At 36.2% G+C, this 57,671-nt stretch carries 44 protein-coding genes (1 of these 44 running past the window's edge); 27 read left to right on the top strand and 17 right to left on the bottom strand.

Annotated elements, in window-relative coordinates; all coding sequences use genetic code 11:
- Positions 1-715, top strand: partial view of a type IA DNA topoisomerase gene (locus tag RAH34_RS18140; protein ID WP_306597051.1) — the 3' end only. It extends 1,412 nt beyond the left edge of the window; the window shows 715 of its 2,127 coding nt (coding positions 1,413-2,127); its start codon lies off the left edge, out of view; it ends in the stop codon at positions 713-715.
- Between the two features lie 890 nt (positions 716-1,605).
- On the opposite strand, the gene RAH34_RS18135 is transcribed toward RAH34_RS18140, so the two are convergent.
- Both RAH34_RS18135 and RAH34_RS18130 read right to left on the bottom strand, forming a co-directional pair.
- The gene (locus tag RAH34_RS18135; RefSeq protein WP_306597050.1) at positions 1,606-2,028 is read right to left on the bottom strand and encodes a hypothetical protein; all 423 of its coding nucleotides are present in this window, start codon (positions 2,026-2,028) and stop codon (positions 1,606-1,608) included.
- A gap of 95 nt (positions 2,029-2,123) precedes the next feature.
- Entirely contained in the window at positions 2,124-2,993 is an 870-nt protein-coding gene (locus RAH34_RS18130) for a helix-turn-helix domain-containing protein (protein WP_306597049.1), read from the bottom strand.
- A gap of 102 nt (positions 2,994-3,095) precedes the next feature.
- Here RAH34_RS18130 and RAH34_RS18125 point away from each other — a divergent pair, with 102 nt between their 5' ends.
- The 4 genes from RAH34_RS18125 to RAH34_RS18110 all read left to right on the top strand — a co-directional run bounded on the left by RAH34_RS18125 (position 3,096) and on the right by RAH34_RS18110 (position 7,077).
- Positions 3,096-4,502 carry an aldehyde dehydrogenase family protein gene (locus RAH34_RS18125; RefSeq protein WP_306597048.1) on the top strand — a complete coding sequence of 469 codons (1,407 nt, stop codon included), beginning with the start codon at positions 3,096-3,098 and terminating at the stop codon, positions 4,500-4,502.
- Positions 4,503-4,513: 11 nt separating this feature from the next.
- The gene (locus RAH34_RS18120; protein ID WP_306597047.1) at positions 4,514-6,067 is read left to right on the top strand and encodes a GMC family oxidoreductase; all 1,554 of its coding nucleotides are present in this window, start codon (positions 4,514-4,516) and stop codon (positions 6,065-6,067) included.
- Positions 6,068-6,189: 122 nt separating this feature from the next.
- On the top strand, positions 6,190-6,612 hold the full coding sequence (locus RAH34_RS18115) for a PaaI family thioesterase (protein ID WP_089690417.1): 423 nt from the start codon (positions 6,190-6,192) through the stop codon (positions 6,610-6,612).
- A 120-nt stretch (positions 6,613-6,732) separates the two neighbouring features.
- Positions 6,733-7,077 (top strand): phage holin family protein, encoded by a 345-nt coding sequence (locus RAH34_RS18110; RefSeq protein WP_114821738.1) that lies wholly within the window; start codon positions 6,733-6,735, stop codon positions 7,075-7,077.
- A gap of 51 nt (positions 7,078-7,128) precedes the next feature.
- Here the strand turns inward: RAH34_RS18110 and RAH34_RS18105 are convergent, their stop codons facing one another.
- Positions 7,129-7,995: a chitobiase/beta-hexosaminidase C-terminal domain-containing protein gene (locus tag RAH34_RS18105; RefSeq protein ID WP_306597046.1), complete on the bottom strand. Its 867-nt coding sequence runs from the start codon at positions 7,993-7,995 to the stop codon at positions 7,129-7,131.
- A 203-nt stretch (positions 7,996-8,198) separates the two neighbouring features.
- Between RAH34_RS18105 and RAH34_RS18100 the strand changes: the two genes are divergently transcribed.
- Together RAH34_RS18100 and RAH34_RS18095 are read left to right on the top strand one after the other, a co-directional pair.
- Complete coding sequence (locus RAH34_RS18100) at positions 8,199-10,193, top strand: S9 family peptidase (protein WP_306597044.1); 1,995 nt, start codon at positions 8,199-8,201, stop codon at positions 10,191-10,193.
- A 176-nt stretch (positions 10,194-10,369) separates the two neighbouring features.
- Complete coding sequence (locus RAH34_RS18095; protein WP_306597043.1) at positions 10,370-10,864, top strand: DNA-deoxyinosine glycosylase; 495 nt, start codon at positions 10,370-10,372, stop codon at positions 10,862-10,864.
- A 161-nt stretch (positions 10,865-11,025) separates the two neighbouring features.
- Here RAH34_RS18095 and RAH34_RS18090 read toward each other — a convergent pair whose 3' ends face one another.
- The 6 genes from RAH34_RS18090 to RAH34_RS18065 all read right to left on the bottom strand — a co-directional run bounded on the left by RAH34_RS18090 (position 11,026) and on the right by RAH34_RS18065 (position 17,619).
- Positions 11,026-12,081 carry a phosphotransferase enzyme family protein gene (locus tag RAH34_RS18090; protein WP_306597042.1) on the bottom strand — a complete coding sequence of 352 codons (1,056 nt, stop codon included), beginning with the start codon at positions 12,079-12,081 and terminating at the stop codon, positions 11,026-11,028.
- Complete coding sequence (locus RAH34_RS18085; RefSeq protein WP_306597041.1) at positions 12,072-12,986, bottom strand: sugar phosphate nucleotidyltransferase; 915 nt, start codon at positions 12,984-12,986, stop codon at positions 12,072-12,074. The genes RAH34_RS18090 and RAH34_RS18085 overlap by 10 nt, the downstream gene beginning before the upstream one ends.
- Positions 12,976-14,373: a Gfo/Idh/MocA family protein gene (locus tag RAH34_RS18080; protein WP_306597040.1), complete on the bottom strand. Its 1,398-nt coding sequence runs from the start codon at positions 14,371-14,373 to the stop codon at positions 12,976-12,978. Before RAH34_RS18080 ends, RAH34_RS18085 begins: the two co-directional genes overlap by 11 nt.
- 222 nt (positions 14,374-14,595) lie before the next feature.
- Positions 14,596-16,131: a hypothetical protein gene (locus RAH34_RS18075; RefSeq protein WP_306597039.1), complete on the bottom strand. Its 1,536-nt coding sequence runs from the start codon at positions 16,129-16,131 to the stop codon at positions 14,596-14,598.
- 55 nt (positions 16,132-16,186) lie between these two features.
- A complete protein-coding gene (locus tag RAH34_RS18070) occupies positions 16,187-16,879 on the bottom strand; it encodes an AIM24 family protein (RefSeq protein ID WP_047433734.1) in 693 nt (230 codons plus the stop codon).
- Between the two features lie 26 nt (positions 16,880-16,905).
- Positions 16,906-17,619, bottom strand: a complete 714-nt coding sequence (locus tag RAH34_RS18065) for a hypothetical protein (RefSeq protein ID WP_228412022.1) — start codon at positions 17,617-17,619, stop codon at positions 16,906-16,908.
- A 154-nt stretch (positions 17,620-17,773) separates the two neighbouring features.
- Between RAH34_RS18065 and queA the strand changes: the two genes are divergently transcribed.
- The 7 genes from queA (at position 17,774) to RAH34_RS18030 (ending at position 24,636) form a co-directional block, all read left to right on the top strand.
- Positions 17,774-18,823: a tRNA preQ1(34) S-adenosylmethionine ribosyltransferase-isomerase QueA gene (queA, locus tag RAH34_RS18060; protein WP_034696367.1), complete on the top strand. Its 1,050-nt coding sequence runs from the start codon at positions 17,774-17,776 to the stop codon at positions 18,821-18,823.
- Between the two features lie 133 nt (positions 18,824-18,956).
- On the top strand, positions 18,957-19,208 hold the full coding sequence (locus tag RAH34_RS18055; RefSeq protein ID WP_306597095.1) for a four helix bundle protein: 252 nt from the start codon (positions 18,957-18,959) through the stop codon (positions 19,206-19,208).
- 32 nt (positions 19,209-19,240) lie between these two features.
- Positions 19,241-20,275 (top strand): 23S rRNA (adenine(2503)-C(2))-methyltransferase RlmN, encoded by a 1,035-nt coding sequence (rlmN, locus tag RAH34_RS18050; RefSeq protein WP_114821746.1) that lies wholly within the window; start codon positions 19,241-19,243, stop codon positions 20,273-20,275.
- 74 nt (positions 20,276-20,349) lie between these two features.
- Entirely contained in the window at positions 20,350-21,300 is a 951-nt protein-coding gene (locus RAH34_RS18045) for a sterol desaturase family protein (protein ID WP_114821747.1), read from the top strand.
- 323 nt (positions 21,301-21,623) lie between these two features.
- Positions 21,624-22,532 carry a hypothetical protein gene (locus RAH34_RS18040; protein ID WP_306597038.1) on the top strand — a complete coding sequence of 303 codons (909 nt, stop codon included), beginning with the start codon at positions 21,624-21,626 and terminating at the stop codon, positions 22,530-22,532.
- A 72-nt stretch (positions 22,533-22,604) separates the two neighbouring features.
- A complete protein-coding gene (locus tag RAH34_RS18035) occupies positions 22,605-23,582 on the top strand; it encodes a polyprenyl synthetase family protein (RefSeq protein ID WP_034696374.1) in 978 nt (325 codons plus the stop codon).
- Positions 23,583-23,841: 259 nt separating this feature from the next.
- Positions 23,842-24,636, top strand: coding sequence for a hypothetical protein (locus RAH34_RS18030; RefSeq protein WP_306597037.1), 795 nt, complete (start codon positions 23,842-23,844; stop codon positions 24,634-24,636).
- A 210-nt stretch (positions 24,637-24,846) separates the two neighbouring features.
- Here the strand turns inward: RAH34_RS18030 and RAH34_RS18025 are convergent, their stop codons facing one another.
- On the bottom strand, positions 24,847-25,140 hold the full coding sequence (locus RAH34_RS18025) for a hypothetical protein (protein WP_114821750.1): 294 nt from the start codon (positions 25,138-25,140) through the stop codon (positions 24,847-24,849).
- Between the two features lie 138 nt (positions 25,141-25,278).
- On the opposite strand from RAH34_RS18025, the gene RAH34_RS18020 reads away from it, so the two are divergent.
- Positions 25,279-27,711, top strand: a complete 2,433-nt coding sequence (locus tag RAH34_RS18020; RefSeq protein WP_306597035.1) for a thiamine pyrophosphate-dependent enzyme — start codon at positions 25,279-25,281, stop codon at positions 27,709-27,711.
- 9 nt (positions 27,712-27,720) lie between these two features.
- Here the strand turns inward: RAH34_RS18020 and RAH34_RS18015 are convergent, their stop codons facing one another.
- The 6 genes from RAH34_RS18015 to RAH34_RS17990 all read right to left on the bottom strand — a co-directional run bounded on the left by RAH34_RS18015 (position 27,721) and on the right by RAH34_RS17990 (position 38,485).
- Positions 27,721-27,858: a hypothetical protein gene (locus RAH34_RS18015; protein ID WP_306597033.1), complete on the bottom strand. Its 138-nt coding sequence runs from the start codon at positions 27,856-27,858 to the stop codon at positions 27,721-27,723.
- 75 nt (positions 27,859-27,933) lie between these two features.
- Positions 27,934-28,464: a hypothetical protein gene (locus tag RAH34_RS18010; RefSeq protein WP_120231767.1), complete on the bottom strand. Its 531-nt coding sequence runs from the start codon at positions 28,462-28,464 to the stop codon at positions 27,934-27,936.
- Between the two features lie 11 nt (positions 28,465-28,475).
- Positions 28,476-35,207: an RHS repeat-associated core domain-containing protein gene (locus RAH34_RS18005; RefSeq protein ID WP_306597032.1), complete on the bottom strand. Its 6,732-nt coding sequence runs from the start codon at positions 35,205-35,207 to the stop codon at positions 28,476-28,478.
- Positions 35,208-35,214: 7 nt separating this feature from the next.
- Positions 35,215-36,423 (bottom strand): lamin tail domain-containing protein, encoded by a 1,209-nt coding sequence (locus RAH34_RS18000; protein ID WP_306597031.1) that lies wholly within the window; start codon positions 36,421-36,423, stop codon positions 35,215-35,217.
- 63 nt (positions 36,424-36,486) lie between these two features.
- On the bottom strand, positions 36,487-37,824 hold the full coding sequence (locus RAH34_RS17995) for a M48 family metallopeptidase (RefSeq protein ID WP_306597029.1): 1,338 nt from the start codon (positions 37,822-37,824) through the stop codon (positions 36,487-36,489).
- A 319-nt stretch (positions 37,825-38,143) separates the two neighbouring features.
- Entirely contained in the window at positions 38,144-38,485 is a 342-nt protein-coding gene (locus tag RAH34_RS17990; protein ID WP_306597028.1) for a helix-turn-helix domain-containing protein, read from the bottom strand.
- A gap of 173 nt (positions 38,486-38,658) precedes the next feature.
- Here RAH34_RS17990 and RAH34_RS17985 point away from each other — a divergent pair, with 173 nt between their 5' ends.
- On the top strand, positions 38,659-39,720 hold the full coding sequence (locus RAH34_RS17985; protein WP_306597027.1) for an NADH:flavin oxidoreductase: 1,062 nt from the start codon (positions 38,659-38,661) through the stop codon (positions 39,718-39,720).
- Positions 39,721-39,957: 237 nt separating this feature from the next.
- Here RAH34_RS17985 and RAH34_RS17980 read toward each other — a convergent pair whose 3' ends face one another.
- Complete coding sequence (locus tag RAH34_RS17980; protein ID WP_114821754.1) at positions 39,958-41,160, bottom strand: aminopeptidase C; 1,203 nt, start codon at positions 41,158-41,160, stop codon at positions 39,958-39,960.
- A 207-nt stretch (positions 41,161-41,367) separates the two neighbouring features.
- On the opposite strand from RAH34_RS17980, the gene RAH34_RS17975 reads away from it, so the two are divergent.
- The 11 genes from RAH34_RS17975 (at position 41,368) to RAH34_RS17925 (ending at position 57,538) form a co-directional block, all read left to right on the top strand.
- Entirely contained in the window at positions 41,368-41,886 is a 519-nt protein-coding gene (locus tag RAH34_RS17975; protein WP_306597025.1) for an RNA polymerase sigma factor, read from the top strand.
- A gap of 12 nt (positions 41,887-41,898) precedes the next feature.
- Complete coding sequence (locus tag RAH34_RS17970) at positions 41,899-44,244, top strand: T9SS type A sorting domain-containing protein (protein ID WP_306597023.1); 2,346 nt, start codon at positions 41,899-41,901, stop codon at positions 44,242-44,244.
- Between the two features lie 90 nt (positions 44,245-44,334).
- On the top strand, positions 44,335-46,242 hold the full coding sequence (locus RAH34_RS17965) for a VWA domain-containing protein (protein WP_306597022.1): 1,908 nt from the start codon (positions 44,335-44,337) through the stop codon (positions 46,240-46,242).
- A gap of 64 nt (positions 46,243-46,306) precedes the next feature.
- The gene (locus RAH34_RS17960; RefSeq protein ID WP_306597021.1) at positions 46,307-49,075 is read left to right on the top strand and encodes a hypothetical protein; all 2,769 of its coding nucleotides are present in this window, start codon (positions 46,307-46,309) and stop codon (positions 49,073-49,075) included.
- Between the two features lie 3 nt (positions 49,076-49,078).
- Positions 49,079-53,599, top strand: a complete 4,521-nt coding sequence (locus RAH34_RS17955) for a TonB-dependent receptor plug domain-containing protein (RefSeq protein WP_306597020.1) — start codon at positions 49,079-49,081, stop codon at positions 53,597-53,599.
- A gap of 172 nt (positions 53,600-53,771) precedes the next feature.
- Entirely contained in the window at positions 53,772-54,275 is a 504-nt protein-coding gene (locus RAH34_RS17950) for a GbsR/MarR family transcriptional regulator (protein WP_034696386.1), read from the top strand.
- A gap of 11 nt (positions 54,276-54,286) precedes the next feature.
- Positions 54,287-54,982 carry a hypothetical protein gene (locus RAH34_RS17945; RefSeq protein ID WP_306597019.1) on the top strand — a complete coding sequence of 232 codons (696 nt, stop codon included), beginning with the start codon at positions 54,287-54,289 and terminating at the stop codon, positions 54,980-54,982.
- A 154-nt stretch (positions 54,983-55,136) separates the two neighbouring features.
- The gene (locus tag RAH34_RS17940; RefSeq protein WP_306597017.1) at positions 55,137-55,499 is read left to right on the top strand and encodes a hypothetical protein; all 363 of its coding nucleotides are present in this window, start codon (positions 55,137-55,139) and stop codon (positions 55,497-55,499) included.
- On the top strand, positions 55,496-56,320 hold the full coding sequence (locus RAH34_RS17935; RefSeq protein ID WP_306597016.1) for a hypothetical protein: 825 nt from the start codon (positions 55,496-55,498) through the stop codon (positions 56,318-56,320). The genes RAH34_RS17940 and RAH34_RS17935 overlap by 4 nt, the downstream gene beginning before the upstream one ends.
- 20 nt (positions 56,321-56,340) lie before the next feature.
- Entirely contained in the window at positions 56,341-56,817 is a 477-nt protein-coding gene (locus tag RAH34_RS17930; RefSeq protein ID WP_306597015.1) for an SRPBCC family protein, read from the top strand.
- A 16-nt stretch (positions 56,818-56,833) separates the two neighbouring features.
- A complete protein-coding gene (locus RAH34_RS17925) occupies positions 56,834-57,538 on the top strand; it encodes a YqjF family protein (protein WP_306597014.1) in 705 nt (234 codons plus the stop codon).
- The last annotated feature ends 133 nt before the right edge of the window (positions 57,539-57,671 follow it).

Raw genomic sequence — 57,671 nt, 5'->3', positions numbered from 1 at the left:
AAAACCTTATACCGAAGCAACACTGCTGAGAGCGATGGAAACTGCCGGAAAACAGGTAGAAGATGAAGAATTGCGTGAAATGCTGAAGAACAACGGGATCGGAAGACCATCTACCCGTGCCAACATCATCGAAACCCTTTTCAAAAGAAAATACATCGAGAAAAAAAGAAAAAATCTGATCGCTACCCAAACCGGAATCCAGCTGATCGATACCATTGAAGATGAGCTGTTAAAAAGCCCGGAATTGACCGGAGAATGGGAATCCAAACTTCGTAAAATTGAAAAAGGAGAGTATGAAGCTAATCTTTTCAAAGAAGAACTGATTCAGATGGTGACAGAACTCACTGAAAAAGTGGTGTACGGAAAAGGAAAAGTGATTACCCTTCAGGAAGAAGGAAAAGAAGAAGTTAAGGAGAAGAAAAAAAGAGAACCTGCACAGAAAAAAGAACTGCAGTCCTGGGAAGAAACGAAATGCCCAAAATGTAAAGAACATAACCTGATCAAGGGAAAAACTGCTGTAGGCTGCTCCGATTTCAAAAATTGTGGCTTTAAAATTACCTTTGAAATTTTCGGTAAAAAATTATCCGATAAACAACTTTTAGATTTGGTATTAAAAGGAAAAACTTCAAAATTAAAAGGCTTCTCCACCCACCCGGAAGCGATCAAAGAAGGTGTTTTGACTTTAAGTGATGATTTCCAGGTACAATTGAGCTAATCAATAGCATTTTTAATCCACATCGTCAATTACCATTCGAAAAAACAAGTTAACTAAAATTATCTAGTGGAGAATACGGGATTCGAACCCATGATTTTTCAATACTAGGTTAAGCGTATAGATTATTTAATATCTGGATTCCTACGGAATGACAAACTGTATGGATAAACTATGCGTTGTATTTGTCATTCCGCAGGAATCCCGCCTTACACTTTTGTAGCTATCATGTAACCATAATCCATTTTATCGGAGATAAAATCCTTGCGTTTTACAATATAAAGCTTAGGACGAAACTAGCGCCTTTGCATTTTCCAACCAATCTATACAGAGGTTTCTACGGAATGACAAAGTGTACGGATAAGTTAAGCATTGTATTCGTCATTCTGAAAGAATCCCACATTACAATTTTCTAGCTATCATTTAACCATAATCCATTTTATCGGAGATAAAATCTTAGCGTCTTAAAACATAAAGTTTTGGACAAAGTTTGCGTCTTTGCGTTTTTCAACCAAGCAATGCAGAGATTCCTATGGAATGGCAAAGTGTACGGATAAGTTAAGCATTGTATTCGTCATTCTGAAAGAATCCCACATTACAATTTTCTAGCTATCATTTAACCATAATCCATTTTATCGGAGATAAAATCCTAGCGTCTTAAAACATCAAGCTTAGGACAAAATTAGCGCCTTTGCGTTTTCCAACCTATTAGACATAGTTTCTTTCAGAATGACAAGCTGTACGGATAAACTGTGCGTTGTATTTGTCATTCAGCAGGAATCTAACCTTATACTTTTCTATGCAGTTATTATTTACAAATATTCCCACTGAATACGTAAAAATTCACTTCTTCCGGAGGGGTGGCGAAAATTCAAAGAATTTTCGGGGTGGTTTTACCGGAACAATTTCTCATACCAGGCTCCGACATCACTTTTAATCTCCTCATGATGCTTGCACAAAATCATTGCAAGGTCAAGCTCAGACCTTTCAGATTGATAAGGATTCAATGTAAGAAACCCAAAGAAATTCCCATCCTGATCCAGAATCGCCGGAGGATAAGAAGCATAAGCATTCCACGGAGAGTAAGGACCATAAGTGCTTCCGTAGTTTCCATAGGTATTCCAGATAGATTTTGAACTCAATGCATTTCCATAATCACTGAACTTATTCCATATCGAATTTTTATCAAAATTATCACAGTTTAAGCATCCCAGATACTGATCCTGATCTGCGCCGCCATACAAATGCAGAGTTTGCGCATAAAAGATACAGTATAAGAAAAGACTTAAAATAATGAACACTTTTTTACAGTACATAAAATAATTACTTTATTGAATAATGATAACTGCCGGAAATAAAAAGACAGATACTAACCTCCATCTTCCTTTCTTCCATCTTCCAGCCTTATCTATCAATCTATTTTAAACTTTTTCGGTGATTTTCCAGTGATCTGAGTGAATTTTCTGTAAAAATACTCCAATGTATTAAAGCCCGATTCAAAACAGATATTCTTAATCCCGATTTCAGGATTGCTGATCAAAAGCTGCTTGGCGTGTTCTATTCTCAACTGGATAATATATTCTACCGGAGTACAGTTGTAGGAATGCTTAAACTTTTTAAAGAGATTGGCTTCACTCATTCCTGCGATCACAGAAAGTTTTTTGATGGTAATCGGTTCTCTGTAATTTTGTTTGATAAAATGAACCACTTCCTGAAGTCCGTTCTGCACATTTTCTGTCTTGTCAGAATACAACAAAATATGCTTTGCATTGGTCTTCATCAGCTCATAAATCAGTTCTTTCAAACTTAAGCTTAAAAGAAAATCCGAAGTATTATGAAGATTTCCGTCAATTCTTCTGTTATAAAGATTGGTAAGGCTTCTCCATAAAGACTCATCCGAGCTTACGAACTTTTTTACTGCATTTTCTTTCATCATAATTCCCGTTCTGTCCCAGTCCGGATGCCAGTTTTCAATCACTTCGGAGAATACACTGTCAATATATTCCTGTTCAATATTCAATACCAGACATTTCGTGGGTTCTTTGAAAATGGGATGGATATCTATGCTCAGTTCCTTGTTACAGGGCGGAATAAATACACTTCTTTCATTAAACTCAAAAGTTTCATCCTCACTGCGAATAATCTTATTGCCACTCAACATTAGCGTGATGACAGGCTTTTCAAAATAGAAAGGAAAATCATGACAAACTACATTCGTTTCAAATACATTCAATTCACCAAAAGGAATGCTGAAAACAGTTCTTTCTTCGATCTTTTCCATGATAGGTAGAGTTTAGGTTAAAAAAAATAGAGAATAGGTAAATGATTTATATCATGTTATTGCCATTTTCGAACTACGTAAAATACAAAATAATTTAAAACAATGGAAAATACATCAGCAGTCAAAGAAACCCATACTCCAGATACCCGGTTTTTATCCCTAAATCCTTCTACCTTAGAGGTTATAGGCGAAGTAACCAATACTTCCCGTGAGGAGATTGATACCAAAATTGAGAAAGCAAAAAAAGCCCAGAAACTATGGGCAGCAAGGCCGGATGCAGAAAGAAAAGACATTTTATTAAAAGTAGCGGAAGCTTTACAGCAAAATTCACAACACCTTGCAGAATGGATCACCCGAGAGCAGGGAAAACCGTTGAATGGTCCTGGAGCTAATTTCGAAATGCAGGCTTGTGTAGGCTGGACACAAGTTCCGGCATCATTGGATTTACCCGAAGAAATTGTGTTTGAAGACGAAACCAGAAAAGATGTTTTATACAGAAACCCGATTGGAGTGGTGGCCGCCATTGCCCCTTGGAACTGGCCTTTGATGATTGCGATCTGGCAGATTATTCCTTCATTGAGAATGGGAAATGCAGTCATCATCAAACCTTCGGAATATACCACTTTCTGCAGTCTGGAAATGATAAAAGTGATCAACAGTGTCCTTCCTGAGGATATTTTGCAGGTAGTTACCGGCAGAGGAGAAGTAGGTGGTTACCTTACCTCACATTCTGAAATTGGAAAAATTATGTTCACAGGTTCCATCGCTACAGGAAAAAAAGTCATTGAGGCTTCTGCTAAAAATATGGCCCGATTAACCCTTGAATGTGGTGGAAATGATGCAGGAATTATTTTGCCCGGACTTGATGTCTCTAAGTATATTGATGGAATTTTCTGGGGAGCCTTCTTGAATATGGGGCAAACCTGTGCCTGCTTAAAAAGGCTATACGTTCATGAAAATGATTACGAAAAAGTCGTTAAAGCATTGGCAGACTATTCTTCCAATATTCCAATGGGTAACGGAGCGGATGAATCCAGCGTTTTAGGGCCTATCCAGAATAAAATACAGTACGATAAAATTCAGGATCTGATTCTTGATGCTGAAAATATGGGAGCAGACTTCATATTCAAAGGGCAAAAACCTGATCTGGAAGGCTATTTTATTCCGGTAACTCTGGTTGGAAATGTAGATAACGGAGACAGAATTGTAGACGAAGAACAGTTTGGTCCTGTGTTACCAATTATTAAGTATAAAACGTTGGAAGAAGCCATCAGTAAAGCCAATGATTCAGAAAACGGACTCGGAGCTTCCGTTTGGAGTGATGATCCTGACGAAGCTCAGAAAGTAGCTGCACAATTGGAAGCAGGAACCGTATGGATCAATCAGCATGGCGCTATTCACCCGTTTGTTCCCTTCGGAGGGGCAAAACAATCCGGTTATGGAGTAGAATTCGGAATAGAAGGATTGAAAGCAGTCACAGTTCCTAAAGTCATCAGCATTAAAAAATAAAGTTAGAACTCATGAAATACGATTTTATAATTGTCGGATCCGGTTCGGCAGGCGCTGTAATAGCTAGCAGATTAAGTGAAAATGAAAATATAAATGTCCTTTTACTGGAGGCAGGTCCCGATGATAAAGTTTCTGAAGTGGAAGAACAAGCCGGCTGGCCTGCTATATGGAATACCGAAAGAGACTGGGCTTATCATACCGTTGCGCAGGAGCATGCAGGAGGAAATGCAAGATACTGGCCCCGTGGTAAAACATTGGGTGGTTCAAGTTCCATCAATGGAATGATCTACATCAGAGGGCATCAGCAGGATTATGATAGTTGGGCCTATAAAGGATGTGTGGGCTGGGACTGGGAAAGTGTTCTGCCTTACTTTAAGAAATCAGAAACCCATGAAGAAGGTGAAGATGAGATTCATGGAGGGGAAGGACCGCTTTATGTAAGCCGTATCAAACATCCGAATGCCATTTCAATAAGTGCTATTGAAGCCTGTAAAGAATTGGGCTATCCTTTGACAGATGATTTTAACAAAGAAATCTGGGGTGCAGGTCTTAATCATCTCAGTGTAGGAAAAGACCATAAAAGATGTTCTACGGCAAAAGCATTCTTAGATCCTGTGAAATCGAGGCCTAATCTGCATATTCATACCAATGCGCTGGCTCAGAAACTGATTTTTGAAGAAAACGAATGCATCGGAGTTAAGTATTTGAAAGACGGTGAATTAGTAGAGGTAGAAGCAGAAAAAGAAGTGATTGTATCTTGCGGAACTATAGAATCTGCCAAACTTCTGATGCTTTCCGGAATTGGTGATCAACAGGAACTGGAATCTGTAGGAATCCCAGTAGTAAAAGACCTGAAAGGAGTCGGGAAAAACCTTCAGGATCATCTTTTGGCAAGTGTTATTTTTAAAGCTAAAAAAGAAATTCCTGCTCCGGAAGCCAATTTATTGGAAGCTCAATTATTCTGGAAGAGTAGAGAAGAAATGACTTTCCCGGATCTTCAGCCTTTATTTATGGGACTTCCTTACTACAGCCCGGGATTCACAGGGCCGGAAAACGCATTTACATTCTGTGCAGGATTTATAAGACCTGCCAGTAAAGGATATATCAAACTGACTTCTTCCGTTCCTTCCGCTTCACCAGAAATCAATCCGATGTATCTTTCTGAAGAATCTGATCTGGAAGCCCTTTACCAATGTGTAGAAATATGCCGTGAAATGGGAAGAACAGAAGCTATGAAAGAATGGAATGACGGTGAAATCTATCCCGGAGAAGGAAAAACAAAAGAGGAAGTGATAGATTATATCAAAAAATCATGTTCCACCTATCATCATATGACCGGAACCTGTAAAATGGGAATCGACAGCCATTCTGTAGTAGATCCGAGGCTGAAAGTATATGGAATAAAAGGATTAAGGGTAGCAGATGCATCCATTATGCCGGATGTGGTTTCCGGAAATACCAATGCACCTACCATTATGATTGGTGAAAAAGCCGCCGATATGATCAAAGAAGATCATCATCTGAAAGCGTCCGGTTCATCTGAAAAGTTATCGTTTGTTGTGTAAGAAGGGTTAAAAACCTTGAAAAGAAGCCGTTTCATATGTATGGAGCGGCTTTTTAATGAAAAATTGAAAGATCATTGAGATAAAGAAGGCTGTAGCACTTACCTTTGTTTAAAATAAAATTCATGACACCAGAAAAAAAGAAACTCATTACAGACAGCTTCGGCCGTTCGGAAACCTTACAGTTTTATAAAGCAGAACTGCTGGAAGTAGAAACAGATTTTATATCCATGAAAATCCCTAAAATGGAAATGATGACCAGAAAAGCAGGAATGTTCAACGGTGCAATGATCGCCTCTCTGGTGGATGTTTCTTCAGGATACGCTGCTGTGAGCCATTATCCGGAAGACTGTTATGTTGTGACCGTTGAATTGAAAGTGAATTATCTTCGTCCTGCCATGGGTGACGCTTTGGTTTCGAAATCTTATGTCATCAAAGGTGGTGGAAAAATTGTTGTGGTGAGAACGGAAATCTATGTTCAGACGGAAGGTTCTGATTCTGAAAGCCATGTAGCCACTTCATTAGTCACCATGATGAAAATAAAATAAGAGATTAAGAGGAAATAAAAGGCAAAATATTCCTTCAATAAAGGGTTTCAAAGCATTCTTTTTTTCCGGAATGGAATAGCTTTTGCTCAACAAACCCCATAAACATTAAAAAATATCACAATGAACTTAATTATCCGACTATTTATTACGGCAATTGTTGCTTATCTTTTAACTAAAATCTTACCTGGAGTTCAGTTTGAAGGATTTTCTTCAGCGATCATCTTTGCGATTGTACTTGGGGTTCTTAACATATTTGTAAAGCCTATTTTAAGTCTGTTCGGCCTTCCGTTGACCATTCTTACCTTAGGATTCTTTGCGCTGGTAATTAATGCCGCAATTGTCCTGATTGCAGACTATTTTATAGACAGCATGGTGGTAGATGGCTTCTGGTGGGCATTTATCTTCAGTATCTTATTATCAATCGTAACTTCACTGGCGAACTCTATGTTCTCAGATGGAGATTAATTAAATCATAAAAGATCAAAATAAAGGAATCCGCTCAACGAGCGGATTCCTTTATTTTTTAACGAACTTCAGTAACACCAGATCTCCTTTCGAATCTTTAAGCTTTAGAAAGTAATTTCCTGAAATAAGCTGACTAATTAAAATTTCTTTCACAAACTGATCTTTTAAAATCACTCTTCCGTTCATATCTATAATTTCATATTCATTGAAATTCCGGTCCGTATTTACTTTTAAAATATCTGAAACAGGGTTCGGATAAACTTTGATTAAAACGCTGTTATTTTTAGAGACTGATTCATTAGACGCTAAAAATAAGCATGAAGGCGGAGTGGTTATGACCCCATCCGTAAAATCATAATACAAAGTACTTCCCATCGGAATCAGATTGGTGCTGACAGTGGCAGGAATATTTTCAAATAGAGTACAGTTATTAAAACGGACATTGGCAGTTTCAAAATCTCTTGTAGTCTTATACCATGATTCACACCCTGCAGGTTGCATCACAACTCCGGGCCAGAAGGTATCGATTGCAAATCCGTCTATAGAATTGGGACTCACCATATCAACCATTACACAGCTTCCTGAAGCCCATGTAGAAGGAACTTTAAAATAAATAGCAGCAGTAGGAATACTTCCTGTGTAATACTTTTTACTGATTACAGGAGACGAACTTCCTTGTCCGTTAACAAGAAATGCCTTGATCTCTTTATTCTGATCAATAGAAATCTGCACATTATTTACAGCAGAGGAAGAACTAATTGTCGGAGTGCTTCCGTCAGTGGTATAATAAATGGTCCCGTTTCCATTAATAGTGACTTGATAAGGATTATAATAATGATTGGGAAAAGGACTCATCGTAAGCTGTGAAAAAAAGAATGAAGACACGCAAAGTGAAGAAAAAAGTATAAATTTTTTCATATTAAATGGGTATTAGTTTATTTCTGGTAAAACTAATAAAGTTTTGTCATACATAAATCAATTATTTTTCAACTTTAAAAACTTAATGTTAATTCTTTCGTCCGTTTTTATTTTAAATATTAACTTTGGCAATCTTTGAATTTAATAAAAGGATGTAGAAAATCAACTGATTTTGTGCCTCCGTTAAAAATGAATATCAACATATGAAACTTAAGTACAGCCTGCTGGCTTTGGCAGCTCCGCTTTTAATGAATGCACAACAAGTAATGACGCCTGAAATTCTTTGGACTTTGAAAAAAGTTGGGGTACAGGCAGTTTCACCAGATCAGGGTTCTCTTATCTACAAAGTAGGGCAGGTAGACCTGAAAACAGAGAAAACGAAAAATGAAAACTATTTTCTGAATGTTCTTAATAACCAGTCTTCCAAAATTGATTTCGGGAAAAAAGCCCTTATTCAGTGGGATAAAAACGGAATCTACGCTCAGGAAGGAGATAAAATCTATCTTTCTAAAGATGCCGGAAAAACCTGGACAGAATTTTATACCATTGGTGAAGCAGACAATATCGTAATTTCTCCGGATGGGAAGAAAATTGCTTTCAGCAAGCAGGTATTGGTAGAAAAAGTGATGGGGAAAGATAAATTCACTGATACTCCTAAAACGACAGCACAGGTATACACAGACCTGAACCACAGACACTGGGATTATTTCAATGAAGGAAAATACAACCATGTATTTGTAGTGAATGCTTCAGATAAAGTAGAAGGAGCAAAAGACCTTTTGGAAGGAAAAACCTGGGATTCTCCTCAAAGACCTTTCGGTGGTGCTGAAGACTTCATCTGGAGTCCGGATTCTGCCCAGCTTTTATATGTTACAAAACCTAAAAGCGGTAAAGAATATTCTACAAGTACCAATACAGATATCTTTGCTTACGATCTGGCATCAGGTACAACCAAAAACCTTACAGAATCCAACAAAGGATATGATGTAAACCCTAAGTTCAGCCCGGACGGAAAATCTTTAATCTGGCAGAGTATGGCCAGAGACGGATATGAAGCGGATAAAAATGATGTGAAAATCTTAGACTGGAAATCAGGGAAGACAACTAACCTTACTTCAGGTTGGGACGAAAGCGTTTCAGGAGATGTGCTTTGGGGAGCAGATTCAAAAACAATCTACTTCACAGCAGCATTCAGAGGGACGAAACAGCTTTTTGCTTTGGATTCAAAATCAGCAAAAGTACAGCAGATCACCAAAGGAGATTTTGACGTCAACGAAATCTTTACAGACAATAAAACTTCACTTTTAGTAGGAAGAACAGACGTAAACCATGCTACAGAATTATTCTCTGTAAACGTTAAAAATGGGGAAATGAAGCAGGTAACTGAAGCGAACAAAGATACATACGCTAAGTTAGCTCAGGGGAAATCTGAACTTAAAATGGTGAAAACTTCAGACGGTAAAGAAATGGGCGTATGGTTCCACTATCCACCAAACTTTGACCCGAACAAAAAATACCCTACTTTGGTGTACTGCCAGGGTGGTCCACAGTCTGCGCTTACTCAGTTTTTCAGTGTAAGATGGAACTTTGCTCTTATGACAGCTAACGATTATATCGTAGTGGCTCCAAACAGAAGAGGAATGCCGGGCTGGGGAACAAAATGGAACGAAGAGATTTCAAAAGACTGGGGCGGACAGCCAATGAGAGATTATCTGGCAGCAACAGACTTTGCGAAAACTTTACCTTATGTAGATGGTGACAGAGTAGCAGCTGTAGGAGCGAGTTACGGAGGATACAGTGTATTTATGTTAGCCGGAATCCATGAGAACAGATTTAAAACTTTCATCGCTCATGATGGTTTATTTGACATGAAATCCTGGTATCTGACTACGGAAGAGCTTTGGTTTGCAAATTGGGATCTTGGTTCTCCATGGGAAAAACCACTTCCAAAAGCCTACACAGAATTCAACCCAAGCAACTTTGTAGAAAAATGGAACAAGCCTATCATGATTGTTCAGGGAGGAATTGATTTCCGTGTTCCTTACGAGCAAGGTCAGGAAGCTTTCCAGGCTGCAAAATTAAGAGGATTAAAATCTAAACTGGTATACTTCCCGAACGAAAACCACTGGGTACTTCATCCACAAAACGGATTGGTATGGCAGAGAGAATTCTTCGACTGGTTGAAGGAAACTTTATAGACAGACAATATAAGATATCAATAGGAGCGGGCTTTAGCCCGCTTTTTTTATAATCAAAAATCCAACGGCTTTAGCCAAAACCTAAATAAACTACGTTGGGTTCAGCAAATTAAATTCAGGCTCCCGGCTTCCAGCCTAATTAAAAATTAAAATAAATTAAATCAATATATTTGAAGATGCAAAACCGTATTTCTTCATTTCCCCCTCTTATTGATATCCAATCTGAAATTCTGATTCTTGGCTCAATTCCCGGAGTGAAATCATTGGAAAAGCAGCAATACTATGCTCATCCTCAGAACAAATTCTGGAAAATTATTTTTGAATTGCTGCAAGAAGAATTTACAGAGGATTACTCTAAAAGAGTTGCAACGATAAAGAAACATCATATTGCCCTCTGGGATGTCATCGATTCCTGTGAGAGAAAAGGAAGTCTGGATTCTGAAATAAGAAATGAAGAAGACAATCAGATTGCTGAATTGTTAGAAGAACACCCAAATGTTAAAGCCATTTTTTGCAATGGTGGAAAGTCATACAAGAACTTACAGAAACTGCTCGGAAAAGATTATAAATTACCCATTTTTTTATTGCCTTCCACAAGTCCGCTTCATACCGTTTCCTTTGAAAAAAAGCTGGAAGAGTGGAAGAGGGTTCTGGAGTTTTTGGGTGATTAGGAGTTCTGGAATTCGGGATATTGAGTGGGAGAGTGGGAGAGTTTGAGAATAAGAGAGTAAAAACATATTCTTACAAAATGGCAAAGTACATAGGTAAGTAAAGCGTCCTATCTGCCCATTTCGTAGAAATTTATGCACTTACAAACTCAACCCTCAAACCCTCAAACTCTCCGACTCTCAAACCCATTAGCTCCCAAGTATTCTCTCAATCCCTTCAACAGTTCCAGCTGGTTTTTTGTTCTGTCCAGATTGTGTTCAGGATGCGTGATAGAATAGTAGGTACTTCCATTCAGATAATCGGTTAAGAAACGAAGTTCCTGAATATAAATAGCGACTTGTGCCGCATAATCAAGATTCCCGTATTCTTCAGGCGTCAGTTTTTCTTTTAAATGAAATAGAAATCCTTCTTTTACAACTTTATACATTTCAGGGTTGAAATTGTTTTGAGCTGTCCCGTCATCTTCCTGTGTTGTATTGGTGTAGGACTGAATCATGGTTCCAAAATCATACAGAATAGTAGAAATCATCATGGTGTCGAGATCAATCACAGCTAATGGATTGTGATTCTGATCAAAGAGAATATTACTGATTTTTACATCGGCATGAATAATTCTTTTAGGAATCTGATTGTTTTTCTCCATTTCAATCCATCGGTCAGGTAAGGACAAAAGCTGGTTGGTGATTTCTATTTCAGCCCTGGCGCTTTCTTTCAAATAAGGCTCTGCATTTTTTAGGGAATCTCTATAATCTGCAACCCTCTTCTCAAAATTGAGAAAATTGGGAAGAGAATCTTGAATGGCAGGTAGTTTTTCAGTATTTACCGTATTGAGAAAATAACTGAAGGTTTTAGCCGCATCAAAAGCGGTCTGTAAGGAGGGAGCAGTAAGGAATGTCGTGCTGTTTTCTACAAAACTTAACATACGCCATGGCTGGCCATTTTTATCTTTTACCAGAATTTGACCGGTAAGAGAAGCAATAGGTTCTATAATTTCAAATTGATAATGATTAGACCTGAGCACTTCATTGATCATTAAATGGTTGTTAACGACCACTTCCGGCTGTTTAAAAACATGATTGTTGATTTTCTGCAGAATAAACTTTTTCCCCTGATCTTTATTCTCCAACAGATAAGTGGTATTGATCAATCCATCCGTAATAGGAGTGAGGTCATAATTATTCGTAGTTATAAATTCAGCAATGATATCATTTAGCTCCATAAATCTTCCGGGTATCTGTTATTTTTAATCTCTGAAGTCAGAAAATCTATAATTTCCTTTTTATCATCAGCATAGGTAACTCCCATCCATCGGGATGGAGAGGCTTTCACTTTTACTTTGACTCTGTTTTCGTCCATCATTTTCTGTACTGCAGAAGGAATGTAAAATTCCTGATTGGGTAGTGGGTCAGATTCAATGAAATCATAGAAATAAGCTTCCAGATAACAAAAAATGTGAGGATGGAAAATAAAAAAGTTCATGGATACCAATGTTTCGGGATCTAATTTTATATTTTCTCCGTTTTCAACATAAATGATGGAATGATTGATTTTTTGAATAGAAGTTTGTTCCTCTACTTTAATCAGATAATTTTCAGTATCCAACGTACATATTCCTCTTGCTACAGCACCGTTGCCACTCAATGTTGTACCCACAGGATAAGCAATCATCCCTAATTGTGTATCTGAAATATAATGATGGTTAATTTCATCAGCAGCCAGTTGATAGGCTTCTTTTCCGTAGAAATCATCCGCATTGATCATCACAAAAGGTTCCTGTATTGAATATTTGGCGCAAAGTACGGCATGAGCAGTTCCCCATGGCTTCTCACGATCAGGATAATCGAAGCCTTCCAGTGAAATAGGAATGGTGTCTATCTCCTGATATACCCAAATCAATTCAAAATTTTTAGCTTTTGAAATGCCGTTAAGCCTTTCAATATAACTTTCAGGAATCAGTTTGTTGACAATAATAACTACTTTTTGGAAACCGGCTTCCAGAGCATCAAAGATAGAATACTCAAGAATCGGCGAAGCGTTATCAAGTATTCCGTCTATTTGTTTAAGTCCTTTGTACCTAGTGCCTAACCCGCCTGCTAATATGAGTAATGTCTTTTTAGAACTCATCGGTCATTCCAAATACAGGTTTACGGGTTTTCCATTTTCCATTGGTGAAATCAGGGATATCAACTACCTGACCGCCTTTGGCAATAGACTCTTCACTCAATGGGGTTATAGAATACCATAGGGCAAGATCATATACATCCATCGGGAATTCTATATTTCGTTTGATACATTCAATAAAAGTATTCATTACAAAGAAATCCATCCCGCCATGTCCGGCTCCTGCAGCAGTAGTTTCAAACTTCTTCCACATCGGATGATCATATTCTTTCATCCATTTTTCAGTATTATCCCAACGGTGGGTATGGTTCATTGTTTTTTCAAAATAGATGTGTCCCTGGTCGAAATCTCCCCATCCGAAATCCTGCCACAATCCCTCAGTTCCCTGAACTCTGAAACCAAGGTCATAAGGTCTTTGTAAGCTTGTATCATGAGTAAGAAGGATGGTTTCTCCATTGGCACAGGCAATCTGTGTAGTTACAATATCTCCCTGGTTGAATTTTACTTTCGCACTAGGATGGTTTTCTCCTCCTTTGGGATGTTCAACAATATATTTATGAAGGCCTACAGATTTTGATGAGAATGAAGAAAGCCTCGTTAAACGATTTCCTCGGTTGATATCCATCATCATCGCAACCGGACCTAATCCATGGGTAGGATAAAGCTCTCCATTACGTTTTACATAATGCTCGGTTCTCCATTTTGCTTCACTGAATCCTTTTTCTCCAAATTCAGCCCCGGAATTGTATGGAGTAACTCCGTCATTGAAAAGAACACCTCTCAGATCATGCTGATAACCACCTCTTCCGTGTACCAGTTCCCCGAACATTCCTTTACGGACCATATTCAGGATGGCCATAATATCTCTGCGGTAACATACATTTTCCATCATAAAGATAGGAACTTTCGTTTCCTCATATACCTTTACAAATTCCCAGCAGTCCTGAAGCTTTATCGCTCCGGAAACTTCCATGCCCACTATTTTTTTAGCACGCATAGCTTCCACCCCTTGAGTAAGATGCCATTCCCATGGAGTTGCAATGACAACAGCGTCTATAGTTTTTAATTTTAAAAGATTTCGATAGTCATATTCTCCGTTGGAAAACTCCTGAGCAGCCGGTTTATTATTGTCTTTTAAGATTTTTTGAGACGCGGCAAGCATTCTTTTCTCCGGATCTGCAAATGCTACAATCTCTACATCATTACGTTTTGCCAGTAATTTTACATGCTCCTGACCACGAAGACCTACGCCGATAAAACCGACACGGACTTTTTTATCTGTTTTAAAATCATTGGAATAAGCAAATAAAGAATTGGGTAAAACCAATGCTCCAAAGCTTGCTAAAGCTGCGGTCTTGAGAAAGTTTCTGCGGGAGTTACTATTGTTCATCTATTTTTTTTCTTAAATATATTAAAACTTTTGTAAATCCCGATAAAGTGATAGATATTAGGAGAATGAAGTAATAGAGGTGGTTGGTGAGAATTTGTAGCTTGTTGGATTTTAAAGTTGAACGGTTTTGTAGTTATTAAATTATTGATTATTAATTTTCACTTTTTTCTTGGTTTTGCTCATTTATATTTTTTTTACATATTTTGTTATATGCGTGAAAATTTATTGATTGATCCAGGCTTTTCTTAATGCAATTTGTTTTGAATCGGGGTTGGAAACAGGAGTTACCTTTCCGGTAGCTTCATCATAGTTGAATCCTGCTTTTTCCAGATACTCTTTTAAAGGAATAGGCTGAGTGCCTTCTACGAAATCTCTGAAAAAAGTACGTATATCAGGATAGGTCATTTTGGTAATCTCATCAAAAAGTTCATCATCATTAAAATATTGACCTGCTCCATATTTTTTCATAAGCATCTGCATCAGATCCTGAGTTCCCATTTTCCCGTTAGAAAGTTCTCTCAGTCTTATGTCCAGACACAAGCCGATTAATGCTCCTTTCATATAAAAGTTCATGTACTGGTCCTGCCTTTCCATAGATTTTTTACTCATTTCTGTTAAAGATAGAGTGTTGTCAAATGCTTTCATGCCATTGATCTTTTCTTCCAGGCTTTTTTCAAAATCTTCCAGACTGATCATTTTTTGTTTGATAGGCATATGAATGGTCGCATATTCCGTCATCCCTTCATATAACCAAAGGTGTTGAGACATGACAGGATTCAGGAAATCATAATGCTGAATTTCTCCTGAATGAATGTTGAGCGGGGTGACAACATGGAAAAATTCGTGAGAAGCAACCCTGTTTAAAGCATTTGGAAGAAACTTCATACTTCCGGAACGGTACAGGCAGACTGTGGAGTGGGAATGTTCAAGTCCGTCTCCTAAAAATCCATTCTCATTGGAAGATTCATAATAAATCAGAAAAGCATATTTGTTGACGGGTAATGTTCCACCAAGATAAGCCTGCTGATTTTTCAGAATATTTTCTATTTCGTGGGCAATCGTTTTGGAGTAATGTCTTTCCTTTTTGTTGTAGAACGATACAAGCACTTTGGTATGGCCTATTTTCAACCACGTGGTATCAGGAACGGAATATAAAACGGGAGAATCTACCAGCTCACGGTAATCCTTTGCCCAAACCATATCCGTATTTTTATTTTTCTGCTGATAATCTAAAGCAGAAGATGCGTAGAAATCCTTATTCTTTGTAACGGTAATCTGATAAGGAATATCTTTCATTTCTTCAAAATATCCCACTAAAGAATTATAGTTGATGACAAAAACGCTGTCTTTTATAAACATGCTGCCGGCAGATCTTGCCTCATTAGATTCTTTTTCAAGAGAATCCCATCCATCGGCTACCTGATAAGATATTTTCTTTACACGATTAAGATCATGTACCATCCAGCTGTTTTTATCCAGACGTTCGGTTACTACTTTTTTACCGTTTTTATCGGTGGCGGTGAAATCAGAAATATATTGTCCGAAATTCATAGCCTGATAAAACCCGGGTACCAGTTTGGGAATGATAAATTTGCCCTGCTTAAGATTGTTCTTTGGAGGCGAAAAAGATACCCGGACTTCATCATTGGTCATATGAAGAAGATCTATAGAATATTCGTAATTTTTCTTTGAAGTCTGAGCAATCATTAGGTTGGGAAGTATAATGACTGCGAAAAATAGCTTGATAAGGGTCTTCATTGGCTGCATTTTAATGATTACGAATATTTTAAATCAATTCTATAATTTGTCTGTTTTATTTTTCCATATAGTATACCTCTTCATACGGTTGAATCAGTACCCATCCGTGCCCTGAGAACTTCATCTGAAACTCTTCACCGCTTCCTCTGCCGATAAGGCTTTTGAAAGAAACATTCGTTTTCAGTTCCGGGCTTAAGTTTCCGGACCATGCCACAGTAGCATTAGGATCTGTAAAGACAGGAGTATCGGGAGTTACAAGTAAAGTTAAAGGATCACCGTGAGTAGTAATGGCGATATGTCCCGTTCCTGAAAGTTTTGCCTGAAAAAGCCCTCCGGACATCATCCCTGCAATACTTTTAAGCATGGTGATATCACTTTTTACACTTTGTTCATGGGCAAGAATATCATTTCCGTTTACACATACAGATTCATTATTCAGATAAAGAATACGGACTTTCTTACCGGAATCTGCAACATATAGTTTTCCGGTTCCTTCTGCTTTCATCAGCCTGGCACCTTCACCGCTGATCGCTTTCTTCAGAAGATTTCCAAGTCCTCCGGAAAGCATTCCCTGTCTTTCAAAATTGATATTTCCCACATAGCTTACCATACTTCCTCTTTTGGTCCATACCGCCTGATTATTAAGGTTGATTTCCAGAAGATGTTTCGTTTCCAGTTCAAAATAATCTCTTTGCTGCGGATTCTCTTTCGTTTCGTTGATAAATGCTTCAATCGAATATTTACTCATAATGATATTTTTTAATTATAGTGTTATTACTTTAGTTTGTCGAGTTTATACTCTCTTTTGTTACTTTTAGGATTCAGATCTACAAATTCATACGTTTCAAAACGGGCAAGTCTGGCTTTGAACATTTCAGTTGCTTTTTCCAGTGACCAGGTTTTGGGATAATGAAAACCTTCAAATTCAGCATTGAAAATCTGCGCTTTGAAATCATGTGAAAATTCATCATCACCCGCATAGGTCAATGCTATTTTACCCGTCCATGCAATATCATATCGGTTATTATCTGTTTTTGAAAACCGGATCTGATGTCCCGCACAGCTGTCATGTCCCAGCAGATAGATGTTGAAGGCAAGGTCATCATCATCAAAATGGTTTTCAGAAGGGAGATCATTACTGAAAAGATCATTTTTAACAACGGTATCGAAATCTAGTTTTTCATCAAGATTGTTAATTCTGATGCCTCTTTGTTCACCCCAATAGTTGGACGAAAGTGTACAGGCATGGTAGTTTCCCCATACAATTTTGGAGTCCCAGTCGGACAGATCTTCGTCTTCTTCTTCACTGTTTTGATCATCATTGGCGTAATAATTTTCAGTTTTTAAATGAAAATCAAACCAGATAAATCCATATTCATCAATTCTTCCACTCCAGCTGAAAGTTTCAATTTTGTGGCCATTAGGATACGGATTATCAATGAAGTATATTTTACTTACAGATTCCATGTTGAATTTTAATTTTTCCAAAAATACTCTTTTTATGCCTTGGAAATCCCCGTAAAATCACGGTTTTATATTTGATTGTAAATAATACTTGACAAAGGGGTGTTCAATGTCGTATATTTGCACTCCGAAAATTACACCTTGTAATTTCAATAATTTTTAAACCGTAATTTAAAAAATGAAAACATCAGATTTTAATTTTGATCTTCCTGCGGAATTATTAGCAGAACACCCATCAGAGCACAGAGACGAAGCGAGATTAATGGTACTTGATAGAAAAACACAAACTATCGAGCACAAATTATTCAAGGATGTTGTGGATTATTTTGATGAAGAAGATTTGTTCATCTTCAACAATACAAAAGTTTTCCCTGCACGTCTTTACGGAAATAAAGAAAAAACAGGTGCGAAAATTGAAGTTTTCTTATTAAGAGAGCTTGATAAAGAAACAAGAGTTTGGGACGTTTTGGTAGACCCTGCAAGAAAAATCAGAATTGGTAACAAATTATTCTTCACAGAAGATGAGTCTTTGGTAGCTGAGGTTATTGATAACACGACTTCAAGAGGAAGAACATTAAGATTCTTATTCGACGGTTCTTACGACGAATTCAGAACGAAATTGAAAGAATTGGGAGAAACTCCACTTCCAAAATATATCAAAAGAGCAGTAGAGCCGGAAGATGCAGAAAGATATCAGACGATCTATGCAAAAGTAGAAGGAGCAGTAGCTGCCCCTACAGCAGGTCTTCACTTCTCTAAGCATTTGATGAAGAGATTAGAGATCAAAGGAATCAATTTTGCTGAAGTTACGCTTCACGTAGGTTTGGGAACATTCAACCCGATTGAGGTAGAAGATCTTTCTAAGCATAAAATGGAGTCTGAAGAGATCATCATTGATGAGAAAAATGCTGCCATCATTAACAAAGCGGTAGAATCTCACAGAAGAGTATGTGCCGTAGGTACTACTACAATGAGAGCATTGGAAACTTCTGTTTCTTCAAACAAAAAAATCTCTGCTTTCAACGGATGGACAAACAAATTCATTTATCCTCCTCACGATTTCGGAGTAGCCAACTCAATGATCACGAACTTCCACACACCGAAGTCTACTTTGATCATGATGATTGCTGCATTTGCCGGAAGAGATTTCGTAATGCATGCTTATGAAGAAGCTGTAAAAGAAAAGTATAAATTCTATTCTTACGGTGACGCAATGTTAATTCTATAAAAAAAGTAAAAAGAGCCAAGTTAAAGGTAATACAAGTAGAAATGAGACAAAATGATTTACTTATCAGAACTTTTACATTTGGAGTTAATTGTCTTAAGTTTTTAAGAACACTCCCCAATGATTCTGAAAGTAAATTAATAAGATTTCAACTCGGGAAATCAGCTACTTCAATAGGTGCTATGAAGAATCCCAGGCAGGATCTTCTAAAGCAGATTTTAAAAATAAAGTAAAAATTGCTTTAAGAGAAGCTAGAGAAAGTCATTTCTGGCTTCGGGTTTTAGAAGAACTGGATGGTTATGATTCTGAGGAATTTAAAGCTTTATTGAATGAAAGTAACGAATTGAAAAACATTTTGGCTGCAATAGTTAACAATACTCAACTTTAAACCTTTTACTTTTAACCTGGCTCTTTAATATTATGAAAGATATCCGTACATTATCATTAGACCAGCTTAAAGACTACTTTGTATCTTTAGGAGAAAAGCCGTTTCGTGCGAAACAGGTCTATGACTGGCTATGGAGTAAAAACCTCCATTCGATTGACGAAATGACGAATCTTTCCAAATCACTTCGTGAGAGAATTTCGGAAGAATATACCATTAATCCTGTTTCCGTAGACCTTCTTCAGAAAAGTTCTGACGGAACCATCAAAAACGGAGTGAAACTTCATGACGGGCTGATGGTGGAGTCTGTTCTTATTCCTACAGAAACAAGAACTACAGCCTGTGTGTCTTCACAGGTAGGATGCTCATTAAACTGCGAATTCTGTGCTACAGCAAGACTGAAAAGGATGAGAAACCTTGAAGTCGCTGAGATTGTAGATCAGGTAGCCCTGATTGACAGCCAGAGCAGAATGTATTTCGACAGACCACTTTCCAATATCGTATTTATGGGGATGGGAGAGCCGATGATGAATTACAAAAACGTAGTGGAAGCCATCAAAAAAATTACCCAGCCGGAAGGTTTGGGAATGTCTCCAAGAAGAATTACCGTTTCTACATCCGGTATTCCTAAGATGATCAAAATGCTTGCTGATGACGAACTGCGTGTGAAGCTGGCTTTATCCCTTCACTCTGCTATCGAATCCAAGCGTAATGAGATCATGCCTTTCTCTGATAAATTCCCGTTGACGGATATTATGGAGGCTCTTCAGTACTGGTATCAAAAGACAGGTTCTGTGATTACTTTTGAATACTGCGTATGGAAAGGAATCAATGATGGGGACGAAGATATTAAAGCTTTAATCAGATACTGCAAACAGGTTCCTTCAAAAGTAAATCTTATCCAGTACAACCCGATCGGAGATGGAAAATACGATCAGTGCAACAAACAGGCAGAAGAAAATTACATCCGACAGCTTGAAAATGCAGGGGTAACGGTAATGGTCAGAAGAAGCCGTGGTGGTGATATTGATGCCGCTTGCGGACAGTTAGCCAACAAAACAACAGATTAAAATTTCCTTAAAAAAAGCCTAAAACTTTCTTAAAAAATAGGTTAAAACCCTACCTTTGCACAAATTATTTTGTGATGATGGATTTTCTTATGAGCGAGGATGGGCTGGAAAATGTGTATGCATGGGCTATTCCGTTGCATGCTACTGTTATTTTAGCTGAAATGATTTACAGCCACGTTTCGGAAGCTAAGTTATATAGTGGAAAAGATCTTGCCACCAATGTTTATCTTGCATTGATGAACTTTGGTCTTGACCTTATCATGAAGGCATTTGCCATGGGAGTGATGTTTTTCTTTTACCATCACAGGATTTTCTCATGGGATCTTAGCATCTGGTATTTGCTGGTTTGTTTTATAATCACAGACTTTGCTTATTACGTATTACATTATGTAGACCACCGTTCCAGAGCATTCTGGGCAGTTCATATTACCCACCACAGTTCAGAATATTTTAACCTGACAACAGGATTCAGAAGCCCTGTATTACAGCCGCTTTACAGATATTTATATTTTTCACCGCTGGCATTTTTAGGATTCAATCCATGGCATATCATGGTGGCTTATGCGATCGGGCAAGTGTATGGAACATGGGTACATACGCAAACTGTGAAGAGTATGGGGTTCTTGGAATATATTTTGGTAACCCCTTCCCACCACCGTGTGCACCACGCATGTAATGTAAAATACCTGGATAAAAACATGGGAATGTGTCTCATTATCTGGGATAAAATATTCGGAACCTTTCAAAAAGAAGATCCGAATGTACCCGTGAAATATGGAATCTATCCAAAAATGCCGGATAACAGACCAGATACTGTTCTTTTTTATGAATGGAGAAAAATCTGGAAAGATCTGAAGCAGCCTGGATTAAAGTTCACAGACAGAATCAATTATATTTTCAATTCACCTGGATGGAGACATGACGGAACCGGAAAGACGGTAAGACAATATCAGAAAGAATATTTTGCCAGGCAGGCCAGAAAGAAAGAACAACAGCAAAATCAGAAAGAGCAGAAAACTGCTTAACTTCTGATTTAAAATCAATAGAAATCTAAGTGAAAAGCAGGCTATTTTGGTCTGCTTTTCTTTTTAAGAAGAGAATAAGCAAAACAATAAATCTCTTCAAAAATCCAGAATTTTTTCCCATTGACTATATACAATATTTAGATTCTTTGGAATGACAAACAGGAAGCTTAATTTATCCATACACTACGTCATTCCATAGGGGAATCTACATGCTCCCCTCAAACCCGCATCCCGAAACCCGAATCTCATATCTTACTCAAACTCTCCAACTCTCCAACTCAATACCCACATCTCACCTCAGAATAAAACCCTACTTTTGTCTTATGAAAAAACTCTTTCTGATTATTGCTCTTTTCGTTGGTCAATCTGCATTTTCTCAGCAGACCGATTTTCTGAAAATAAAAAAATACAGAGTTAATTATCTGGATGACAAGATTGAGGAAACCTCAGGACTGAATATTTTAAACGGTAAATTATATACATTCAACGACAGTGGAAATACTGCCGAGCTTTTTGAATTGGATAAAAAGAGTGGCGAAATTATCAGAACACTGAAAACCAATTTAATCAACACAGATTGGGAAGCACTAGCCAATGATGGTGAGAATTTCTACATCGGAGATTTCGGAAATAATGCAGGAACAAGAAAGGATCTCATGATTTACAAAGTTCCTTACGAACGTCTTGATATGTCTAATGTAACTAAGATTCCTGGTTCAGAAAGGGCTTTAGATGGAACATCTATTTCTTTTTATTATCCTGAACAGACCGAATTTATTTCTAAAAATATAAAGAACGACTTCGATGCAGAAGCCATGATTTATCTGAATGGGAAGCTGCATATATTTACCAAAGAATGGGCTTCTAAGGCCACTTCCCATTATGTCGTAGACCCTGAAATGTCAGAGCTTCAAAAAGCAGAAAAAATAGAAACCTATAAAACAGGTTTTGTGGTTACAGATGCCTCTTATTTTGATAAAAAGCTTTATTTGGTGGGATATACCAGGAAAACAGAAGTCTTTTTAGATATTTTTACAGAAACAGAACCAGGCATATTTTTTAAAGAAAAACCAAAGCATTATTACCTTGGAACTGCGCTTGCATTAGCACAGATTGAAGGGATAAGTGTAGATGAAACGGGAATTTATATTTCAGGAGAAAAGTTCAGGTCTCCATTGGGAACTACAAAACCTTCATTTTATTTTATCCCGAAAGCTCAACTCAAAGATTAATTTACCTTAAAATTGAGCGAAAAAAATTATCTTTGTGAGAATTAATAATTATTCACCCAGCATTCGCAGATTGTGGCAAATACAGTAGAAGAGATTAAACGACCGATCAATGATGAAATGAAACTTTTTGAACAGAAGTTTTATGAGTCAATGCAGAGTAAAGTAGCTTTATTGGATAAAGTAACCCGTTTTATTGTGACCACCAAAGGAAAGCAGATGCGTCCTATGTTTGTGTTTCTTTGTGCCAAACTGGTGGGTGAAGTGACAGAAAAAACGTATCGTGGTGCTTCTATGATCGAGCTGATCCACACTGCTACTCTGGTACATGATGATGTGGTGGATGAAAGTTTTAAACGTCGTAATTTCTTTTCAATCAATGCTTTGTGGAAAAATAAGATTGCAGTTCTGGTAGGAGATTATCTTTTATCTAAGTCAGTTTTATTATCCACAGACCACAAAGATTATGACCTGCTTGGGGTGATTTCCAGAACGATTCGTGAAATGTCTGAAGGAGAACTTCTTCAGCTGGAGAAAGCCAGAAAACTGGATATCACGGAAGAGGTGTATTATGAAATTATCCGCCAGAAAACAGCTACTTTGATCGCTGCATGTTGTGAAATAGGCGTTCTTTCCAATAATGCAGACGAAGCTCTTGCCAAAAAGATGATGGATTTCGGTACTTTTACCGGAATGGCATTCCAGATAAAGGATGACCTTTTCGATTATTTAAGTTCGAACGTGATCGGTAAACCGGTAGGGATTGATATTAAAGAACAGAAAATGACGCTGCCTTTGATTCATACCTTAAAGATTGCCAGTGAAAAAGACAGAAAGTACTATTTCGATACCATAAAACGATATAATAACAATCCTAAGCGTGTAAAAGAGCTTATAGAATTTGTTAAAAGTTCAGGTGGATTGGAATATGCTATTACCATCATGAAGGATTTCCAGCAAAAAGCCAAAGATATTCTGAATGAATTTCCGGATTCTGAAGCAAGGAAATCGTTACATATTATGCTCGATTATGTCATTGAGCGAAAATTCTGATGTTGATGTTTTTTTAGCATTCTGATTTTTTTATTCACTTATTTTCCGTTATTCCCGTGTGGTATGTAAATTTTTCATTATTGGAGAAAAAACAGAGCTATCTTTCAATAATTCAATCAGTTGTGATTAATGGTATTTTTTTATATTAGTAAATTGCTGTAAACTAATATTTTGCAATATTCAAATAAAGTGGTTGTTAACAATTCATTGAGGTTCTATATAATTTTTGTTAATTTGTCCTAAGAAAAAACAACAAATAATGAAAAAAATTCAGACAATGATGATAGCGTGTGCTATCAGTTCAGGTTTCATCACGTATGCACAAGTGGGAATAGGTACTCAGAATCCCCAAACAACTTTTCATATTGACGGTTCTAAAGATAATCCTGCTACCGGAGTTCCTTCCGCAGCTCAACAGGATAATGATTTTAGTATAACTTCTACTGCTAAAGTAGGGATTGGTACAACTTCCCCAAGTGAAAAGTTAGACGTAGCTTCGGGAAATGCCCGTATCCGTAATATCAATTCAAATATAGGTATCGGAGGAACAGACAGAGTGGTTGTAGCGGATGCTACCGGAGTACTAAAGACTATAGACTTTACCGCTTATTCGCTTTTTCACGCACGTTTAGCGGCCAACCAGAACATTAGTTCATCAACCATTACTACTTTATTATTCGCTGCGCCTATAGCAACTTCTCCCTTCTATTCCTATAATACCGGAACTGGAGTAATGACTTTTAATCAGGCTGGAAATTATCTGGTAACATTACAGGCAAGTTTTACCAATATGCCTGCAGATACTCAGTTGCTTATTGGTATAAGACCTGTGCCGGATGCTAATTACCTGGGCAGAGGAAGCCATTATAATGCAGTGGCTGCTTCAGGGACAGTAGGTGAGCTGATGAATTATACAACCGTAGTGGTAGCTCCTACAGCGGGATACCAGATTCGTTTTACAGCAGCTCCCAATCAGAATGCTACGATTATTTCAACAGAAACAGGATCTACAGGAAGCGGAAATGTTACCAATGTAACTGTTCAGAAGATATAACTCTACCTTTTATTATAATTAAAACTAAAGTGTTTTGCATATGTTTTCAGGAAACTGAAAATGTATGCAGAACACTTTCTCTTTTATATTCAGAATCTGATATTAGTTCAGTATAAAAAATGAGAATGAACAATTTAATCAATTCTCATGTTTTTATATGATTATCCTTATATATTACCGTCGATTGTTTAATTAAGCGAAAAATTTAAATTAAATAATTTTCAGGGTTACAATAATAACGGCTAGAACTATACAAAATAAAGCGATTAAAAATAAATAATCCGCAATGTTCTCAAACGTAGATTCCCGCTTTCTATTGCTAGTTCTGATCGCCAGAAATGAAAAGAAACAGCTGCAGGCAAAAAGGATACAGGCAAATCCTGCAAATTCGTCCAAATAGGTATGCTGACTGATCTTAGAGATTTTCAGTGAGGTGATAATGAGTAAGGAAAATCCTAAAAGATTGCTGGATGCATTCAAGATGTGGGGAGACTTTTTTTCCATCTTTTACAATTTTTTTCAAAATAAAGCACAATTTTTTTTATTATCAAATTTTTAAAAAAGATTATTAAAAATTAAAATTAATTTAAAAAGTGTATATTAGCAAAATACTTGAAGATTAAAAAACTTTTTTACTTAGCTATGCAAACAACCTATATTGAAACACAGCAAATATCCTTTCAAGATTTTAAAAATCAGATACTTGGAGACTACAGGTTAGGAAGGATCTCTCGTGAAATGTCTTATCTCGGAAGGAGAGAAGTACTCACTGGAAAAGCTAAATTTGGAATTTTTGGGGATGGAAAAGAACTTCCTCAGCTTGCAATGGCGAAAGTTTTCAGAAATGGAGACTTCCGTTCAGGATATTACAGGGATCAGACTTTTGCATTGGCAATAGATGCCTTAACAGTAGAAAGTTTCTTTGCACAGATGTACGCAGATACCAGTGTGGAAAGAGAGCCTGCTTCAGCGGGAAGACAGATGAACGGGCATTTTGCAACAAGAAGTTTACATGAAGACGGAAGCTGGAAAGATTTGACAGCTCAGAAAAATATTTCTTCCGATATTTCTCCTACAGCCGGACAAATGCCAAGATTATTGGGATTAGCTCAGGCTTCAACGATCTATAAAAGTGTAAAATTTGATGGTTCAGAAAAATTCTCAAGAGAAGGTAATGAAATTGCTTTCGGAACTATTGGGGATGCTTCTACAGCAGAAGGACACTTCTGGGAAACTCTGAATGCAGCATGTGCGCTTCAGGTTCCTATGATCGTTTCGATCTGGGATGACGGATACGGAATTTCAGTTCCTACGAAAAATCAGAGAGCAAAAGCTGATATCAGTGAAATGCTAAGTGGTTTCCAGAGAAAAGAAGGAGAAAACCAGGGATGTGAGATTATCCAGGTAAGAGCCTGGGATTATCCTGCATTATTAGATGCTTATGCTAAGGCAGAACATTTTGCAAGAACAGAAAGTGTACCGGTAGTAGTGCACGTGGTAGATGTTACTCAGCCACAGGGACATTCTACATCCGGATCTCACGAAAGATATAAAAACGAAGAACGTCTCGCTTGGGAAGCAGAGTATGACGGACTGGCAAAATTCAAAGAGTGGATTCTGAACTATTCTATCGAAATTGATGGAAAAGAGGAAGTAATAGCTACTGCTGAAGAATTGGAGGCGATAGATGAAGAAGCGAAAAAAGCAGCAAAAACAGGTCAGAAAGTAGCCTGGGAAAACTATCAGAAAGCCATTTCAGAACTTATTCAGTCTATTTTACCTTTAGTAGAAAACCTTAAAGGACAAAATGCTGAAGTGGAAACTTATATTGCTCATTTCAACAAATTAGTTTCAAAAGCGAAGAAAGATATTTTCCATTTGGTAAGACAGACTTTACTGGCGACAAGAGGAACGAATTCTGCGGAAAGAAATCAATTGATGCAGAAATACAATGAAGTATCTGCTGTTGAAAAAGATAACTATTCTTCTCACTTATATTCTCAGTCTGAGTGGAAAGCTGAAAACGTACAGGAAATTAAGCCTGTATATTCTGACAGCTCTGAAGATGTAGACGGAAGAGTAGTGATCAGAAACAATTTCGACAAAATTTTTGAAAAATATCCTGAAACTTTAATCTTTGGAGAGGATACCGGAAATATCGGTGACGTCAACCAGGGATTGGAAGGAATGCAGGAAAAATACGGTGCTCTACGTATCGCTGATACAGGAATCCGTGAAGCAACGATCCTTGGACAGGGAATTGGTATGGCGATGAGAGGTTTAAGACCTATTGCTGAAATCCAGTACTTAGACTATGTTCTTTACTGTTTACAGGGAATGAGTGATGATCTGGCAACGGTACATTACAGAACAAAAGGAGGTCAGAAAGCTCCGCTGATCATCAGAACAAGAGGTCACAGATTAGAAGGAATCTGGCACTCTGGTTCTCCAATGGCTGGTATTCTGAACCTTTCAAAAGGTATTTTAGTATTGGTACCTAGAAACCTTACAAAAGCAGCAGGATTCTACAACACGATGCTTCAGGCTGACGAACCTGCGATCATCGTAGAATGTCTGAACGGATACAGATTAAAAGAAAAACAACCGGATAACTTAGGTGAATTCACAGTTCCTGTAGGGAAAATTGAAGTTACAAAAGAAGGAAAAGATGTTACTTTGGTAACGTACGGTTCCACATGGAGAATTGTAACGGAAGCCGCTAATGAATTGGAAAAATTAGGAATTTCTGCAGAAGTGATTGATATTCAGTCGTTGATTCCTTTCGATTTATCTCACGAAATTGCTGAAAGTGTTAAGAAAACCAACAGATTGGTAGTGATTGACGAAGATGTGGAAGGGGGAACTACAGGCTTTATCCTGCAACAGATCCTTGAAAAGCAGAAAGCTTTCAGATATCTGGATTCAGATCCGTTGACGATCTCTGCAAATGATCACAGACCTGCTTACGCAAGTGATGGTGATTATTTCAGCAAGCCGTCTACAGACGATATGGTAGAAAAAATCTATACTATGTTTAATGAAACAAATCCTCAGAAATATCCAGCGATATTCTAATTGGGATTTTTAGATAAATTTAAAACCGCTTCCTTTGGGAGCGGTTTTGTTATTAGTAATTTGGTCAAAATAACTAAGCTGTCTGAAACCGTCCCAGAAGTTTCCTCCTGCAATGGTAGAGGAGATACCGCCGGATAAGCTTTTCATTACAAACATAGTGACTTCATAAAGCTCATTAAAGTATAATAAGCTACTATCAGCTATATTTAAAAAAAATACAATCTAAGGAACTAAAGGTATTTTTGCAACAATACTATCTTCTAATACTTTATATCCTTTAGCTTCTAAGTCGCTTACATAATTATCACAACCTAAGATAGTAGCATTATATCTATTATGAAAAGATTTTACAAATAATATATAGCTTTTTTCTTTATTATAATCATATATGCTATTATCTTTACTATTTAAACTTAGCGCAACTTCTTTTGACTCTTTAGGACCAATAATCAGTAAATCTCTTTTACAATCGTTATTATCAAAACGACTGTAATAGCCTCTGGTAAAATAATTAATTGGAATAATTTTTCTATTATTCTCCAAAGTATAAGACGTCCCATAAAATCCATTGGGGTCTATTATATAATAATAATTCGTATTGTTTATAATTACATACTTTTTTTTACTATTATCACTTATATTATATTTTCCTTCTTTTAGAATAATATCAATATCTTTACCTTTATTTATTTTCATTTGATTAGAGCAAAAGATAAATAATAAAGAAAACGGTAAAAACAACATTTTTTTCATAATTCTATCAGTTAATGATGCAACAAATTAAAGAAAAATAAGGAAACATTCTGTGCATGTACATATCCTTGCTTTTCCATAAAACCAGTCCATTGGGCAGCAGCATTATATGCAGATAATTCATTCATTTCTTGTGCAATATAGCTATTTCCTTGCAAAAGCCCCATTTGGAAATTACAGTAATGATCCTGCTCATGAATAATTACTGATGCAGCCTTAAAATTTTCTTCTATAGTATCTAATAGTTTTGGTGCAAGTATAATTTTTCCATTAATAGGGTTAGTTATTGCCCAAGAGACTCTAGCTTGTGAATTTGGACTATTTATTAACAGCTCCAATAATTTATCATTATTAATTTTATATGGTAGATATCCTTCTGACCAATCTGCCAATGTTTTTTCATCTGCAACTTTTACCCATTGTCCATCTGTTGTAAATAATGCTATTATTTTCTTCAAACTTTCTGTTGTAGCAGGGTCATAAGGCATAATTCCATTTTTTACTAAAAACCCTGCCAGTCTGTTTTTATACTCTATGGCTGTACCTGCTAAATGCCCCAAGTGATTCAATCCACTAGTAATAATTCCCTGTCTGAAACCATCCCAGAAGTTTCCTCCTGCAATGGTAGAGGAGATTCCGCCGGATAAACCTCCCATGGCAAGCATTGTTGCCTTCATATAATCTCTTCCAAAGATATTATAAACAGTTCTGGTATCGGTACTTGCACCAAAATTTATACCTAAACTTTGTATTCCACTGGCCATGAAGGAAGAAATTGCACCGCTCAATGCTCCTGCTTCAAATTTTCCACCATCAATAGCAGACATAGTTCCACTTGTAAGGGCATGTGCCCCTGCTTCAAAGATCGCTTTTCCTACGGTAAGAACCTGACCAAACAGTGAGGTAGCTGCGGCCCCGATCCCAAAACTTATAGCTCCGGAAACAGCTCCCATTACTGCCGCTTTTCCCATACCGTACCATACTGGGATGCCGCTTATCATATTCATGATGGCTTTGGTAGTGATTGCTACGGCAATCCCAATGATAATGGCAGTCCCCAGTGTTATTGCTTCATTACCATCTATATCCACATACAACAAAGGATTATTATATACATATCCGAACCGGTTATAACTCTGGGTATTGAAAGGGTCTTGCACCAGATTATCCGGGCTTAGGAATCTCCTCAGAACAGGATCATACAGGCGGGCATTCATATTGATAAGTCCAGTTTTCCAGAGATGTTCATGCCCTGTATACCCTCTGTCCAGAAATGATGTATAATTGCTAATGGCTGTGGGATCAGTAATCATCTGCCCTGCCGCATTTACAATGCCTTTCAGATTACCCCATGCATCAAAGAAACGTTTTTCCACTACTGAACCATCCGTTTTAGAGATGGCCACAATACTTCCTACATTATCCCGGTGCAGGTAATAGTTCGCATTCTCAGCAAGTGTTCCTCCATTCAGCACTTCTTTTTTGATATAGTTGGCGGTGTAAGGATCTCCGGTAACGTAGGTGATAAGCTGAGTCTTTCCATTAGCTTCCTTGGTAATCTCTACCGCAAAATCAGATGAATAGAACTTTTGCCGCCCTGTAACAGAGGACTTCATAGAATACCTTGTTTTGAGAATGTTGTAGTCAAAACTCAGATCTTCTTTACCTGCCAGAGTAATCTGGAGCGGGCTTTTAAAGGCATTATATTTTATGGTGGCAAAACCTCTCTGTGTATTTACATTCTGCCCGTTGGTATTGAAGTCAATTCCCTGAAGCCTGTAATCTGTTTCGTTATAATTGTATTTACCAAGCTCTGTATTGGAGGTTATTCTTCCTCTCTTATCATAGGTGTACTGGTTGGTTATAACACCATTTACAGCTTCTGTCAGTAACCTGTTGAGGAGATCATAAGTAAAATCTTCCTTTTTTCCAAAAATGTTGTTTCTCCTGAAATTCAGAATCCCACGGGATGAATTCTGATTGTAATCCATATCCAGTGCCACATTTCCATTGTTGACATTCTGATGTTTGATGTTAAATAAAGAATAATCAAGATCATAGTACTGGTTCACCAAAGTATATCCATTCCCATATTCGCTCTGTTTTACCTGGCCTCTTGCACTCATGTCAGACAAATGCCATATCATAGCCCCTGTGGCATTGTCATTCTGCTGGATCAGAATTCCATTGGTATCATATACATTTTTAACAGCAGAGCTTGAAGTATAGTTGGGGTTTACTAAGGTAGTAGACATACTTACAATATCGGCTCTTCCCAATGCGTCAAAGGTAGTGGATGATGTATAGGTAAAGTCTGGAGTCTGCTCTTTCTTACCCTTTATCCTGAAGTATTGATCATAATAAGTAGTGTAGATAAATGTTTTTCCGTTGCTTAGTCCTGTAATGGTTTCAGGAAGCTTGGTCTGCCCGTTATAAGTATAGGTTTTCTCTATCGTTGTATTTTCAGCAGGAGTATTCCCATAGGTCTTTTCCGTAAGAGGTCTTCCCAGATCATCATAGCTGTACAAAGTATATCCTTTGGGGGTAGTTTCTTTGGTAAGTCTACTTAAAGTGTCATATTCATAGGTGAAAGTTCCGGCAGAGGGATCTGTCATTTTCGTTTTATTGCCCCAGCCATCAATTTCAAAGGTTGTTTTTATTCCTTCATAATTTGTTTCCTTAATTGCTCCGTTAGGATAATAATAATAGTTGATAACACCACCCTGATCCTGCTGTCTTATGGTATGTCCCATAGCATCAAGGGTTTTGGAGGTCTTCTTAGTGAGCAGATCATCTACGGTTACTTTCAACCCTTCATAGCAGGTCATTATTTCGTATCCTTTGTAATCGGTATTCTTTGCAGGGCGACTCAGCTCGTCATATTCTATCAAGTTCCACCTTACAGGCTCCCCTTCGTAGAATGGTTCTGAAAATTTGATTTTTCTGCCTAAAATATCATATTGGGTTTTTACAGCAGTCCATTTTCCATTAATAGACTGTGTTTTAGACTGGACCTCCCTGTCAAATTTATCGAAAGTAACAACAGTCTCTGTTCCCTCTTCTCTTTTCTTATGAAGATTATATACACCTCCTGTGGAAGCATCGGCTGCAGATTTGGATATTGTTGTTTTCTTCCCAAGGAAATCAGTTATTTCTTTAATATTTCCCCATGAATCGTATGCATAAGATGTGGTAAGCCCCAAGGGAGATACTTCAGAGGATGTACGTCCCAGCGCATCAATGATAGCAGTGGAGTACAGCCCATGTGGAGTAATAGTTTTATTTATATACCTGCCCGTGGTTTCATATTCATACGTAGTGGTTTGTGATGTTACCCCGGCAGCAGATAAAGTCTGGGTTTTCAGATTCCCGATGTTATCGTAAGTATATGCTGTAACAACAGGTGCTGCTCCGGATTGGTTACCATATTTTCTTACCTGCGAAACACTTCCATCAGGAAAATAGTCAGATTCATCCCTGGTGGTAAAGGACAGTCCGTCTTTCGAAACTATATTTTCTACAGAAGCTATTTTGCCATAGAAATAATGTTCTCCATTTGAAAATTCAGGTTTATAAATATAATTGGATATGGAAGATCCGGCTCCGCTGAAATCTGTGTAGGCTGTCTTAAGTTTCAGATCATCTGCTTCATCATAAACATATTTTTTTCTAATGGTAACATTTTTCAAATAGTCTATTGAAATTTCATCTGTGGCTAGGATCAGGTACTGGTGATTCCCTATATCAAATTTTTTATTTTGACTTATATTCTCAGTAAAAAACTTAGTAATTCCCCCATAAGTGGAACTCATCACAGCATTATCCATTTCCGGTAATCTGGTTGTGATATTCCAGAAAACAGCATTTACAGGATTTTTATTGATGTATTTCCCATCTTTTATTTCAGATTCGTATGCATCGCTGGAATAGGTTTTCTGGAATCCCATAAAGCCTTTCCCCTCCAGATGCTGTATACCGTTTTCATATCGGTATTCCTTCGTTAAGATTTTGTTATCAAAGAGCGTATGAATCTTTGCTACAAGGTAAAGTGCTGGATTCTCCTTGTGAACATAATAGGGGTATATTTGAGCACCCTGTGGTCTATAAAGGTAAGTGACCTCACTGTGATCCTGAGAGAAATACTTATCCTTAGGAATCATGTTTCTGTATTCCACTTTTTGTAAGACATCTGTACCATTATTTACCTCCTGAATTTGCTTTTCAAGGAAATTGCTGTTATCAATAACAATATTACTGGAAAAGCCTATCAAAGGATCATAAATATAAACTCCAGATTGGGATGTGTTGAGGTAATCAAAATTTTTAGTAGAAAGAATAAGAGAAAGTGGAGATATTTTATTGTTCTCTAAGGAAAGAGTCGATAACTGCTGAAATGTACCTCCATTCAGATTTTTATTTTCATAAAAATTAATCCGGTTAGCAATTACAGAATTAAATGACTCATATACAACAGGAGCAGTCATTCTGGTTAAATTACTACCCACATTGTCTATTGGAATACCAGCCAGTGAACCATTGGCATTGTATTTAGCCTTTCCAATTTTGTTAAAGGTGATAATGTCTGATCGACCGTCATTATTGAAGTCAGTAATAATAATATTATGCGTAGAATATCTCGTATATGCATATTCATCTGGCTTCCCATTCCAGAACTTTTGCCAGAAAGTGGTTCTTTTAATATAATTATTCTGAGAAGGCTTTAGGTAGGCAATTTTTTGTAGGGTATAATCTTCCTGTTTTTTTTCCAATGAAACCCCGTTTCCTGTGTATTTCCACCAAAGAAGTGTTTCAGTCTGCATTCGATAATAAGTATCTGCAAGCTTTAATCCAGAGTTATCATCCTCAGGAATTTCGTACACGGTTTGCGGAGTAATAAAATCAGTTAATCCATCCCCATTAAAATCTCCTAGAAAGAGAGGTGTTTTACTTCCAAAATTGGAAAGAACAGCATTTGATACTAAAGTACTCAAAGTATTGTTGCTGAAATTTATTTTATAAACTGAATACTTTGCGTTATACTTATCTACGATGAGTAATTCAGGAATACCATCTCCGTCAAATTCTATAGGATAGATGTCTTTACCATGAAGAAATAAGGTTTCATTAAGAATAACAGGAGTTGCTTGAACCGACATTCCTGAGTTTTGCTTTCCAACTTCTACCCAATAGAGACGGTTTCCCCTGGTCAAATTTTTAGGTTCTATAATTAAGAAATCTACCAGACCATCATTATTAAAATCTCCTTGTACATATTCTCTTCTGGTTTCATCACGTGTATAGGATGTTTCATAGGTTCCATCACGGTAATTATCATATGGGTCTGGTGGAATGTAGGTCTGAACTTCTACCATTCCTCCTTTTACTGGAACAATTACTTTTCTTTGTTCACCGGTAATCAGATTTTTGATTTCAAAATTAACTTCATCTTTCAGCTGCTGGTTTGAGGGGTTGTTGGGGTTAATTTCGTCTGCAGTTCCCACAGGTATCTCATTAACGACTATGAGCTGATCTTTTTCCATTATTCTATTGTTCAGATCCAATACTTTACCAGAAAATAACAAAGTACCTGAATTATTAACAGAAATACCGGAAACATGAGTAGAGTTCTCTCCTGCACCTACTTTTATACTATAGCCACTAGTAAGCCTTTCCTGGAATACAGGTTGCATTTTATCATTATCACTAGACAGAAAATTTCCAACTGTTACACTTCCCAGCCCTGTAGTATTGCTTCCTAATGTAGATTGTGGACTTCCACTGGTCATTTTTACTGTTCCCTGGGAAGATATATTATAATTAAAATTGAGCGGTTTTAGACTTTCTCCATTTTCATTTGTGACAATAACTGTTCTTAAACGCTCTACAGTGTTATCCTCAATAAAGTCATGAGTAAATATATATTTTCTGTATAGAGGGGTATATGTAGATCCTGTAATTACTTCTGATAAGACCTTTGATGTGATATAGGATATACCTTTTCTAAAGATCTTAATGTTTTTTTGTCTAGCTTTATATGTGAAGTTGATATAAAATTTATCATTGGCAGAACTTGTTCCTCCGTACGAAATTTTTGTAATGACCGGAACATTATTTTCAGTCTGGTAAGAATAATGTATTTCATTATTAAATGAATCTGTGAAAGAGGAAATATAAAACTGTCCGTTTATCAATTCTTTATATTTGGCAACTTTTCCATCGGGATACTGGATAATAAACTGATATTCTCCTAATGCAGGCTTGCTAACCTTAAGTTTGGAAAACCTTTCTGTGCTAAAAGTAGTTTCATTAATTTTGATCAGTCTTTGGCCATCTAAATAATAAGGGTCTGTATTATCAAACTGGCTTCCTATAGTAATACCATCTATTTCCTTACTTTTACCACCACGTGAAATCATAGAGAGTCCTATTATATTCCATCCCCAACCCGCCTGTCCGTTTCCTGTCAAGCTATTATAAGTAAGAGAGATATTAGGTTGAAAATTATTCATTCCCTTTATAACTTCTATTGGAAGCGTATAAGTCAGAGCTCCGGACTCATTCACATTCATTTCTGCTTTCACAGAGGGAACTAAAATATCAGATGGGATTATTTTTTTGGAAGAAAGATGGCTTTCCGCATAACCCGAAGTACTGTATTGTAATGGAATCTCCTTAGTCTGCTGAGAAGGAAATAGGGCTAAGAGGATAAATAATGAAAATAGGGAATATATTTTTGATCTCATTGTGAAATTACCATTTTAAAATATTTTTAGATACTACCTGTCCAGAATTTAAAGTGAAATTGGCTACAAATGTTCCTGGAAGTTGGTTCTGCATATTGAATGAAGTACTACTGGATCCAGGAGTATAATTGTATAGTTGAACTCCTGTAGAAGTAAAGATCTGAAGTTTTTGAATTTTACCTAAAGCAGCTCCAGACCAGGAAATAGTCACATTGTAACCACTAGTGGAGGTAACAGGGTTAGGATATATGGTGATATTACTTTTTATATTTTCCAGTTCGTCAGCTGAAAAGCCAGGTGATCCCGAAGGTGGGGTAGTACTACTACTGCAGTTAGCACCTGAAATCATATTTCCTGCACTGTCATAGGAGAAACAACTGCTTCCATTGCCACTATAATAACCGGAAGGGTTCTGAGATATTTTTCCAATATTGATTGAACATATTTTATTAACAAGGATACTTACATTATTTGACCAGTCCAGAAAAGAATAATAATGTTGGTATTCATCCTTTACAAGTTCATCATAACTTGTCATATCCGGAACATATGTTGCATCTAAAGGATTAGGCGTATCAGTATAATTATAGATATCGTAACCATTTGGTTGATTATTAGGGTCTATTGTAGACTGTGGATTAGGGTGGTGTTGTATAGATTTTATAGTATAGTATGCTGAAGGTGTATTCCATATTCTTGGAACAAGATTGGTTTTGGGTTCATCCCTGAACTCCCATTTTATGAAACTTTTTTCAAAAAGTATATATCCATTAAGAGAATATCCCAATGCAATACGATCTTTTCTATTTCTTAAAAGGATTTGATCCTGATAGATGATCTGGTTTTCTTTTCCTGCTGTAGTAGCAAACAGTTCCGGGAATACTGAAGTATTGTAGGTAGGTGGACTGTAAGCAATGATCATAAACTCTCCTCTCTTAATGGTTACTTCAGGAAACCAAAATATTCCCTGTAGATCTTTTAAGTACCAGTTTTTAAGGTTAATATCCTTATCACTGTAATTATAAATTTCAACAAATTCTCCCCTGTGATGTCTTTTAGAGTTCACTTCTGTAATTACTCCGTTGATTTCTTTGTCGTAACGAAGCATTTCATTGAAGGGAGTATTATAATAAACCTCAGTAATAAGAAGCTGAGAATAAAATAAACTTCCGCCAGATATAAATAAAAGAAAAGAAATAATAGATTTGATTCTCATGTATGTTTAGTATTTTGATATAATTGTTGTTGCTGATTTTTATGTCATCCCAGTTAATATTATTTATAGCTTACTAATCAGTCTTTGAAGATTTTGAGTATGAATGATTTTAGCAAAGTTTCTATTCTGATTGATTAATGCTAGTGATTGTATGAGACTGTCAGAAGATTCAATAAACGACTGTGGATTAACAACAATACTTAATATTCTATTTTTTCCCTCGATATCTCCACCTTTTACATAATAGTGTGCAATCAGCATATTCATACGGTCTATTGTATGTGTATTGGAAATCCCATACATATTCCTACATTGCTTTAGTATTTTATCTTTTGCGCTATTGAGCTGATTATTTAATATATCAACTTTAATTTTGCGGGTAATAAATTCAAATTTTTTTTCAGGAGTATCTGTTTCGGTTTCTAAAAACGAAAATAAAGAAGTTACTAAAGTAGGAAGGGCAATGTGTTGATATTCAGTTTTTTTTATATGGACATCAAGTAAAGCTAAGGCAGACCAGAAAGTTTTTTTAAGGGAGTGGTTTTGGGTTTCTATAGTAATTAGTGTATCATATTTATGTTGAAGTTTTGATAAATCCCGGATGTATTTTAAAAATAAAGGATCGTTTTTATCTACTGTATTATAATATGAAATTGCCTTATTCAATGCTTCAGAATTATTTTTTTCTTTTCTGTGCTTCTTGCAGGAGCTTGAATAAAGTTCTCGTATATGTTGATTACGATCTTTAGAGGAAGGTTTAGCCAGCAATGTATCGAGCTTCGTGTCTACTTCACTTGATGTAAGAAGTGCAAATCTATCTTTAAATTTTTTACAATTTTCTTTTTTATAAGTTTTTAAAGCTTTATTTCTATGAGGATTTTCAGAATCTGCATTACATTCAACCATTTTGCAGATTTTTGAATATTGCTTGTCATTTTTTTTGCCTCTGGTATTTATATTAGTAAGTCCTTCATATTTCTCTTTCACTTCAGTAAGCAGATTTCCATCAAAGGCAATTAATTTTTTTATTTTCTTATTGCCTAAAGAAGCATTCATATATTCTCTGTAGAGTCTTTTTTTAAGATCTATATTTTCCGGTTTTAAGACTAAAGCTGCTCTAAACATAAGAATAACTTCCCACTCTTTGTTTTTTTGAGATAATAAAGTTTTTCTCATCCCATCATAAGCTCTTATTTCGTTTGGAAACTGGCTAATAATGTGTGCATAAACCTGCTTTGCTTGATTATATTGTTTTTGTTTTCTGAGATCAGATGCTGATTTCAGTAATACATTAACATCAGGTGGAAAATGTTTGAATTTTTCTTTTGAAAATAAAAAATTTGGAATTAATAGTGAAGTAATCCCTAAAGAACCTAAGGATAAAAATTCTTTTCTGGTCATCATTATAGTTTTTATAAAAGGAGAAGAGAGGATTACAAGCCCCTATTTTGGCACCACGAGAGTTATAAATTCAAATGTTTGACTTCTCCTTGGTTGCAAATGTAATATTTTTTTACAAAAAAATATTATATTATAGATACTAATAAGACTTATGTATGTGTCTATTAATGATAAAGAAATAAATGTTTTAATTTAATTAATATGACGTAAACAATTAAGTTAAATATTTATTCATTGCGAAAGTTTAAATTTTACATTTTTAAGTGCTTGTATATCTTTGTTATAAACATTTATATTACATCTACATTTTATTTGTGCTTCAATTTTCAGTATGCTGCCCTTTCACCTGATATTTCGCTTCCCATTCCTCCAGTAAATATAAAATAGGTAACAAAGCCAATCCCTTTTCTGTAAGAGAATATTCTACTCTTGGAGGCAGTTCTTTAAACTCTTCACGGATCACCAGTCCATCGGTTTCCATTTCCCTCAGCTGATCTGTCAAGACCTTTCTGGAAATGACATTAATGCGTACTGCCAGTTCCCCGAAACGTAACTTCCTGTCTTTGATAACCAAAACAATAATAGGCTTCCATTTGCTTCCCAAAGCGGCCATTGCTTTGCCCAGAGGACAGCTGTATTGCATCAATTCATTCTTTTTCATAAGGCGGAATTTATTTTAAATAAAAATAACCCTAAGGAACATAAGTTTCATACGTTACTTGGATGTTACTAATGTAAGTTACTGCGAAGTTACCACTATTTTTTTAATAAAGGATACAAAAGTGAACTATTATTAGTTACTTTGTGTAACAATTATAAAATATAAATTTAAATATGAGCACATCATCATTATTTAAACCGTTTCAATACAAGAATTTACAGCTTAAAAATAGAATTGTAATGGCTCCAATGACCAGAGCACAATCTGATAATGGAGTTCCTACACAGAACATCGCAGATTATTATGGAAGAAGAGCCGCTTCTGAAGTAGGATTGATTCTTTCTGAAGGAACTGTGATCAACAGACCTGGATCAAAGAACTTACAGAACATTCCTGATTTCTATGGTACAGAAGCTTTAAACGGCTGGAAGAACGTTATTGATACTGTACATCAGAATGGAGGTAAAATGGGTCCTCAGATCTGGCACGTAGGAGATACAAGAATGTCTGAAGACTATCCGTTGGTTCCAATGGAAAAGGCTTCCAAAATGACGATTGAAGATATTCAGGATACCATTGCACAGTTTGCAGCCTCTGCAAAGTCAGCGAAAGATCTTGGTTTCGACTGTATTGAAATCCATGGAGCGCATGGATATCTTATCGACCAGTTTTTCTGGGAAGTGACCAATACAAGAACTGACGAATACGGTGGTAAAACTTTAAAAGAAAGAAGCCGGTTTGCGGTAGAGGTAGTAAAAGCGATCAGAGCAGCAGTAGGAGAGGATTTTACCATTATCATCCGTCTTTCCCAGTGGAAGCAGCAGGATTACAAAACCAGACTGGCATTTACTCCTAATGAAATGGAAGAATGGTTATTACCATTAAAAGAAGCTGGAGTAGATATTTTCCACTGTTCGCAGCGTCGTTTCTGGGAACCGGAATTTGAAGGTTCTGATTTAAACTTTGCAGGATGGGCCAAGAAAATTACCGGACAGCCAACCATTACTGTAGGTTCTGTAGGCTTAAACGGAGATTTCCTGAATGCTTTTGCAGGACAGGGAACAGAAAAAAGAGACCTTACAGAATTGATCAGAAGACTTGATAATGAGGAATTTGATCTTGTTGCTGTAGGAAGAGCTATTTTACAGGACCACCAGTGGGTACAGAAGATCAAAGATGGAAATACAGAAGCTCTGCTTGACTTCTCAGCTGAGAGTATGGGCGTTTTATTTTAATATCAGTTATGAATTGTGATTTCGTTTCGCGGTGGTTTTTTAACAGCATAATTTATTCATTCGCGAAAAAGAATTGACGATTCAATCTGGTATTAAATCAGCATAATTCACTTTATTTTATATTTAATTTTCACCTATTTATTAAAGAACCCGCTCACAGAATTTCCATGAGCGGGTTTTAACAGATTTAAATATCTAATACTGCCACTTCAAAGTGGCAGAAATGATTTCTTTATCTTATAAACCAATATTTTTAGTTGGTTTCAATTGCTTTAAGATGCTTTTTGGGATTGCATTTTTGTGAACAAGGATTGCTGTTGATTTGTATTCAACATAAGGTCTTGTTACATACAGATATCCGGCGAAATCATTGGTTACACCCCATGAGTTTTTCACCATATAATATTCTTTACCCGTTTGATCTTTTGCCAAACCTACGATATGCATACCGTGGTCATCCGTTGTAGAAAGATTGTTAAGTGCTTTCTGACGCATGTCTTCAGTGATGGTTTTATCTTTTTTAGGCTCCGTAAACAAAGTTTGTTTGTTTTCTGCAGTAATTTGATCAAGATCCATGTCCGGAACGTACGCTACCCCGTTTTTGTAAGAGAAATAAGGCTCAGAAACATCCGTTGCCCAACCTACAGAATATCCTTTAGTTACAGCATTGTCGATGATTGCAGTAAGGTCTTTCATCGGAACATTCCAGTCAGAATCATGGCTCCAGTTATCAGGAATTGGAACTACAAATTTCTGAAAATATGGATAATCTTTATAAGAAGATAATTCTACATAATCTTCAGGATTGATTCCCACAACTTCTTTAGCAAATGTTTTCGGAGTATAGTTTTTCCCTTCATACGTAAAGTTAGCAGGTACTTTTCCTAAATATTCATCAAGAATAGCATCCACAGAATCCATCCAGTTGTCTGTAAGCTTTCCTTTTGAGGAAGCCTGAACAAGGCTGTCAAGAACCGGCTTCAGTTTTCCTTGCATTTCTTTGAAGTTATTCGTAGTCTGTCCGGCTTTTAATCCAGTGTAAACATCCTGAGGAACTGCTCCGTACTTTTTGTACATATTGATTACGTCGTGAAGTTCTCCTCCGTCTCCCCAGCTGATAGCACCATTATTCAAAACATATAATTTTGCTTTATCGTGGTAAGAATTTCTTGCTGTAAAGATTTCAGCAAGATCTACAGGTTTTTTGCCCATTCTCTGCATTTCAGATTCAAGGAAAGAATTTCCGGAGTAGCTCCAGCAAGTTCCTGATGAACCCTGGTTCTTTACTGAAGTTGCACCAACGTCTTTTAACGTTGTGAACTGAAAATTAGCATTTTGTGATTGGTTGTTTTTTAACTTATTGATTAAGTCATCTTGGGCAAACATCATACTTCCTGCAGACAAAACAAAAAGTAATGATGCAATTTTGGCATTTTTCATTACTATAAAAAGATTATTTATATTAAGAGTCGTTGATAATAGAGATTTGTTACAGATGGAAAAGTTAAATTTGAAATTAAAAAAAATACAAAAAAGGCTGAATTAATAGAGGTTCATTTGCCAATTTACCCTTTTACTCAAAAAAAGTTGATCATGTTTCCAACCCTTTCAAAAGTTTCCGCATCTATAATAGTATAACTCCTGACTATGGAACAAGAATTATTATTGGAATGCCAGCGTAGCAACCGCAATGCCCAGCGGAAGGTTTACGAGAAAATGGCGGGCAGGCTTTACTCAGTCTGCAGACGCTATTTGAAAAACGACGAAGATATAGAAGAAGTATTAGCCGATACATTCTACAAAATTTTTACGAAAATTACCCAGCTTCAGAATGCCGATACCTTTGAAGCATGGGCAAAAAAAATTGCAGTGAACGAATGCCTTCAGAAGTTGAGATCAGATAAAGGACTGTTTATTTCCCTGGAAGAAAATTTCATGGATCATTCCGAAGGAACTACAGAAAACCTTTCTCTGGAAAAAGATATTCTGAGCTTACTGAATTTTCTCCCGGAAGGCTGCAGAGCGATTTTTAATCTTTTTGCTATTGAAGGTTATCCTCATAAAGAAATAGCCACCATGCTTTCTATCAGCGAGGGAACATCAAAATCCCAGCTCAATTTTGCAAGAAAAAAGCTGCAGGAGCTTCTCGTAAATCAAAACATTTAAACTTTTACAACAATGGAAAATAATCATATAGATCAACAATTCAATGAAGCTTCCAAGCTTTCAGAAGAGCCAACAGTTTTTCCTGGTTTTGAGAAAGTATGGGAAAAAATTGAAGAAAAATTAGATAAAAAAGAAGATAAAAAGAAAATCATTCCTCTTTGGCTGCCCTATGGTATTGCTGCAAGTTTGATGATTGGTTTAGGGGCTTTCTACTTTATGAATAAAAAAGAGGTTGCTGAACCTTCACAACCTGTAATAACAGAAAATAAAGGGTCAAACGTTCCTGGTAATAAAGTTGATATTGCAAAAATAGACAGCCTTACAAAACAGAATATCCAGAAAGAGAAAAATAGTGTTAAGCCGGTAGAAAAACTGGCAATTAATACACTGCCAACTCATACTCAATATCCTGTGGGATTTCCTCAGAAAACATTGCCCAATCCCGTGTTTTCAGAAAAAGAGAAAAATGATACTTTATATAGTGATAGAAAAGTAGATTATATCTATTCAGGGCAACGCAAAGATACCAATGCCGTTAAGAGTATTGAAGAAGTGGTAGTGATGGGATATTCAAAAACAGTTAAAAGTAAGACTGTTTCATCTGCTTCCACTGTGATGATTGCTTCCACAGACAAAACTTCTGCACATGCTCCGGTTGCAATATCTTCATTGGCAGGAAGTGTTGCCGGAATAGAAGTAACCACTGGAATTAAAAAACGTGATGAAATATCAATCAGAGGAGCAAAAAGTATTGATGGCCATTCTACGAACCCTTTATATATTGTTGATGGAATTGTATTAGGCAGAGAATCTGGATTTTTAAATACCCTTGATCCTAAAAAAATAAAAGAATTAAAAGTACTGAAAGGTCTTGAAGCCACTGCCCTGTATGGAAGCAAAGCTAATAACGGAGTTGTTGTCATCACCACGAATGGATTATCTAAAGATGAAATAGAAAAACTTAAAAAAGTTTCTTCAGAAAGTAAAGAGGAAATACTAAAAGAACCTGAAGAACCTGAAAAAAAACTTCCCAAAGCAGGTCAGTTGACAGCAGGAGAAGTTAACGATTTTTCTAAGTGGGATTATTGGAAAGATATTGCAGTTCCTACTCTGGATCAGTATAAAAATACATGGAAGTTCTTCCCTGATAAAAGGGTTTCAGTTCAGTTGGTCAATCAAGACAGAAAACCGGTAATAGGGGAAAAAATAAAACTATTGGATGATAAGAAAAATATTATCTGGGAAGCAGTTTCAGATAATCTGGGCAATGTGGAATTATGGATATCACCGATGACTGATGAGAAACCGGACTCAGAGAAATATTATTTATCTGATGGTTCAGGGCAGATCATCAGCAGTAATCTCAGAACCTTTAAAAATGGACAAAACCTGATTATTCTTGATAAACACTGTCTGCAAAAGCGTGTATTGGATCTTGCTTTCGTAGTGGATGCTACCGGTTCTATGGGGGATGAGATTTCTTATCTTCAGTCTGAACTTTTGGATGTGTTGAAAAAGATCGAAGGACAGCTTAAGAATACAACGGTAAGATATGGATCAGTTTTTTACAGAGATCAGGGGGATGAATATGTAACCCGGAAGTTTGATTTTTCAGAAAAAGCAGAAGACCTTGTAGGATTTATTAAAAAACAGATGGCCGGCGGTGGCGGCGATACGCCGGAAGCTGTTGTAGAAGCACTAAAAGTTTCTGTTGATGAGCTGAAGTGGAGTGATGAAAATTCTACTAAAATAATGTTTTTAATTCTGGATGCTCCTCCACACCATTCAGAACAGAATATAAAGGAACTTTATAGTACAATAAAGGCTGCCGCAAAGAAAGGAATTACCATTATTCCACTGGCAGCCAGTGATACCGATAAACAAACGGAATATCTGATGCGTACATTTGCTTTACTCACCAATGGAACCTATACGTTCCTTACAGATGACAGTGGAATAGGAAACAGCCATATCAAACCTACCATAGATTCTTATGAAGTTGAAAAACTGAATGATTTATTATTAAGATTAATCCTTCAGAGAGCTGTTTTGCCAGAATGCAGCGCAGGAATTTCAAATGATAACATCAACAAAAAAATGGAAAAAGAAATTGAGAGTCAGGTTGAGAGTAAAACTGTACTATTTCCAAATCCTACAAAAGGTCAGCTGCAGATAAAAACAAGAAAACCAATTGAAGAACTGTTTATCTATGATCTTGCCGGAAAGATTATTATGAGAAAAGAAAAACTACCGGAAGGTAAAAATACAATTGATTTAACTTCTTGTCCTCAAGGGATTTATCTTGTACGTATTCATACTAATGATCTGTGGGAGACATTTAAGATCATTAAAAATTAACTGTCTTTTTTATTTAAGGAATAAGTTTTATTTAACAATTATTAACAGGTTTGAATTTATTTTAATAATTTCCTGTCGAAATTTTTAAAGATGAAAAAAATTGTAATAACCATGCTAGGGCTTGTTGCATTGACAAGCTGTAAAACTCAAAAAAATACTGAAACGTCCAAGGAGACAAAGACTTACAGTGTCAGGAAAGATAAGGATCAGGATGGAATTCCTAATCAATTGGATAAATGCCCTGATATTGCCGGTCCGGTAGAAAATGAAGGCTGTCCGTGGGTAGAGTCGGATGGAGACGGTGTTATTGATAAAGATGACGCATGTCCTACAGTGGCAGGACCTCCTGAAAATAATGGCTGTCCATGGCCGAACACAGATGGAGATGGTATTTTGGACAAAGATGATGCCTGTCCTACGGTTCCGGGATTACCGGAATATAATGGCTGCCCAAAACCGAAGTCAGTGACCGCAATGGAAGTAGAACGTTCCATAAAATTCCCTGAATCAGGAAGAGTGTACGACCATCATGTAGGTGACAAAAAGAATGTTAAAAAGACTACAAAAAAGGCAGATCAGGATATTGATTATAACAATGAAGAATATGCAGCGTTAGTTGAAAATGCATTTGAATTAACCCGTAATCAACCTGTTTCTACATTTTCCATTGATGTAGATAATGCTTCCTATTCCAATGTCAGAAGAATGATCAGTTACGGAGGTAAGGTTGATAAAAACTCAGTGAGAGTAGAAGAGATGATCAATTATTTTAAATATGATTATCCTCAGCCTGTCAATGGCGATCCTTTTTCAATTAATACAGAATACAGTGCATCTCCATGGAATCCTAAACATAAATTGCTCAAAATAGGACTTCAGGGGAAAAATATTCCGATGGATCGTCTGCCTGCTTCCAATATTGTTTTTCTTATTGATGTGTCAGGTTCAATGAGTGAGGAAAATAAACTGCCATTGCTGAAGTCTTCTCTTAAAGTTTTACTGAACCAGCTCAGACCTAAGGATAAAGTTGGGATTGTAGTATATGCCGGTAGTGCAGGAATGGTACTTCCCCCAACGTCAGCAGGTGAAAAAGAAAAAATAATTCAGGCACTGGATAAACTCCAGGCAGGAGGAAGTACAGCGGGAGGAGAAGGAATTGAACTGGCCTATACACTAGCGAAGCAAAACTTTATAAAAGGAGGAAATAACAGAGTTGTTCTGGCAACAGACGGTGATTTTAATGTGGGAGCTTCTTCTACCTCAGATATCGAAGCGTTGATCACAGAAAAAAGGAAAACCGGGATTTTCCTTACCTGCCTCGGCTATGGAATGGGAAATTACAAAGACAATACCATGGAAATTCTGGCGGACAAAGGAAACGGAAATTATGCTTATATTGATAATATGCAGGAAGCCAATAAATTCCTGGGAAGAGAATTTGCCGGAAACATTTATACCATTGCCAAAGATGTAAAAGTGCAGATTGAATTTAATCCTAAATATGTAAAATCATACCGACTGATCGGCTATGAAAACAGAAAACTGAGAAATGAAGACTTTATAAATGATAAGATTGATGCAGGAGAACTAGGAAGCGGACATACAGTAACTGCTTTATATGAAGTGATCCCGGCCAACGTAGATTCTGAATTTATCCCAAAAGAAACAAAATTGAAATACTCTGAAATTTCTAAAAAGAAGAACTTTGGAGATGAAATGGCAACGGTAAAATTCAGATACAAAAAACCTGATGGAGACAAAAGCATTGAGATAACTAAAGTGATTAAAAAAGAAAATAAATCTTCAGTGAGTCCGGATTTTAAATTTGCATCTTCCGTAGCCTGGTTCGGTTTAGTACTTAGAAACTCAGAACTGATTACAAAAAAAGATCTTTCCGATATTGAAAACCTTGCTAAACAGGGAAAAAGTAAGGATGAAGAAGGCTATCGTTCAGAATTTATAAAGCTGATAGAGAGCTATAAAACAATTCAAAAGTAATTTATAAAAAAAGAAATTTCCCCGGAAATTTCTTTTTTTATATTTTTAAGCATACTAATAACTGATGAAAAAGAATTATTTGCTGTTGCTGCCATTTACCATTACTCTATTACAGGCACAAAATTCACAATTGTACTATTCCGGAAAATTTTTGACATCTAAGGATAAAGAACAGAATTTTTTAAAGGTTTATAATAAGAACAGCGGTATCTATGAACTGACTGATGAGAAAGGGTTTGCCATCATCGCTGCCAAACCTTATGATACCCTTGTATGGAACCAAGGGAAAAATACCCATGTTATTTCTTCTTATGAACTCAGGGAATTAAAAACGATTCTGGAAAGTCAGACAGGAAGCAAAAGTGTTGAAAATATTTACAGTAAAGCCTATGACAGTCTTGTTTCAAAGGAGATTAAAGACGATTTCAGTATTGAAAAAACTAAAACCCAACTCAGTAAAGGCTCCCATTCTTACTTTGATAAAATAAGAAAATTAAAGCAAAAGAACGACAGTGTTTATGTTTTAAAAAGGATCAATGAGACAACATTGCTCTTTAACGGAAGCTTTACCACATCTTTTGATATTAAAAGCAGAAATGCTGTTCCGGAGACTCAAAATAAGTATGTCCAGGGAAGATCTGAGAATGGAAATCTTGTTTGGAAAGGCCCTGAAACGAATGAAATGTTCAGTTTTGGACCGGATCTATCTACCCTTGGATTTAGTGGGTTACCTTACGAGTACGATCAGAATGGAAAACTAATTCCATGGGTTGATGGACTTCAGCGTGCAAAAAGGTACGATAATAACCTTTTTAAAACCACAGTAGGTTATAATAACCAGTTGAATCTAAATGCTTTTATACAACAGGGTAACAATGAAAAACTCCGTCTTGCCCTGAATCTGGGGCAGCAAAAGAACCCGATGTACTTTGTGGATCAGTTTGATATTACCAATACCCTTAAAGCCAAACTGAATGCAGATTTGGGTAGATATTACATTAATCTTGCTTTTAATTACGAAGAAGATAAAGCAACCAATACCAATAGAATAGGGCTGTTCAACAGAGCTTACCAAAACTCATTGTTAACGCCCGTTTCTTTTTCAAATGAACAAAATACTTTCCTGAATAACGGTTCGCAGAGAAGCTACAGCAAATATGCAGACAATCCTTCATTCCTTTTTGAGCAGGATAGCAAATACCGCTATAAGAATCGGGGCAGGCAGTTTAGTCTGAACGTAGCGAAAGACTGGGATCAGTTTAAACTGAATATTACTCAGTCCTATGAAAGTATTACTACCTGGAATCAGGACCAATATAAACCTTCTACTTATGGTTTCATCAGCGGTATATCGAATGAAAGGATTCAAAACAACAGTTCCTATCATTCCAATATACAGGGCTCTTATTCATTGGGAGGCTATAACTTTAGAAATACTTTCAGCCTGAATTTTATTTTAAATGATAAAAAATCCGACATTTATAACAGCCTGACTCATCAAAAGTATCTCTATCAGAGAACTTCACAGGATCATATTTTTAATTATAATATGAACATCCGCGATTATGATTTTGAAGCAGGTTTTAATCTTGGAAATTCATTTTATATCTCCAATACTTCTATTCAAAATAATTATTGGCTTCCAAAGGCTAACTTTTATTTGAAGTTCAATGAGATCTTCAATTGGTATAATTACAATTTTAAATTATTGGGAAGCTATACACAATTAAGCTCCGAGCCGGAAATTACAAGATCCTATGCTTCGTATTCTACTACTTTGCTGAAGGCGGAAAATTACAATCAATATTTTCCGGTACAGGAAGTAGAAAGTTTCCGTGGTTTATCAAATATTAATACTCAGGAATGGAAAATTGGAGCCAGGCTGAATCTTGGGTATAAAATAAGCGTAGATGGAGAATATTTTAATAAAAAGAATACTGATGATATATTTCCTGTTTTTGAAAACAATCAGTTACGACTTAAAAATATAGCAGATCATACGTACAGCGGATATGAATTCAATTTTGCTTACGAACGATTACGTCTGGGATACGATATGTATACCACCCATAAAGTTTCCTTTTTCAAATATAAAGATATTGTAGATCGCATGGCTCCGGGATATCAGGATCTGGCGGTTTCAGGATTCAAAGATATTTATAAAACACTATCAGAAGGTCAGGTTTTGGGTGCTGTCATGGGCAGTTACTTTGAAAGAAATGCAGCCGGACAATTGATCATTGATGAGTTCGGATTTCCTAAAAAAGCAGACGGAATGAAAATTATTGCAGATCCTACACCGGATTTTGTAATGAAATTCAACCACAGTTTTGCCTATAAAAACTGGTCTTTAGATATCAATTGGGAATGGAAAAAAGGAGGCCACCTTTGGAACGGGACACAGGCTGTTCTCGATTATTACGGTCGTTCTTACGGCTCAGGAGAAGAAAGGAACATCAAAAATTATATTTTCGAAGGTGTACAGGCCAATGGAACTGTCAACCAGATTCCTGTGGATTTCTATGATCCCAACCAGAATGTTATGGAAAACAGGTGGTCGAGGTACGGTTATTTAGGCGTGGCTGAAAATTATGTTCAAAAGGCAGATTATATAAGAATCAACAATATATCCCTTTCCTCAGATTTCCCGATTAACAACAGGAAACAGAATCTTAAACTGACTTTTTATGTAAACAATATCATGCTCTGGCAGGCTAATAATGGGGTAGATCCCAACCAGAATTTCGACGATATGAGCAATGGAAGAGGATTGGATTTTTTTAATCTTCCTTCCTTTAAAACATTTGGCTGTATTGTTTCACTTAAATTTTAACTCATGAATCTCAAGTTTATATCAACCTATATCATCCTGCTGTGCTTATTGCTTTCAGCCTTTTCTGTGAAAGGCCAGCAACCATTTCAGGACTTTGAAAAAGAAAAGACCTACATTCAGACCAATCATGTTTTTTATAAACCTGGGGAGCAAATGTATTTTAAAATATATGTGGTAAAAGGAAACAATAATTTACCGGTCGAAGAAAGCAGGGTCGTAAATTTCGAAATAACAGATCCTGCAGGAAGTATTGTGAAAAAATTAAAATATGAAATTACCAATGGATACGCCCGGGGAGATTTCTATTTTGCTGAAGACATGAAGGGTGGTATCTATAAAATCAGAGCTTTTACCAACTGGATGCAGAACGAAGAAGGGAAAAATACCTTCGAAAAAGAAATTACCCTCCAGAAAATAGTATCACCAAGGATTTTAATGAAGCTTGATTTTCCTAAAAATGGATATGGCCCGGGAGATGAGGTAAGTGCCGATTTTTCAATGAGAAGTCTTGGCAATCTTCCGATTCCTTTTTACGAAGCAGATTACACCGTAATGCACAACGGAGAAACCATTTCAGAAGGAAAACTTATTACTGATAAAGAAGGCAAAAAACGGTTGACCTTTACGCTTCCTGGAGTTTTGAAATCCTCTGATGCTCTTTTGAATATCAAGGTGAATTTTGACGGATTTACAGAATCCATTTCCAGAAATATTCCTGTTGTCCTGAATAATCTGGATGTGAAATTCTTACCTGAAGGCGGAACTTTTGTCAATGGAATAGAACAGAATATCGCTTTTAAAATTCTGGATGAGTTTGAAAAACCTGTAGATGCTGTTCTGGCAGTTTACAATCAGAATCACGAAAAAATAAAGGAAATTTCAGCCTATAATTTCGGAATGGGAAACTTCAGGTTTACCCCTACAATAGGAGAATCTTATTATGCAAAAGTTGTAAAACCGGAAAATATTACCCAGACTTTTAATCTCCCGGCAGCAAAAAATGAAGGACTGGTTTTGAATATTCAGAATGAAAATAAAAACCTGAATGTTACCATCGTTTCTACCCAGGAAAAAACAATTACCCTGCAGGGAAGTTTCCGTGGAAAAGATGTTTACAGCAAAATCATTTCGCTGAAAAAAGGAATAAATTCTTTGGAAATTGCAGAAAAAGATCTCCCCACAGGAATCTGTAGATTTACCATTCTTGAAAACAGTATGCCGCTTGCAGAAAGGATTGTTTTTACCAATAAAGTAAACCAGCTGAATATAAAAGTTACTCCTGTAAAGCAACATTATCTTCCGAGGGAAAAAGTAATGCTGAATATTGAAACTACCGATGAAAATAATAAACCTGTTCCCGCTAATCTTGGAATAAGTGTGGTAGATGATAAGCTATGGACATATGCCGATGATAAACAGAATCATATGATTTCCTGGCTTTTGATGGACTCTGAGCTCAAAGGGAAAATTGAAAAACCTCAGTTTTATTTCGATAAAAAAGAAGAAAAAGCAGGTAAAAGCTTAGATCTTGTAATGCTGACAAACGGTTACAGATATTTTGAGCCTATTCCGGAAATTGTGAAGAGCAATAAATACAAATACCTTCCTGAAAAGAAAAACACAATGTATGGCGTAGTAGAAGATGAAAACAAAAAGCCGGTGAAAGCAGATGTTTTTCTTTTGGATACCTATAATAAAAAGATTCTCAAGCAGGCTGTTGCAGAAAATGGAAAGTTCTATTTTTCGGATTTAAATGCAAATAATTCTTATAAAATTATTGCAAAGTCTTTTCAGCCTAAACATCAGCTGAAAATCAGAATTCTGTCTTATAATCTGGATATTAATCCTTTAGCAAAGCAGAAACTTACCCATATAGATGTAGAAGAAATTGTAAAGGAAGCTGAAAGAAAAGAAGAAGTAAAAAAAGAAAACAGAAACAATACCAGTCAGTTAAATCACCCGGGAAGATCAAAAACTGATACTATCAGTAGAAATAAGAGTATTGAAGAAGTAATTGTTGTGGGGTACGGTGTAAAGAAAGATCAATTAACGGTTGCTTCTACCACAGTATCTTCTTCTATGGAAATGCAGAATGCCAGCGTAACTTCTCTGTTGAGTGGAAAAGTTGCCGGATTGGTGGTCACAAGTGCCGGGCAGCCGGGAGCGGGAGAACAGATCAATATCAGAGGAACGGCCTCTATTACCAATAAGAACCCGCTATTCATTGTGGATGGTATTCCTGTCGAAAACTTTAATACGACAATTAATCCAAATGATATCAACAGTATTACCGTTTTGAAAGATGCTGCTGCTACCGCTATTTACGGAAGCAGAGCTGTGAATGGTGTAGTGATCGTCAACTCATCCAAAAATAGAAAATCAGAAATAAGTTTTGATATTACTCCGAAATCTTACCTCGCCATACAAACTTTGCCTTATGGAAATCTTATTTCATATGCAGGGGCAAGAGAATTTGTTTATCCTGAATATAAATCCACCAATACCTCTTACCGTTTTGATTACAGAGAAGCGCTTTACTGGAATCCGGTAGTAGAAACGGATAAAAATGGGAAGGCAAAAGTGGAGTTTTATAATTCAGATGCCAATTCTACTTTCAGAATTATGACAGAAGGAATTTCTGCTTCAGGACTTGTGGGAAGGGATGAAACTACGTACGCTGCGCAGAGTCTTATTTCTATTGATGCTAAAATTCCTCAGTATCTGACGAGAACAGATCAGATGACAATTCCTGTGGTGATTAAAAATAATTCTCCTGAAACGCGCAAAATGACCATGGATGTAATTGTTCCGAACCATGTAAAACTTATCAGTTCTGATAGTCTTATCACTTTAAAGCCATTGGAATCAGGAAGATTATTTGTAAGAATACAGACCGATGAGATAGTGAATTCCAATATCCAGTTGACCATCAAATCAGGAGATTTCAGAGAGACAATGATTCTTCCGTTTAAAGTAGAAGAAAAAGGATTTCTCCATCAGTTTTCCATCATTAATAATAAAACAGAAGATCTCAAAATCAATATTCCGGAGTATATCAACGGAAGCCTGTATTCATCCTATTATGTATTTGAAAGTACAGCGCTGAAGATGTTTGGAGATATAGAACAGCTGAAAAAAGAACCTTATGGATGCTTTGAACAACTTTCCTCAACAGTATATCCTAACATTTTTATTCTTGATTATTTAAAATCAAATAAAAAAATAGACACCGCAACTGAAAATCTGGTGATAAAAAACCTGAAAAAAGGCTTCCAGAAGCTGCTGAGCTATAAAAATAAAGACGGAGGTTTCGGGTATTTCAGCTCCGCAGAATCAGATGTCGCCCTTTCAGCATTTGCGTTATTGGAATTTATGGAATTGAAGAAGTACGTGAATCCGGATGCTAAGCTCATCCAGGGACTTTCCTCATTTATTTTGTCGAAAAAGAATGCTAACGGATTATTCGAAGTAAGAAAACCCTATGAGTCCCAAAAAGATTTTTCTGAATTTTCATGGTCAAGAAATATGTATGTAGTATATGCTTTATCCAAACTTGGATTTAAAAATGAAATTGAAGACTCCTTTCAGGTAACACTCAAAAGAGCTTTGGCTACAAAAGATTCTTATCAATTGGCTTTACTAGCTAATGCAGCAGCACATCTTGGGAAACAAAAAGAATATGACGATCTGATAAACATTCTGGACAAACAATATGAAACAAAGAAGGTAAAATCTGAAGTTACTTTTACAGGTTCATGGGGAATGTCTGCAGATGCAGAAACACTTTCGTTATATATAATGGCGCTTCAGAAAGATGAGAAACTCAATCAGCTGAAAATTGCTGAAGCAGTTGATCAGCTTATTGGTTTGAATGGCTATTTCGGCTTCGGATCTACACAGGCCACAACACTGGCAATCCAGGCATTATCTGATTTTTTCTCTAAAAATGATAAGTTGTATGGATCTGAAAAGCCGGTGATCACCATTAATAAAGCACAAACCTTACCTATGATAAGTACTTCATCAGCATTTAAGGCCGGAGAAAATACGATTAATATTCATTATCCAAATAAAAATGGACTGCCTTATAAGCTGGAATATCAATATTACACGCTACAAGCTCCGGAAAGCAAGGATATTCCACTTACCATGGAGACCAACTTAAAATCCGGAATGTCAAAAATAGGGGAGACCAGGAGAATGACAGTTACCGTAAAAAACAAAATAAACGGTGAGCTGCCAATGACCATAGCCAAAATTGGTATACCAGCAGGACTGACGCTGCAAAATGCTTTACTGAAGGATATGGTTGATAAAAAACAGGTTTCTTACTATGAAATATTTGACAACTATCTGGTTTTATACTGGGAACATTTCAATGCTGAGGAAACAAAGACTATTAATCTTGATCTCAAAGTGGAATTTGCCGGAACGTATACAGGGAAATCTAGCAATGTATATCTGTATTATATGCCGGAAGCAAAATATTGGAATCAAGGGATTACAACCAGTATTGAACCTTAATTTTTATCAACTGAAACAGGTATCTATTTATCCTTGTCAAGGTTTTAAACCTTGACAAGGATCATAAAAAATCTTTCTAAAAGAAATAACCTTTTAAAATTAATTTTCAAAAATTATTGAAAATTCAAAAAATATAATTATATTTGTTACAGAAATTAAAAAAGGAAACAAGATGCAACTTTCAGAAGCAAAAGAAAAATACATTCAGACCTGGGGAACCTTTGCTACCAATTGGGGAATCAACCGTACGATGGCACAGGTGCATGCATTGCTTCTGGCGAGCGGAAAACCTCTTTCTACTGATGAAGTTATGGAACAGCTGGAGATTTCAAGAGGAAATGCTAATATGAATTTACGTGCTCTGATAGACTGGGGCATCGTGAAAAAAGAATTTGTAAAAGGCGACCGCAAAGAGTATTTCGTAGCAGAAAAAGATGTATGGTATCTGTTCAAACAAATTACCAAAGAAAGAAGAAAAAGAGAGATTGAACCTGTGATTTCCTTTCTTGAAGAATTAAAAAATATTGAGGATAAAGATTCGGAAGAAGCACAGGAATTTATCAAGCTGATGAATGATTTCAGCTCTGTCACCGGAAAAATCAACAATATCATGGATCTGGCGATAAAAAGTGATGACCACTGGCTGGTAGGGAAAATTACCAATCTGTTGAAATAAATTTTCAAAAAATGAGAAATCTTTTGTTACTATGTCTTTTAACTCTGATGATGAGCTGTCAGAAAAATGTAATGGCAAATTTCGATATTCATATAGAAAACTCTGATAAATATGATAATGGACGTCACGATTTGTACAAAATTGAAATCTATAAGGATGAGAATATTTTCAAAATTCTAGAACCTGAAGGGTATGCTCTTTTCTTAAATTCCAATATAAAATTTGACAGTTTAAAAGAAGGAAAGTATTCATTTGTTTATGAAAATCTTTTTGGAGAAACCATAAAAAAAGAAATAAAAGTTGATGAATCTAAAACATACAGAGTTAGTATTAATCCTGATTATTTATTAAAAAGAAATAAAAAAGCTGTTTTTGAAAATCTAAAAGACTCGGAAGCAAAATTGGTATTTCAATCAAGAGGATGTTTTCATCAGGGTAAAGATTCAATAATCATCATTAATAAGGGAAAGAATTACTTTCTCCGCCTGAAAAATGGTAGTTTGAAAATTTTGGATAAAGAAGCATGGGCGTATTTGGTAAAAACGGAAAATATAATAAGAGAAATTCCTAAAGATGGAGAGTGTACCACAAGAGATGAATATATTTACTGTCATAAAGGAAAATCAGATACCATTAATGACACTACCTGTAGATTTTCTACCTGGTATACACTGAAAGACTATTTAAAAAAGAATAAGCTACAATAAAATAAAACTGGATGAAAATCCTTTTTTATTTCAATCTAATTTTCAAAAATTACTGAAAATATAAAATTAATAATAATTATGAAAAATTTAATCATTCACTTATTCCTGATTATTTATTTCAGACGAAAAGGATCACTTTAAAACCATTGCTACCATGAAAACATTTGCAAAATATGATTATTACATTCAGTTATTCTTTATAATAATTGGGCCTCAGGCTTTTATATTTGGTGGTTTGTCTGGATTTGTTCTGTTTTATTTTATAGTAGGAATTCCTCAATTGGTAAGTTTCCTGATCAAACTGTTTTTCAAAACAAAAAAGTCAGCATTGTATATCGCGTATGGAATTGTAATAGTACCGGTCTGGATTATTGTAACCATCTTGTTTACAGAGAAACACATCAATGATTTTTTTGGATATGTTTTAATGGTCGCTCTTTTATATAGCCCTGTGATGGCAGCGGCGTATGTTTATGACTGTTACACTACTTATGAACCTTATAAATCACAATTATGAAAACGCTCAAAAACCACACATTAATCTACGACGATGAATGTCCTATGTGTAATCTCTACTCCAAAGGTTTTACAAAATGCGGAATGCTGGATGAAGATGGAAGAGAAGCCTTTACAGAAATCACATTGAGAAATAAAACCCTGATAGATTTCAACCGTGCAAAAAATGAGATTGCATTGGTAGACCATAACAGAAACCAAGTTGTATATGGATTAGACAGTCTGCTTCTCATCATTGGAAACTCTTTTCCGTTGTTGGAGAAAATAGCAAGAAAGAAGCCTCTGTATTGGCTTTTTAAAAAACTGTATTCCTTCGTCTCTTACAACCGGAAACAGATCATTCCTTCTCAAATAGACGATACAGAGCAATCCTGTGTGCCGGATTTTAACATGAAATACAGAATTGCATACATCGGTTTTGTTGTTATTTTTTCGGCATATATCTTAAGTATATTTTCTGGTAAACTGAACTTGAATTTAGAGAGGAATTTCGTGAGAGAATTTGCCATTTGCCTTGGTCAGATCCTTTGGCAGACTATCTTTTTAAAAGCTTATCTCAAAGATAAAATCTGGGATTATCTAGGAAATATGATGACTGTTTCTTTAATCGGAACTTTACTGTTAATTCCTGCGCTCATGACCAGTTTTACTCCTGTTTTTTATATGATATATTTTGGAATTGTAGTAGTGATCATGTTTCTGGAACATATCAGAAGGTGCAGAATATTAAAGCTGAATTATCTTCCTACCATTTCCTGGATATTATTTAGAATAACAGCGCTAACAATCATTATTCTGACCACTTTTGGAATTAAAATATAACAAGCTAAAACGTTTTAGAAATGTCAACCATCTATTTAAATACAGTCATCAAAGCAGATATTCACTATGTTTTTGATCTGGCAAGAAATATCGATCTGCATCAGCAATCCACTTGTAAGTCTAATGAAAAAGCCATTGCAGGACGTACTTCTGGATTGATTGAAGAAAACGAAACCGTAACCTGGCGGGCAAAACATCTGGGAGTTTATCAAAATCTCACCACGAAAATTATCAGCATGGAAAATCCGTTTCAGTTTATTGATGTCATGCAGAAAGGAGCCTTCAAATCTATGCGTCACCGACATATTTTTAAATCTGTAAACGGAAATACGTTGATGACAGATATTTTCGAATTTGAATCTCCGCTGGGCATTTTAGGGAAATTATTTAACTCAATTTTTCTTAAAGGATATCTAAGGAAATTTTTACTCAGAAGAAATGAAATGATCAAAACTATTGCAGAATCTTCTGTTCGTGAAGGAATTGCGATTTTTTAACCTTAAAAACAGCGTTATGAACTTTTTAAAAGCAGAATGGCGAAAGCTGGCTATCATCAATTACGAAATCAATCCTGAAGTTTTGCTGCCCTATCTTCCAAAAGGAACAGAGCTCGATTTTTATAAAGGCAAATGCTATGTAAGCCTCGTAGGATTCATGTTTTTAAATACCAGACTATTGGGAGTTCCTATCCCTTTTCACCGGAATTTTGAAGAAGTGAATCTAAGGTTTTACGTCAAGAAAAAAGAAAAAGGCATCTGGAAGAGAGGAGTAGTTTTTATCAAAGAGATTGTTCCTAAACCTGCATTAAGTCTGGTCGCCAATTCTATTTATAAAGAAAATTATCATACCATGCCGATGAAAAATCAGATGGAAAAAGGAGAGGATGAACTGCTGATCCGTTATTCATGGAAGGATAAAAACTGGCATTCTATTCAGATTAAGGCTGAAAATACAGCAAAACCAATGGAAGAAAACTCAGAATTTGAATTCATCACAGAACACTATTTTGGCTTTACAAAAAAGGAAAATACAACCTCCGAATACGAAGTCTGTCATCCGAAATGGGAATGCTACAGCGTAAAAGAATATGAGTTGGAAGTAGATTTTCAAAAAATATACGGCAATGATTTTGAATGCCTGAACCATCAGAAACCTCTTTCTGTAATGCTTGCCGAAGGCTCAGAAATTGAGGTCAAAACCAAGAAATACATCAGCTGAAAAATGAAAAGATTAAAACATCTTGTTTACTCATAAACATCTGTGTATTCTAAGACATATGCAAATTATATCGTATTAAATTTACAAAAGGTTGTTCTCTTTTTACTACAGCAAACATTCTATACACGAGCTT

The sequence above is a fragment of the Chryseobacterium sp. WLY505 genome (assembly GCF_030846215.1).
Classification (GTDB): domain Bacteria; phylum Bacteroidota; class Bacteroidia; order Flavobacteriales; family Weeksellaceae; genus Chryseobacterium.
This window is presented reverse-complemented; position numbering and strand designations above follow the sequence as displayed.

Excerpts from the sequence above, each read along its gene's own strand:
- RAH34_RS17925 (WP_306597014.1), top strand. The coding sequence starts at position 56,834 with ATGAACTTTTTAAAAGCAGAATGGCGAAAGCTGGCTATCATCAATTAC.
- RAH34_RS17965 (WP_306597022.1), top strand. The coding sequence starts at position 44,335 with ATGAAAAAAATTGTAATAACCATGCTAGGGCTTGTTGCATTGACAAGC.
- RAH34_RS17960 (WP_306597021.1), top strand. The coding sequence starts at position 46,307 with ATGAAAAAGAATTATTTGCTGTTGCTGCCATTTACCATTACTCTATTA.
- RAH34_RS18115 (WP_089690417.1), top strand. The coding sequence starts at position 6,190 with ATGACACCAGAAAAAAAGAAACTCATTACAGACAGCTTCGGCCGTTCG.
- RAH34_RS18075 (WP_306597039.1), bottom strand. The coding sequence starts at position 16,131 with ATGAAGACCCTTATCAAGCTATTTTTCGCAGTCATTATACTTCCCAAC.
- RAH34_RS17930 (WP_306597015.1), top strand. The coding sequence starts at position 56,341 with ATGTCAACCATCTATTTAAATACAGTCATCAAAGCAGATATTCACTAT.
- RAH34_RS18110 (WP_114821738.1), top strand. The coding sequence starts at position 6,733 with ATGAACTTAATTATCCGACTATTTATTACGGCAATTGTTGCTTATCTT.
- RAH34_RS18135 (WP_306597050.1), bottom strand. The coding sequence starts at position 2,028 with ATGTACTGTAAAAAAGTGTTCATTATTTTAAGTCTTTTCTTATACTGT.
- rlmN (WP_114821746.1), top strand. The coding sequence starts at position 19,241 with ATGAAAGATATCCGTACATTATCATTAGACCAGCTTAAAGACTACTTT.
- RAH34_RS17935 (WP_306597016.1), top strand. The coding sequence starts at position 55,496 with ATGAAAACGCTCAAAAACCACACATTAATCTACGACGATGAATGTCCT.
- RAH34_RS18090 (WP_306597042.1), bottom strand. The coding sequence starts at position 12,081 with ATGGAGCTAAATGATATCATTGCTGAATTTATAACTACGAATAATTAT.
- RAH34_RS18070 (WP_047433734.1), bottom strand. The coding sequence starts at position 16,879 with ATGAGTAAATATTCGATTGAAGCATTTATCAACGAAACGAAAGAGAAT.
- RAH34_RS17990 (WP_306597028.1), bottom strand. The coding sequence starts at position 38,485 with ATGAAAAAGAATGAATTGATGCAATACAGCTGTCCTCTGGGCAAAGCA.
- RAH34_RS17995 (WP_306597029.1), bottom strand. The coding sequence starts at position 37,824 with ATGACCAGAAAAGAATTTTTATCCTTAGGTTCTTTAGGGATTACTTCA.
- RAH34_RS18100 (WP_306597044.1), top strand. The coding sequence starts at position 8,199 with ATGAAACTTAAGTACAGCCTGCTGGCTTTGGCAGCTCCGCTTTTAATG.
- RAH34_RS18130 (WP_306597049.1), bottom strand. The coding sequence starts at position 2,993 with ATGGAAAAGATCGAAGAAAGAACTGTTTTCAGCATTCCTTTTGGTGAA.
- RAH34_RS18010 (WP_120231767.1), bottom strand. The coding sequence starts at position 28,464 with ATGAAAAAAATGTTGTTTTTACCGTTTTCTTTATTATTTATCTTTTGC.
- RAH34_RS17975 (WP_306597025.1), top strand. The coding sequence starts at position 41,368 with ATGGAACAAGAATTATTATTGGAATGCCAGCGTAGCAACCGCAATGCC.
- RAH34_RS18020 (WP_306597035.1), top strand. The coding sequence starts at position 25,279 with ATGCAAACAACCTATATTGAAACACAGCAAATATCCTTTCAAGATTTT.
- queA (WP_034696367.1), top strand. The coding sequence starts at position 17,774 with ATGAAAACATCAGATTTTAATTTTGATCTTCCTGCGGAATTATTAGCA.
- RAH34_RS17980 (WP_114821754.1), bottom strand. The coding sequence starts at position 41,160 with ATGAAAAATGCCAAAATTGCATCATTACTTTTTGTTTTGTCTGCAGGA.
- RAH34_RS18030 (WP_306597037.1), top strand. The coding sequence starts at position 23,842 with ATGAAAAAAATTCAGACAATGATGATAGCGTGTGCTATCAGTTCAGGT.
- RAH34_RS17985 (WP_306597027.1), top strand. The coding sequence starts at position 38,659 with ATGAGCACATCATCATTATTTAAACCGTTTCAATACAAGAATTTACAG.
- RAH34_RS18120 (WP_306597047.1), top strand. The coding sequence starts at position 4,514 with ATGAAATACGATTTTATAATTGTCGGATCCGGTTCGGCAGGCGCTGTA.
- RAH34_RS18080 (WP_306597040.1), bottom strand. The coding sequence starts at position 14,373 with ATGAACAATAGTAACTCCCGCAGAAACTTTCTCAAGACCGCAGCTTTA.
- RAH34_RS17955 (WP_306597020.1), top strand. The coding sequence starts at position 49,079 with ATGAATCTCAAGTTTATATCAACCTATATCATCCTGCTGTGCTTATTG.
- RAH34_RS17970 (WP_306597023.1), top strand. The coding sequence starts at position 41,899 with ATGGAAAATAATCATATAGATCAACAATTCAATGAAGCTTCCAAGCTT.
- RAH34_RS18000 (WP_306597031.1), bottom strand. The coding sequence starts at position 36,423 with ATGAGAATCAAATCTATTATTTCTTTTCTTTTATTTATATCTGGCGGA.
- RAH34_RS17945 (WP_306597019.1), top strand. The coding sequence starts at position 54,287 with ATGAGAAATCTTTTGTTACTATGTCTTTTAACTCTGATGATGAGCTGT.
- RAH34_RS18005 (WP_306597032.1), bottom strand. The coding sequence starts at position 35,207 with ATGAGATCAAAAATATATTCCCTATTTTCATTATTTATCCTCTTAGCC.
- RAH34_RS18085 (WP_306597041.1), bottom strand. The coding sequence starts at position 12,986 with ATGAGTTCTAAAAAGACATTACTCATATTAGCAGGCGGGTTAGGCACT.
- RAH34_RS18040 (WP_306597038.1), top strand. The coding sequence starts at position 21,624 with ATGAAAAAACTCTTTCTGATTATTGCTCTTTTCGTTGGTCAATCTGCA.
- RAH34_RS18125 (WP_306597048.1), top strand. The coding sequence starts at position 3,096 with ATGGAAAATACATCAGCAGTCAAAGAAACCCATACTCCAGATACCCGG.
- RAH34_RS17950 (WP_034696386.1), top strand. The coding sequence starts at position 53,772 with ATGCAACTTTCAGAAGCAAAAGAAAAATACATTCAGACCTGGGGAACC.
- RAH34_RS18095 (WP_306597043.1), top strand. The coding sequence starts at position 10,370 with ATGCAAAACCGTATTTCTTCATTTCCCCCTCTTATTGATATCCAATCT.
- RAH34_RS17940 (WP_306597017.1), top strand. The coding sequence starts at position 55,137 with ATGAAAACATTTGCAAAATATGATTATTACATTCAGTTATTCTTTATA.
- RAH34_RS18045 (WP_114821747.1), top strand. The coding sequence starts at position 20,350 with ATGATGGATTTTCTTATGAGCGAGGATGGGCTGGAAAATGTGTATGCA.
- RAH34_RS18015 (WP_306597033.1), bottom strand. The coding sequence starts at position 27,858 with ATGAAAAGCTTATCCGGCGGTATCTCCTCTACCATTGCAGGAGGAAAC.
- RAH34_RS18105 (WP_306597046.1), bottom strand. The coding sequence starts at position 7,995 with ATGAAAAAATTTATACTTTTTTCTTCACTTTGCGTGTCTTCATTCTTT.
- RAH34_RS18025 (WP_114821750.1), bottom strand. The coding sequence starts at position 25,140 with ATGGAAAAAAAGTCTCCCCACATCTTGAATGCATCCAGCAATCTTTTA.